The sequence below is a fragment of the Prevotella corporis DSM 18810 = JCM 8529 genome, assembly GCF_000430525.1.
Lineage (GTDB): Bacteria > Bacteroidota > Bacteroidia > Bacteroidales > Bacteroidaceae > Prevotella > Prevotella corporis.
The window spans coordinates 1-57,381 of sequence record NZ_AUME01000013.1 but is presented as its reverse complement, the minus strand read 5'-3'; the positions used below and the strand labels follow the sequence as shown (position 1 = coordinate 57,381).

Annotated in this window: 61 protein-coding genes and 5 tRNA genes (1 of these 66 only partly in view); 64 read left to right on the top strand and 2 right to left on the bottom strand. The window is 44.6% G+C overall.

The genetic code is table 11. The features are described 5' to 3' along the window. From porK to priA, 6 genes are all read left to right on the top strand, one after another. Positions 1–1,452, top strand: partial view of a T9SS ring complex lipoprotein PorK/GldK gene (gene porK / locus H515_RS0104425; RefSeq protein ID WP_028901634.1) — the 3' portion only. 39 nt of this gene lie to the left of the window's left edge; the window shows 1,452 of its 1,491 coding nt (coding positions 40–1,491); its start codon lies off the left edge, out of view; its stop codon occupies positions 1,450–1,452. After that, the gene (gene porL / locus H515_RS0104420; protein ID WP_025875796.1) at positions 1,452–2,234 is read left to right on the top strand and encodes a type IX secretion system motor protein PorL/GldL; all 783 of its coding nucleotides are present in this window, start codon (positions 1,452–1,454) and stop codon (positions 2,232–2,234) included. The genes porK and porL overlap by 1 nt, the downstream gene beginning before the upstream one ends. Positions 2,235–2,304: 70 nt before the next feature. Further along, positions 2,305–3,894 carry a type IX secretion system motor protein PorM/GldM gene (gene porM, locus H515_RS0104415; RefSeq protein ID WP_025875798.1) on the top strand — a complete coding sequence of 530 codons (1,590 nt, stop codon included), beginning with the start codon at positions 2,305–2,307 and terminating at the stop codon, positions 3,892–3,894. 129 nt (positions 3,895–4,023) lie between these two features. After that, positions 4,024–5,067 carry a type IX secretion system ring subunit PorN/GldN gene (porN, locus tag H515_RS0104410; protein WP_025875800.1) on the top strand — a complete coding sequence of 348 codons (1,044 nt, stop codon included), beginning with the start codon at positions 4,024–4,026 and terminating at the stop codon, positions 5,065–5,067. Between the two features lie 92 nt (positions 5,068–5,159). After that, positions 5,160–5,792: a porin family protein gene (locus H515_RS0104405; protein ID WP_025875802.1), complete on the top strand. Its 633-nt coding sequence runs from the start codon at positions 5,160–5,162 to the stop codon at positions 5,790–5,792. Between the two features lie 262 nt (positions 5,793–6,054). After that, the gene (gene priA / locus H515_RS0104400) at positions 6,055–8,382 is read left to right on the top strand and encodes a replication restart helicase PriA (protein ID WP_025875805.1); all 2,328 of its coding nucleotides are present in this window, start codon (positions 6,055–6,057) and stop codon (positions 8,380–8,382) included. Between the two features lie 135 nt (positions 8,383–8,517). Here the strand turns inward: priA and H515_RS0104395 are convergent, their stop codons facing one another. Together H515_RS0104395 and H515_RS0104390 are read right to left on the bottom strand one after the other, a co-directional pair. Then, a complete protein-coding gene (locus H515_RS0104395) occupies positions 8,518–10,053 on the bottom strand; it encodes an OmpP1/FadL family transporter (RefSeq protein WP_025875807.1) in 1,536 nt (511 codons plus the stop codon). Between the two features lie 341 nt (positions 10,054–10,394). Beyond that, positions 10,395–11,387, bottom strand: a complete 993-nt coding sequence (locus H515_RS0104390) for a malate dehydrogenase (RefSeq protein WP_028901633.1) — start codon at positions 11,385–11,387, stop codon at positions 10,395–10,397. Positions 11,388–11,725: 338 nt separating this feature from the next. On the opposite strand from H515_RS0104390, the gene H515_RS0104385 reads away from it, so the two are divergent. The 58 genes from H515_RS0104385 to rplQ all read left to right on the top strand — a co-directional run bounded on the left by H515_RS0104385 (position 11,726) and on the right by rplQ (position 57,226). Further along, complete coding sequence (locus H515_RS0104385; RefSeq protein WP_028901632.1) at positions 11,726–13,528, top strand: aminopeptidase P family protein; 1,803 nt, start codon at positions 11,726–11,728, stop codon at positions 13,526–13,528. A 142-nt stretch (positions 13,529–13,670) separates the two neighbouring features. Next, positions 13,671–16,898, top strand: coding sequence for a S41 family peptidase (locus tag H515_RS0104380; protein ID WP_028901631.1), 3,228 nt, complete (start codon positions 13,671–13,673; stop codon positions 16,896–16,898). Positions 16,899–17,024: 126 nt separating this feature from the next. Continuing rightward, the gene (locus H515_RS0104375; protein ID WP_025875809.1) at positions 17,025–17,342 is read left to right on the top strand and encodes a CD225/dispanin family protein; all 318 of its coding nucleotides are present in this window, start codon (positions 17,025–17,027) and stop codon (positions 17,340–17,342) included. A 3-nt stretch (positions 17,343–17,345) separates the two neighbouring features. Next, entirely contained in the window at positions 17,346–17,717 is a 372-nt protein-coding gene (locus H515_RS15020; protein ID WP_081410117.1) for a DUF2752 domain-containing protein, read from the top strand. A gap of 21 nt (positions 17,718–17,738) precedes the next feature. After that, the gene (locus tag H515_RS0104370) at positions 17,739–18,077 is read left to right on the top strand and encodes a TM2 domain-containing protein (protein WP_025875811.1); all 339 of its coding nucleotides are present in this window, start codon (positions 17,739–17,741) and stop codon (positions 18,075–18,077) included. Positions 18,078–18,287: 210 nt separating this feature from the next. Continuing rightward, entirely contained in the window at positions 18,288–18,479 is a 192-nt protein-coding gene (rpsU, locus tag H515_RS0104365) for a 30S ribosomal protein S21 (RefSeq protein WP_025875813.1), read from the top strand. Between the two features lie 73 nt (positions 18,480–18,552). Then, on the top strand, positions 18,553–19,437 hold the full coding sequence (xerC, locus tag H515_RS0104360; RefSeq protein WP_154653640.1) for a tyrosine recombinase XerC: 885 nt from the start codon (positions 18,553–18,555) through the stop codon (positions 19,435–19,437). Positions 19,438–19,458: 21 nt separating this feature from the next. Next, positions 19,459–19,758: a ribosome hibernation-promoting factor, HPF/YfiA family gene (gene hpf / locus H515_RS0104355; protein ID WP_025875817.1), complete on the top strand. Its 300-nt coding sequence runs from the start codon at positions 19,459–19,461 to the stop codon at positions 19,756–19,758. Positions 19,759–19,854: 96 nt separating this feature from the next. After that, positions 19,855–19,928: transfer RNA gene (locus tag H515_RS0104350), tRNA-Thr, on the top strand. A 28-nt stretch (positions 19,929–19,956) separates the two neighbouring features. Next, positions 19,957–20,038, top strand: a tRNA-Tyr gene (locus H515_RS0104345). Positions 20,039–20,112: 74 nt separating this feature from the next. After that, positions 20,113–20,185 (top strand) — tRNA-Gly (locus H515_RS0104340). Positions 20,186–20,193: 8 nt separating this feature from the next. Further along, positions 20,194–20,265, top strand: a tRNA-Thr gene (locus H515_RS0104335). A gap of 78 nt (positions 20,266–20,343) precedes the next feature. Then, positions 20,344–21,534: an elongation factor Tu gene (gene tuf, locus H515_RS0104330; RefSeq protein ID WP_025875819.1), complete on the top strand. Its 1,191-nt coding sequence runs from the start codon at positions 20,344–20,346 to the stop codon at positions 21,532–21,534. Between the two features lie 45 nt (positions 21,535–21,579). Then, positions 21,580–21,652, top strand: a tRNA-Trp gene (locus H515_RS0104325). 15 nt (positions 21,653–21,667) lie between these two features. After that, entirely contained in the window at positions 21,668–21,859 is a 192-nt protein-coding gene (gene secE, locus H515_RS13925) for a preprotein translocase subunit SecE (RefSeq protein ID WP_025875821.1), read from the top strand. A gap of 17 nt (positions 21,860–21,876) precedes the next feature. Continuing rightward, positions 21,877–22,422 (top strand): transcription termination/antitermination protein NusG, encoded by a 546-nt coding sequence (gene nusG / locus H515_RS0104320; RefSeq protein ID WP_025875823.1) that lies wholly within the window; start codon positions 21,877–21,879, stop codon positions 22,420–22,422. Between the two features lie 59 nt (positions 22,423–22,481). Continuing rightward, positions 22,482–22,922, top strand: coding sequence for a 50S ribosomal protein L11 (gene rplK / locus H515_RS0104315; protein ID WP_028901629.1), 441 nt, complete (start codon positions 22,482–22,484; stop codon positions 22,920–22,922). Between the two features lie 21 nt (positions 22,923–22,943). Next, positions 22,944–23,636 (top strand): 50S ribosomal protein L1, encoded by a 693-nt coding sequence (rplA, locus tag H515_RS0104310; RefSeq protein ID WP_025875826.1) that lies wholly within the window; start codon positions 22,944–22,946, stop codon positions 23,634–23,636. A gap of 18 nt (positions 23,637–23,654) precedes the next feature. Beyond that, positions 23,655–24,173, top strand: a complete 519-nt coding sequence (gene rplJ / locus H515_RS0104305; protein WP_028901628.1) for a 50S ribosomal protein L10 — start codon at positions 23,655–23,657, stop codon at positions 24,171–24,173. A gap of 60 nt (positions 24,174–24,233) precedes the next feature. Continuing rightward, positions 24,234–24,617 (top strand): 50S ribosomal protein L7/L12, encoded by a 384-nt coding sequence (rplL, locus tag H515_RS0104300; RefSeq protein WP_028901627.1) that lies wholly within the window; start codon positions 24,234–24,236, stop codon positions 24,615–24,617. Between the two features lie 178 nt (positions 24,618–24,795). Beyond that, a complete protein-coding gene (rpoB, locus tag H515_RS0104295; RefSeq protein WP_028901626.1) occupies positions 24,796–28,605 on the top strand; it encodes a DNA-directed RNA polymerase subunit beta in 3,810 nt (1,269 codons plus the stop codon). A gap of 23 nt (positions 28,606–28,628) precedes the next feature. After that, positions 28,629–32,990 (top strand): DNA-directed RNA polymerase subunit beta', encoded by a 4,362-nt coding sequence (gene rpoC / locus H515_RS0104290; RefSeq protein ID WP_025875830.1) that lies wholly within the window; start codon positions 28,629–28,631, stop codon positions 32,988–32,990. Positions 32,991–33,465: 475 nt separating this feature from the next. Further along, on the top strand, positions 33,466–33,789 hold the full coding sequence (locus H515_RS0104285) for a DUF3467 domain-containing protein (protein WP_028901625.1): 324 nt from the start codon (positions 33,466–33,468) through the stop codon (positions 33,787–33,789). A gap of 392 nt (positions 33,790–34,181) precedes the next feature. After that, positions 34,182–36,128, top strand: a complete 1,947-nt coding sequence (locus tag H515_RS0104280; RefSeq protein WP_154653639.1) for a DNA methyltransferase — start codon at positions 34,182–34,184, stop codon at positions 36,126–36,128. Positions 36,129–36,134: 6 nt separating this feature from the next. Then, positions 36,135–38,498: a DEAD/DEAH box helicase gene (locus H515_RS0104275; RefSeq protein WP_161625397.1), complete on the top strand. Its 2,364-nt coding sequence runs from the start codon at positions 36,135–36,137 to the stop codon at positions 38,496–38,498. Positions 38,499–38,706: 208 nt separating this feature from the next. After that, the gene (rpsL, locus tag H515_RS0104270) at positions 38,707–39,090 is read left to right on the top strand and encodes a 30S ribosomal protein S12 (protein WP_025875841.1); all 384 of its coding nucleotides are present in this window, start codon (positions 38,707–38,709) and stop codon (positions 39,088–39,090) included. 226 nt (positions 39,091–39,316) lie between these two features. Beyond that, positions 39,317–39,793, top strand: coding sequence for a 30S ribosomal protein S7 (gene rpsG, locus H515_RS0104265; RefSeq protein WP_025875843.1), 477 nt, complete (start codon positions 39,317–39,319; stop codon positions 39,791–39,793). 30 nt (positions 39,794–39,823) lie between these two features. After that, positions 39,824–41,941 carry an elongation factor G gene (gene fusA / locus H515_RS0104260; RefSeq protein ID WP_025875845.1) on the top strand — a complete coding sequence of 706 codons (2,118 nt, stop codon included), beginning with the start codon at positions 39,824–39,826 and terminating at the stop codon, positions 41,939–41,941. A 90-nt stretch (positions 41,942–42,031) separates the two neighbouring features. Then, positions 42,032–42,337 (top strand): 30S ribosomal protein S10, encoded by a 306-nt coding sequence (gene rpsJ / locus H515_RS0104255; RefSeq protein WP_025875846.1) that lies wholly within the window; start codon positions 42,032–42,034, stop codon positions 42,335–42,337. Positions 42,338–42,387: 50 nt separating this feature from the next. After that, positions 42,388–43,002 carry a 50S ribosomal protein L3 gene (rplC, locus tag H515_RS0104250; protein ID WP_025875848.1) on the top strand — a complete coding sequence of 205 codons (615 nt, stop codon included), beginning with the start codon at positions 42,388–42,390 and terminating at the stop codon, positions 43,000–43,002. Then, positions 43,002–43,631 (top strand): 50S ribosomal protein L4, encoded by a 630-nt coding sequence (gene rplD, locus H515_RS0104245; protein WP_025875850.1) that lies wholly within the window; start codon positions 43,002–43,004, stop codon positions 43,629–43,631. Before rplC ends, rplD begins: the two co-directional genes overlap by 1 nt. 22 nt (positions 43,632–43,653) lie before the next feature. Then, on the top strand, positions 43,654–44,097 hold the full coding sequence (gene rplW / locus H515_RS0104240; RefSeq protein WP_025875852.1) for a 50S ribosomal protein L23: 444 nt from the start codon (positions 43,654–43,656) through the stop codon (positions 44,095–44,097). A 7-nt stretch (positions 44,098–44,104) separates the two neighbouring features. Beyond that, positions 44,105–44,932, top strand: a complete 828-nt coding sequence (gene rplB / locus H515_RS0104235; RefSeq protein WP_025875854.1) for a 50S ribosomal protein L2 — start codon at positions 44,105–44,107, stop codon at positions 44,930–44,932. Positions 44,933–44,953: 21 nt separating this feature from the next. Then, positions 44,954–45,223, top strand: coding sequence for a 30S ribosomal protein S19 (gene rpsS / locus H515_RS0104230; protein ID WP_025875856.1), 270 nt, complete (start codon positions 44,954–44,956; stop codon positions 45,221–45,223). A 38-nt stretch (positions 45,224–45,261) separates the two neighbouring features. After that, the gene (gene rplV / locus H515_RS0104225; RefSeq protein ID WP_025875858.1) at positions 45,262–45,672 is read left to right on the top strand and encodes a 50S ribosomal protein L22; all 411 of its coding nucleotides are present in this window, start codon (positions 45,262–45,264) and stop codon (positions 45,670–45,672) included. An 8-nt stretch (positions 45,673–45,680) separates the two neighbouring features. Beyond that, complete coding sequence (rpsC, locus tag H515_RS0104220; RefSeq protein ID WP_025875860.1) at positions 45,681–46,415, top strand: 30S ribosomal protein S3; 735 nt, start codon at positions 45,681–45,683, stop codon at positions 46,413–46,415. A gap of 14 nt (positions 46,416–46,429) precedes the next feature. Next, positions 46,430–46,858 (top strand): 50S ribosomal protein L16, encoded by a 429-nt coding sequence (rplP, locus tag H515_RS0104215; protein WP_025875862.1) that lies wholly within the window; start codon positions 46,430–46,432, stop codon positions 46,856–46,858. A 5-nt stretch (positions 46,859–46,863) separates the two neighbouring features. Continuing rightward, on the top strand, positions 46,864–47,058 hold the full coding sequence (gene rpmC, locus H515_RS0104210; protein ID WP_025875864.1) for a 50S ribosomal protein L29: 195 nt from the start codon (positions 46,864–46,866) through the stop codon (positions 47,056–47,058). Between the two features lie 2 nt (positions 47,059–47,060). Next, on the top strand, positions 47,061–47,327 hold the full coding sequence (gene rpsQ / locus H515_RS0104205; protein WP_036890673.1) for a 30S ribosomal protein S17: 267 nt from the start codon (positions 47,061–47,063) through the stop codon (positions 47,325–47,327). Positions 47,328–47,329: 2 nt separating this feature from the next. After that, positions 47,330–47,695: a 50S ribosomal protein L14 gene (gene rplN, locus H515_RS0104200; RefSeq protein WP_025875868.1), complete on the top strand. Its 366-nt coding sequence runs from the start codon at positions 47,330–47,332 to the stop codon at positions 47,693–47,695. A 20-nt stretch (positions 47,696–47,715) separates the two neighbouring features. Further along, positions 47,716–48,033 (top strand): 50S ribosomal protein L24, encoded by a 318-nt coding sequence (rplX, locus tag H515_RS0104195; protein ID WP_025875870.1) that lies wholly within the window; start codon positions 47,716–47,718, stop codon positions 48,031–48,033. Then, complete coding sequence (rplE, locus tag H515_RS0104190) at positions 48,033–48,587, top strand: 50S ribosomal protein L5 (RefSeq protein WP_025875872.1); 555 nt, start codon at positions 48,033–48,035, stop codon at positions 48,585–48,587. The genes rplX and rplE overlap by 1 nt, the downstream gene beginning before the upstream one ends. Positions 48,588–48,592: 5 nt before the next feature. Further along, on the top strand, positions 48,593–48,895 hold the full coding sequence (gene rpsN, locus H515_RS0104185; RefSeq protein ID WP_025875874.1) for a 30S ribosomal protein S14: 303 nt from the start codon (positions 48,593–48,595) through the stop codon (positions 48,893–48,895). A gap of 113 nt (positions 48,896–49,008) precedes the next feature. After that, positions 49,009–49,404 (top strand): 30S ribosomal protein S8, encoded by a 396-nt coding sequence (gene rpsH, locus H515_RS0104180; RefSeq protein ID WP_025875876.1) that lies wholly within the window; start codon positions 49,009–49,011, stop codon positions 49,402–49,404. A gap of 14 nt (positions 49,405–49,418) precedes the next feature. Further along, complete coding sequence (gene rplF / locus H515_RS0104175; protein ID WP_025875878.1) at positions 49,419–49,985, top strand: 50S ribosomal protein L6; 567 nt, start codon at positions 49,419–49,421, stop codon at positions 49,983–49,985. Positions 49,986–50,006: 21 nt separating this feature from the next. Then, positions 50,007–50,351, top strand: coding sequence for a 50S ribosomal protein L18 (gene rplR / locus H515_RS0104170; protein ID WP_025875880.1), 345 nt, complete (start codon positions 50,007–50,009; stop codon positions 50,349–50,351). A 6-nt stretch (positions 50,352–50,357) separates the two neighbouring features. Then, the gene (gene rpsE, locus H515_RS0104165) at positions 50,358–50,870 is read left to right on the top strand and encodes a 30S ribosomal protein S5 (protein WP_025875882.1); all 513 of its coding nucleotides are present in this window, start codon (positions 50,358–50,360) and stop codon (positions 50,868–50,870) included. 17 nt (positions 50,871–50,887) lie between these two features. After that, the gene (rpmD, locus tag H515_RS0104160; protein WP_028901622.1) at positions 50,888–51,064 is read left to right on the top strand and encodes a 50S ribosomal protein L30; all 177 of its coding nucleotides are present in this window, start codon (positions 50,888–50,890) and stop codon (positions 51,062–51,064) included. Between the two features lie 26 nt (positions 51,065–51,090). Then, positions 51,091–51,537, top strand: a complete 447-nt coding sequence (rplO, locus tag H515_RS0104155; RefSeq protein ID WP_025875883.1) for a 50S ribosomal protein L15 — start codon at positions 51,091–51,093, stop codon at positions 51,535–51,537. A 4-nt stretch (positions 51,538–51,541) separates the two neighbouring features. Next, positions 51,542–52,882, top strand: coding sequence for a preprotein translocase subunit SecY (gene secY, locus H515_RS0104150; protein ID WP_028901621.1), 1,341 nt, complete (start codon positions 51,542–51,544; stop codon positions 52,880–52,882). Positions 52,883–52,898: 16 nt separating this feature from the next. Further along, the gene (gene map / locus H515_RS0104145; RefSeq protein ID WP_025875885.1) at positions 52,899–53,699 is read left to right on the top strand and encodes a type I methionyl aminopeptidase; all 801 of its coding nucleotides are present in this window, start codon (positions 52,899–52,901) and stop codon (positions 53,697–53,699) included. Between the two features lie 3 nt (positions 53,700–53,702). Beyond that, a complete protein-coding gene (infA, locus tag H515_RS0104140) occupies positions 53,703–53,921 on the top strand; it encodes a translation initiation factor IF-1 (RefSeq protein ID WP_004352768.1) in 219 nt (72 codons plus the stop codon). An 11-nt stretch (positions 53,922–53,932) separates the two neighbouring features. After that, the gene (rpmJ, locus tag H515_RS13920) at positions 53,933–54,049 is read left to right on the top strand and encodes a 50S ribosomal protein L36 (protein ID WP_004335771.1); all 117 of its coding nucleotides are present in this window, start codon (positions 53,933–53,935) and stop codon (positions 54,047–54,049) included. 91 nt (positions 54,050–54,140) lie between these two features. Next, positions 54,141–54,521 (top strand): 30S ribosomal protein S13, encoded by a 381-nt coding sequence (gene rpsM / locus H515_RS0104135; protein WP_025875887.1) that lies wholly within the window; start codon positions 54,141–54,143, stop codon positions 54,519–54,521. Between the two features lie 83 nt (positions 54,522–54,604). After that, the gene (gene rpsK / locus H515_RS0104130; RefSeq protein ID WP_008821997.1) at positions 54,605–54,994 is read left to right on the top strand and encodes a 30S ribosomal protein S11; all 390 of its coding nucleotides are present in this window, start codon (positions 54,605–54,607) and stop codon (positions 54,992–54,994) included. 36 nt (positions 54,995–55,030) lie between these two features. Next, positions 55,031–55,639, top strand: a complete 609-nt coding sequence (rpsD, locus tag H515_RS0104125) for a 30S ribosomal protein S4 (protein ID WP_025875889.1) — start codon at positions 55,031–55,033, stop codon at positions 55,637–55,639. Positions 55,640–55,653: 14 nt separating this feature from the next. Further along, the gene (locus tag H515_RS0104120) at positions 55,654–56,652 is read left to right on the top strand and encodes a DNA-directed RNA polymerase subunit alpha (RefSeq protein WP_025875891.1); all 999 of its coding nucleotides are present in this window, start codon (positions 55,654–55,656) and stop codon (positions 56,650–56,652) included. Positions 56,653–56,725: 73 nt separating this feature from the next. Next, entirely contained in the window at positions 56,726–57,226 is a 501-nt protein-coding gene (gene rplQ / locus H515_RS0104115; RefSeq protein WP_025875893.1) for a 50S ribosomal protein L17, read from the top strand. Positions 57,227–57,381: the final 155 nt, after the last annotated feature.

The following is a 57,381-nucleotide window of genomic DNA, read 5'->3' as shown; positions in this document are numbered from 1 at the left end:
ACCATCATTTTGGGATTATTTACCAGCTGTTTCAGCAGTAGGTCTTCATCGTCGTCCAGCCGAGGCGGAGAAGTAACGGGCGTTGGTGGTGGAAGATCTTTCAAAGAACCGACCCCTTACGGTATGACCATGGTGAAGCGCGGATGGCTGAAGATGGGAATTGAAAAACAAGATAGTCTGTGGGGCAAGGAGACTCCGGTGAAAGACATTTCCGTGGATGGCTTTTGGATGGACGAGACGGAAGTTACCAATTCCGAGTATAAGCAGTTTGTCGAATGGGTTCGCGATTCCATTCTCCGCACCCGCTTGGCCGATCCAGCCTATAGTGGCGATGAAACCTACATGATTACCGAAGATAAGAATGGTGATCCCGTAACTCCACACCTTAATTGGAGCAAGCGTTTGCCACGGAAACCCAATGAAGACGAGCAACGGGCTTTCCAAAGTCTGTATGTTACGAACCCTGTTACGGGCGAAAAACTTCTTGACGGGCGGCAGTTGAATTATCGTTATGAGATTTACGATTACACTACCGCGGCACTTCGCCGAAACCGACTGAACCCCGAAGAGCGAAATCTGAATACAGATATCGCAGTCGATCCCAATGAGGTTGTCATGATTTCGAAGGATACGGCATATGTTGACGACGAGGGTGTTATTCATTCTGAGACTATCAACCGACCTCTTTCTGGTCCTTGGGACTTCCTCAACACTTATATCGTGAACGTCTATCCCGATACGACTTGTTGGGTGAACGACTTCCGTAATTCTGAGAATGAGACCTATCTCCGCAACTATTTCAGCAATGCGACCTATAATGATTACCCCGTTGTGGGAGTAACATGGGAACAGGCCAATGCTTTCTGCGCTTGGCGCACCGATTACCTGCTGAAAGGTCTGGGCAAGGAAGCGCGTTTCGTACAGCGTTATCGCCTTCCGACCGAGGCCGAGTGGGAATACGCTGCTCGCGGTAAGAATCAAGATGAGTTCCCTTGGGAGAATTCCGACGTGAAGAGTGGAAATGGCTGTTTCTATGCCAACTTCAAGCCAGACAGGGGCAACTATACGAAGGACGGAAATCTCATAACGAGCAAGGTCGGTATCTATAGTTCCAACTCTAACGGATTATATGATATGGCAGGCAATGTGGCAGAGTGGACCAGTACGATTTATACTGAAGCAGGAGTGAATGCCATGAACGACCTCAATCCGCAGCTGGAGTACAAAGCTGCCGTCGAAGACCCTTATCGACTGAAGAAGAAAAGCGTACGTGGCGGTAGCTGGAAGGACCCTGAGAGCTATATTCGCAGTGCTTGGCGCACATGGGAATATCAGAATCAGCCACGCAGTTATATTGGTTTCCGTTGCGTGCGCAGCCTTGCCAGTTCAACAAGCGAGGCCGCCAAGCAGGCAAGAAAGAGTTTAAAGAAAAGCAAAAAGAGAAGAAGATAATGTCAAACTATAGTAATTTTAATATTGTGTATCGTCTGCAGAAGTGGATTGATACAGTCCCTGGTCAAACTTTCCTGAACTATGGATATAGTTGGGGTGCAGCTGTCGTAATTTTAGGTGCGTTGTTTAAACTGACTCACTTGCCGGGCGCTAACATTATGTTGTTCGTCGGAATGGGAACAGAGGTCGTCGTGTTCTTCCTTTCGGCTTTCGACCGCCCCTTCGATAAGACAGATGACGGCAAGGAAATACCGACTCATTATAGTATTGATGGCGAGGAAGACGAAAACGACAGATCTCTCAATTTTAATGCTCGTAAAGCAGCGTCTCCCATACAAGCTGTCGATGCGGTACGTCAAGATATGCCTTCAGCAGATCAGATTGCTGCCGCTGTTGTTAACCAGCAAAGCCAGATGATTGCCAATGCCGAACAGCAGACACCTGAGATGGTTGAGGCGCAGACCAACTATGTTGATGCCCTGAAACACTTGACAGAGATGTTGGGAAAGGTCAACGATCAGAGCCAGCGGCTCACTCGCGACAGCGAGGAGATGGAGAATCTCAATCGAACGCTAACCGGAATTACGAAGGTTTACGAGATGCAGCTTAAGGGAGCGAGCCAGCAGATTGGTACTATTGACCAAATCAATGAGCAAACTCGCAAGATGGCTCAACAGATAGAGCAGCTCAACAAGGTTTATGCTCGCATGATTGAGGCAATGACTGTCAATATGCGAGTTGCATCCCCTGCGAGTGCTCCTCAACAACCTGATGTTGAATAACCTAATCCTTGGTCTGACCCCATCCATGCCTTGACGTATGGACTCTTGGATAATTTTAGCTTATTAAGTAATGGCAATTATAAAAAGAAAAGTTTCCCCACGCCAGAAGATGATAAACCTTATGTATGTCGTCCTCATGGCAATGCTTGCGCTGAACATCTCGACCGAGGTGCTTAACGGATTCTCAATCGTGGAGGAAAGTTTGAACAGGACTACAGGAAACTCATCTAAGGAAAACGAGGCTATTTTCGGTGAGCTGGAGATGATGATGCAGAAGAATCCTCAGAAAGTGAAGGAGTGGTTTGCAATGGCATCTCATGTCAAGAATATGAGCGACTCTTTGTTTAACTATGCGCAGGCGCTGAAAGTTCAAATCGTCAGTGAGGCAGATGGTAAGGATGGAGATCCTTTGAATATCAAAAATAAGGAAGATCTTGAGGCATCAAGTTATGTTATGCTGGCTCCCGGTTCAGGACAGGGACACAAATTGTTTGAGGCTATCAACAGATACCGCACCCAAATTCTGAAGTTTGTCACAGACCCTGTTCAAAAGCAGATTATCGCCAGTAACCTTTCAACTGATGTCCCCAACCGTAGCCTGAACAAAAATTGGGAGGAATATATGTTTGAGGATATGCCAACTGCCGCCGCCGTAACCCTCTTGTCCAAGTTACAGAGTGACATTCGCTATGCAGAAGGCGAGGTTTTGCATACTTTGGTTGCAAATGTAGGCTTGAAAGATCTCCGCGTCAACAAGCTACAGGCTTTCGTTGTGCCCAGTCAGACACGCCTTTATCCAGGCGAAACACTCACTGCGCAGATGTTTATGGCTGCCGTTGATTCAACTCAGCAGCCTCAAGTCTATGTCAACGGACAGCTCATTAAGGGTAATAAGGTGACTGTCAAGGCTGGTGGCCCTGGTAAACATACTTTGTCTGGCTACATTTTAGTCAAAGATCTTGCTGGAAATGTTATCCGAAGAAACTTCAAACAAGATTATTGGGTCACTGGTGGTCCACAACCTGAACGCTATATCAGTCCGGACGGTATGCAAAGGACCCCTCCATTTGAGGGAATGGCCACCATTGCCGCCGACTTGATGAATGTTCTTTATGCAGGTTTTGACAACCCGATAACTATCAGCATCCCTAACACCAGTCAGAAAGAAGTTCAAGCTTCCATGACAGGTGGTTCGTTGGTGGCCCGTGGAGGTGGTAGGTTCATTGCCCGCCCATCGGCAGTCGGCCGTCCGGTGACAATCTCTGTCTCGTCAAAAGGCAGAAAGATAGGCGAATATGTGTTCAAAGTGCGAAGATTGCCAGATCCTTCTCCTTATATCGCCATGAGTGGCAACCGGTTCAAGAGTGGTGGCCTGTCAAAGGGTGCATTGATGTCAGTGTCTGGTATCCATGCGGCAATCGATGACGGACTGATTGATATTCCATTCACCGTTACCAGTTTCCGCACTGTATTCTTCGATGCGATGGGAAATGCCGTTCCGTTGGCAAGTAATGGAGCTTCTTTCTCGGCTCAGCAAAAGGAACAGTTCCGCCACTTGAGCCGCAACAAGCGTTTCTACATAACCAATGTCGTCGTGCATGGTCCAGACGGTACTACCCGTACGCTGAACGGTCGCAATATGGAAGTGATAGTACAGTAAGTTGAAGAGACGAGATATTAATGGGCCAGCAAAATTCGGCTCATAGGACGAAAGTCGATCAGCCATCGTCCTCCTCTGATGGAAATTCTCATCAACACTTTAAATAGAAAAGTAAACAATCCTGAAATAATGAAACGAATATTCTTGATAGTATGTGTTGCTCTTGTAGGCATGAGTGTCTGTGCTCAACCGGCACGCCGCAGAGCCGAACAGCAGGCAAGGAACAGGTCGAATGCCAATACGATAACAACCCGTGCGCAGATATCCTTCCCGACAGCAGCTCCGATGAACGAAGATGTTGTTTGGCGTCGTGATATTTACCGCGAATTGAAACTGGTGGAGGATGCCAATGCAGGCCTTTATTATCCAACTGAGCCAGTTGGGTCTCAGATGAATCTCTTCAGCTACATCTTCAAACTGATGATGTCGGGGCCACGTCATGGTGGCATCAAAGCCTATGAGTATCGCATGGACGGCAACGAAGTGTTCAACGATTCGTCGCGGGTGAAGCCTTTGCAATTCCTCGACAACTACCACATTTACTATGAGCGTACAGACCGTGGAATCCGCTTAGACAACAGCGATATTCCGTCAGCAGAAGTGAAGGGCTACTATCTCAAAGAGAGTGCCTATTACGACCAAGGTACTTCTACTTTCCATCGCAAGGTCATCGCACTCTGTCCCATTATGTATCGCAGAGATGATTTCGGCGACGGAGAGGTCAAGTATCCCTTGTTTTGGGTAAAATATGACGATCTTGCTCCTTACCTTTCCAAGCAGACCATCATGACAAGCAATCTTAACAACGCTGCCACCATGAGTGTGGAGGACTACTTCACAATGAATCGCTATAAGGGAAAGATTTACAAAACGACTAATATGCTGGGCATGACTCTCTCGCAATATTGCCCCACTGACTCGGCAATGTCGGCGGAACAGAATAAAATAGAGAACGAACTGCTTGAGTTTGAAAAGAATATCTTTGGTGATCAGGCCAAGAAAGACAGTCTGGACAGTTTAGCCAATGCACAGGAAGATGTCAAGGCAGTAAAGAAGCACCGTCGCTCTCGACGTGGTTCAACCACCAGCGCACGTTCATCTCGTCGCACACGCCAAAACAATGGGAACAGCAACAATGCCGCACGCGTGACCGTTCGTCGTCAACGTCATTAGTCAGTGTTTATGAAATTGATATCAATTAAGAATGTTAACAAGGCGCTTGCCAAACTTTTATGAGTATTCAGGCGTCTTTAATCTTTTAAAGAATGAAGAAATTATTTACATTGGCATTGGTCTCATTCGGACTTGCATTTTCTACAGTAGCGAATGCACAGGGAGTGAAGTTTGGTTTGAAGGCTGGTTTGAATGTGACCGACATGCATTTGAGTAGTAAGATGTTGGAAAAGTCAAATCAGGCAGGTGGTTTTGTTGGTCCTACCGTCCAGTTCAGTCTTCCTTTGACTGGCCTTGGCATCGATGCTTCAGCCCTTTACGACTATCGTTCGGCCAAAGTTTCCGATATCGGAGGTGAGGAACAGACCGTAAAGCAGCAGCAAATTGCCATTCCTGTCAACCTCAGTTACGCTGTAGGCTTGGGCAGTACGGCCAACGTATTCTTCTTCGCTGGGCCACAGTGGGGAATCAATGTCGGTGACAAGGACTTCAAGTGGACACATGGCAGCAGCTATTCCCTGAAGAGTAGCAACCTGAGTGTCAATGCTGGCCTTGGCTTCACGGTACTGAATCATCTGCAGATTAGCGCCAATTACAACATCGCCTTGGGCAAAACAGCCGACGTAAAGTTGCTCGATGCTATTTCAAATGCTACGGGAGAGATTATCGGCAAGGAGAAGAGCCGCAACAGCTCATGGCAGATCGGGGTGGCTTACTTCTTCTAAAAAGTAAGAAAATCTATTTACACCAAGACGAGGATGCAACGCAAGCAGTTGCATCCTCGTCTTGTTTCCTTTACTTCTGATGAGAAGGGTAATAATCATCTTTCACCGCATAGCTTGCATGGTGTTTGGAGAACCTTCCTAATCAGCATGGACAAATAGTACAAAGTGGAAGCCGTCTGCTGAAAAATTATCTTGCCGAATCTTCAATAAGCCGTAATAAGGTTTTGCTATTCCTTCGGATTGCGTTATCTTTGCAGTACAGATGAAATACGTCGAAGTCATATTGCCCTTACCTTTGGAAGGAACGTTCACCTATGGCGTGCCCGACTCAGTCGAACCTATGGTGCGCCCTGGTGTGCGGGTGCTTGTGCCATTGGGCAAAAGCAAGAAGTATGTCGGTGTGTGCGACACACTCCCAACCGCCCATCTCCCTGAGGCGGACACGACTTCCGGAGGAAGAAAAATTGAATACAAGTCCATTGTTTCCGTATTGGATGAGCAACCAGTGCTGATTGACTGTCAGTTGAGGCTTTGGCACTGGATAGCCGATTACTATATGTCGCCTTTGGGTGATGTCTATAAAGCCGCCCTTCCCTCAGGACTGAAAGCCGAAGAGGGCTATCGCCCGAAGACCGAGCTTTATGTTTGTCTCGGCTGCAGATACCGAACGGAGCAGGCTTTACACATAGCCCTTGATTGTTTGGCACGTGCGACCAAGCAGCAGAAGGCGTTAATGACTTATTTGCAGTTGTCGGGCATTGCTGACGACCCGTCATTGCTGGCTCATGACGCCGCCAATAGCGACGACGAGGCCGTAAACTTGAAGCCTGTCACTCACGAGGAACTGATGAATGTTTCCCGTTGCACGATGACGGTTGTCCGCAGCCTGATCGACAAGCAGATACTGACAACCTACCGAAAGGAAGTCGGTCGTCTGAACAATGGTGGAAGTGTCCATCCAGAGCACATAAAACCGCTCAATGACGCACAAACTGATGCCTATAATCAGATTCTTCTTCAAATGATGAACCACAAGGTGACGCTGCTTCACGGTGTCACGTCGTCGGGAAAGACAGAAATCTACATCCATCTCATACAGAAGGCTTTGGAAGAGCACAAACAAGTGCTTTACTTGCTGCCCGAAATTGCGCTGACGGTTCAGATTATGGAACGCCTCAAGCACGTTTTTGGCGACCGACTGGGTATTTACCACAGCCGTTACAGCGATGCAGAACGGGTGGAGATATGGCGCAAACAACTGTCGGGACACCCCTACGACGTGATACTTGGAGCGAGAAGCGCCGTTTTTCTGCCTTTCCAGCAACTCGGACTTGTGATAATCGACGAAGAACACGAGACAAGTTTCAAGCAACAGGACCCAGCCCCCCGTTACCACGCCCGTTCGGCGGCCATCATGCTCGCCCAAATGTACGGCGCTCCTACGCTGCTCGGTACGGCTACACCATCAATGGAAAGTTACTACAATGCGCAGCAGGGTAAATATGGACTGGTCACGCTCGACCGACGCTACAAAGATATCCAGTTGCCTGAGATTGAAGTGGTTGATGTGAAGGACCTCCGTAGGCGAAAAATGATGTCGGGGCCTTTCTCGCCACGCTTGTTAGCTGCCGTCAGAGAAGCTCTACGACGTGACGAACAAGTGATATTATTTCAGAATCGTCGTGGATTTGCCCCAATGGTGGAGTGTCGCACGTGCGGATGGGTGCCCAAATGCCCGAATTGCGATGTGTCCTTGACCTACCATAAGAACATGAGTATGCTCACGTGCCATTATTGCGGTTATACCTATCGTGTACCGGAGACCTGTCCGAATTGCGAAAGCAGGGATATTCGCAACCGTGGTTATGGAACGGAGAAGATAGAGGACGAAATCATGTCAGTCTTTCCAGAGGCCCGTGTGGCCCGAATGGATTTGGATACCACACGGACGAAAAATGCCTACGAGCGGTTGATAGCCGATTTCTCAAGCGGAAAGACCAATCTGCTCATTGGTACGCAGATGATTTCCAAGGGTTTGGATTTCGACAAAGTGTCGGTGGTGGGAATACTTGATGCCGACAGTATGCTCAATTACCCTGATTTCAGGTCATACGAGCATGCCTTCATGATGATGAGTCAGGTGAGTGGTCGTGCGGGGCGCAAAGGTAGGCGGGGTAGGGTGATTCTTCAGACGAGGAATCACGACCTGCCACTCATCGGACAGGTGGTGCACAACGATTACCAAGGCTTCTATTCGTCGCTTCTTGCCGAACGTAAGGAATTCCATTATCCGCCATTCCATCGGCTTATCTATGTATATTTGAAGCACAAGAGCGACGACACGGTCAACACGGCAGCATTAGAGATGGGATCACGGCTGCGCGAAATATTTTCAAACCGTGTGCTGGGACCTGACAAACCAGCCGTGGCCAGGGTAAAAACACTTAACATCCGAAAGATCGTGCTGAAACTCGAATATGGATTGGATTATGAATTGGCAAAGTCGTATCTGCGTCAGGTACAGCATAGCATGACCGCTGAAAAGCGTTATGGCGCACTTCTGGTCTATTATGACGTCGATCCGCTGTAGCGGTTGGTAGTATAGTGATTTCGACAGATTTCGATTCGATATGCAAAAGCTCACCCTTCACATTGCGAAAGGTGAGCTTTTGCTGTGTGAGAGGTGACCTTTTACACGGTGATAGGTCACCTTTGCTCATTCTGTTTAAAAGTCGATGTCGAGTCCTACGCCAAACACCTTGCTGGTACGGGTGAAGTCATCGGTGTTCTTCACGGTGATGGCTTGCCCATCTGCCGTAGGCATCTGTGCTTCGTACTCCTTCTTGAAATGCTCGTAGTTGGTGAAGAAGTAAGCCACGTTCAGCCTCATGTTCTTCGCCACTTTAACCTTTGCTCCGAATCCAAGGCTGTAGCTGCTGGTGACAAAGCTCAGGTCGGACAGATATTTCCCGTCGCCCAGTCCGTATTTCGTGCGTTGTCCGCCTGCGCTGACTGTTATTGCCGGAGTGATGTCCCATTCAACACCTGCAAGGTATTCCCTTGTGTTGCCACTGAGGTAACGCTGCTTGTTTCGGTCCATGCGAGCATCCTTGTCGAAGAAATAGTGCATACTCGCCATGACGCGGAGATTCTTCAGTATCTCGTACTGTGCGCCAACGGCAAGAATGCCCGGAATGTCGTTAGGAGTGTTTACGCCATTTTCAAACTGATGAGTGTCGTCGCGCTTGGTATGATTCTCAATGTTGAATTTCGTAGTGAACTCGTAGCGTGCACCAAAGTTCCATCTACCTGTCTTGTAGTCGATGCCAAGCACTGGCGTGATGCCCCATCCGCGTTGTGTGCAGTCGAGTTCCTTGTCCTTGAACTGCTCTTTCGCCTTATTCATCTTCTCGGCTCCAATCTCGCACTTTTTGGCTGTTTCCAGATAGGTGGCCTTCTCTTCGGGTGTCGTCGCCTCATCGGCTTTTGTGGTGTAGAGGGTTGCCAGTTGTTGATATCCTTTTGCCTTGGTCTCGAAGAAACTGAATAGGTTTTGGTCAGTTCCGTTGATGTTGGCTGAGATGTCGAGAATGTTTCCTTGATATTTATTGTAGATGTAGTTGAAGCGCGCACCAGCATAGGCTGATAGGTGCTCGTTGAACTTGTAGGTAGCACCTAACTGTAGTCCGAAAGCAAACTGCTGTCCGTCCATGTAGCTGCTGAAGCTGTAAGCTGCCTTGTCGGCAGTGGTCAGCCCCTGTGCCGTCAGCATGGCGGGAACCATGGCAATGGTACGCTCAAAGCTGGGCAGGCCGTCGTTGAAGGTGGCTTTACCGCCCCCACCATAGATGGCAAATCCTGCCTGAAATCCCCATTTATCGAAATTGTAGGCAGCTTGGAACGATGGTAGGATAGGCACTGATGTCTTGCCTTTGTAGAATTTCATGCCGTTTTCGTCGCCTCCGTTCAGTTTGAAAGGCTGGTAGAATGGTGTTCCCTGAAATGACGGAACATTTATTCCCGACAGTATTTCCCTTGTTTGGAAGACATTCTGCACGTTGAGCGACAGGTGGAATCCGTTGCTCAGAAAAGCCACTCCAGCTGGATTAGAATACACTCCGTCAATACCAATGGTACCGACGCGGGCGAAGTTACGATTGAAAGCAATGTTGTGGTTTGTGTTAGTAAGAAACCCACCGGCTTTTCCAATGGTCGCCATGCTCAAACAAAGAGCTAAAATGGCGCAATTTTTTTTCTTCATCAGATAGATATAAAATGTAAATACTTGTAAAATTGGGCGCAAAGGTAAATAAATTGTCTGATTTTTCAAATTTTTTGCACAAAAAATAGATGTTTTGTGCAAAAAAATAATTTCATCACCGATGATGTTCTATGTATGAAAAGGAAAAAATACACAGTTTTGTTCCTATTTGTTTTGCATAATTCTCGTGAATGTTTTTCGGTCGGTAAGCTTAGTTCAGATTGATGTCGGATAGGAGGCACAAAAAAGGAAATGCCAATCCGATGACATTTCCTTTTGATATGATTTCTCGTCTGACCAAGAGCGAAAGTGCTGATGGTGTGGAACGGGATATTCTAAGATTAGAGGTTTGCGTTGTCTTTCTTCCAATCTGCAACGGCTGGGACAATGCCAAGCTCAATGATTTCGTCGCGCATCTTGCAGAGATGCTCGTAGGACGCTTTGAGCGATGCCATTTCCTCGGCAGTGCCTGTTGGAGCCTCATAGTGAACACCTGTAGCATCGATGGTTGTTGGCATGGCCATCATGACGTTTTTGAATCCGAGTTTATCGTCGTTGACATAGCAACCAGCTGGCAAAGTGAACTTCTCGCCACCCATAGCAGCCTCGATCATCTTCACTGCGTTGTGTGCAGGGCTCTGGAAGGAGCTGCGTCCACGGAGTTTGATGATTGCCGAGCCACCCTGTATGGTGCTATGCTTGATTTCTTCCCAACGATCTGCTGCCAGATTCATTTCCGAAAGCGGTTTGCCATCTATCTTTACCTTTGATGCAAATACAGCCATCTGCTCTCCGTGACCACCGTAAGTGTGAGCACCTGTTACCTTGTCTTGCTGTACGCCGAACTCTAATGCCAATGCCTGCTGGAGACGGGTAGAGTCGAGTGCTGCCAACGATGTGAGTTGGTTAGGTTTCAAACCAGAGTGGATAAGCGCAGTCAACGCTGTCACATCTGCAGGGTTGAAGATTACGACAACGAACTTAACCTCTGGGCAATACTTCTTGATGTTCTCACCGAACTCAGCGGCAATCTTGCAGTTGCCTTTCAAAAGGTCCTCGCGGGTCATACCCTCTTTGCGTGGTGCACCACCGGAAGAGATGATATATTTAGCACCTGTGAATGCTTCTTCAGGGTTAGTTGTCCAAGTAATGTTCGCACCTGGGAAACCGCACTGTGCGATTTCGTTGGCTACACCGTGGAGACCTGGCTCGAAGATATCGTAAAGGCATACGTTAGGAGTAAGACCGAGTGTGAGTACGCTCTGTGCCATGTTGGAACCAATCATACCGCCAGCACCGACGATAACGAGTTTCTCGTTTGTTAAAAATGACATAATTGTTTACTTATATTAAAATGAAATATTAAAATTATCCTTATCTTTTTTTCTAACCGCAAAATTACGGAAATTTAAGCGAACATTAGCATTTATTTTGGTTGTTATTTGTTATTTTATGCAAAAAGATCATTTTTTTTGTCTGAAATGGGCAAATACTTGGAAATTAATGAACTAACGAGAGTTGAAGTGAGGTTGAACGATAATTATTCCAGCTTGATGAACTGGTGCTTATCCTCATGGTCTAATTCTATCGCTTTGTTCATGAAACTTTACCTTCGATAATTGGAAATGAATATTTTTTTTTATCTTTGCTACATCAAAGAAACACGAAAGGAATGAAAAATAACATCAACGAGAGATTATTGGCATTGCGTCAAATAATGAGAAGAGAAGGCTTGGCGGCCTTTGTTTTTCCAAGTACTGATCCACATCTGGGAGAATATGTACCCGACCACTGGAAAGGGCGCGAATGGATTTCAGGATTCGATGGCTCTGCAGGTACGGCCGTTGTCACGCTGGACAGTGCTGCCTTGTGGACCGACTCACGTTATTTCATCGCTGCTGCGAAACAGGTGGCTGAAACGGAATTTGTGCTGATGAAAGAGCGCGTGGCAGGAACACCCTCTGTCAGCGAATGGCTTTCCGAAGAGTTGAAAGCGGTGGGAGGGGAGATCGTCGGCGTTGATGGATGGGTCTGCTCCCACTCGTTTGTTACGGACTTGAAACTGTCTTTAGAGAAGATGGGCGATTATTCGCTGCGAACAGATTTTGACCCATTGGAAGAAATTTGGACCGACCGCCCTTCATTGCCAATGGATAAAGTCGTGATACAGCCTTTGAAATATGCTGGTGAGACGGCTGCCTCAAAGTTACAAAGGATTCGCAAGGCCTTGCAGGGGCAGGGCGCTGAAGGAATGGTGGTTACGGCGCTCGATGATATTGCTTGGACGCTGAATCTCAGAGGATCAGACGTGCATTGCAATCCCGTCTTTGTCTCTTACCTTGTCATCACTCAGCACAAAGCAACCCTTTACATAAATTTGGAAAAAATCACACCTGAAATTACGGATTACCTGCGTGCTGAAGGGGTGGGAGTTGCCCCCTATCATGAGGTTTTGCAAGGTATGGCTGCCTATGACGAGCGCAATATTCTGCTGGATGCTGACCAACTGAATGAGAATATCTTCCACGCTGATCGCATAGAGGAACATATCATTGGGAAATCGCCCATCCCCGCAATGAAAGCGGTGAAGAATGCACAGGAAATCGCAGGCTTTCATAATGCGATGGTGCGTGACGGGGTAGCGATGGTGAAGTTCCTGAAGTGGTTAAGGCCAGCGGTTGAGCTCGGAGGACAGACTGAAATGTCGCTCGATAAGAAACTTACCTCTCTTCGGGCTGAACAGCCGCTCTTCAAGGGCATATCGTTCGACACGATAGTTGGCTACGAGGCACATGGCGCTATTGTGCATTACGAGGCCACTCCCGAAACGGACGTAGTGGTAGAACCACATGGTCTGGTGCTCATAGATAGTGGTGCGCAATATATGGATGGAACAACGGATATCACTCGCACCATTGCGCTTGGGCCGGTTACCGATGAACAACGTAAGATTTATACACTTGTGCTGAAAGGGCACATACAGTTGGATATGTGTAAGTTCCCCTCTGGCGCTTGCGGATCACAGATTGACGCCTTCGCACGTCAGACAATGTGGCGCGAAGGATTCAACTTTATGCATGGTACTGGACATGGGGTAGGGAGCTACCTCAATGTTCATGAGGGACCTCATCAGATTCGGATGGAATGGCGAGCTGCTCCGTTGCTTGCCGGCATGACTGTCACCAATGAACCGGGCATCTATCTGGAAGGAAAATTTGGTGTGCGGATAGAAAATACCATGCTCATCAAGTCTTACATGAGCACCGCCTTTGGCGATTTCCTTCAGTTTGAGCCACTGACCCTTGCACCAATTGACACTGTCCCCATAGATTTCACCTTGCTCACCGAAGAGGAAATTCAGTGGTTGGATAGCTATCATCAACGCGTCTATAGCGAACTTTCGCCATATCTTGACGATGAGGAGAAAGAATGGCTCCGCCTGCAAACCGCTTCAATATACAATTCCAAGGTATAAGTCAGTTTCCCATCTGTGATTCGTACCTGAATGGAGAAATGCCCCTGACTCATTTACGGCCAGCGTGCTGTGATTTTTTTTCGAATAAAATATAAGTTGTCGATATTTTTATTTATTTTTGCACAAGAAAAAATCTATCACGATGAAAAAGATATTAGCTACCGTCCTATTAGGACTCTCTCTTTCTGCATCAGCAGACAATAATCCCCTGTGGATGAGGTTTAGTGCCATCTCGCCTGATGGACAAACGATTGCGTTTTCGTATAAGGGTGATATCTTCACCGTTCCCGTAAATGGTGGCAGTGCGCGACAACTGACCACCAATCCGGCCTACGATGCTTATCCAGTGTGGAGTCCTGACGGACAGAAAATAGCCTTTGCCTCCTCACGTGAGGGAAGTTTGGACATCTATCTGATGGGCAAAGATGGAGGCGCTCCCAAGCGTTTGACAACTAATAGTGGCGACGAGCTGCCGATGGCATTCACCGATGACACGCATGTGTTGTTCTCTTCGGCTGTCATGCCTACGGCAAAATCAATCTTCTTTGCGTCCAACTCATTCCCACAGACTTACGAAGTGAGCACGGAAGGAACAAGACCGCGCCTGTTCACACCAATGCCTATGCTTGATGCCAGTATCAATGGAAACGGCGATATTCTGTATCACGACCAAAAAGGCTATGAGGATAAATTCCGCAAACACCACCGTTCACCGATTACACGTGATATATGGCTCTATAGCAAAGGAAATTACAGGAAACTAACCGATTTCAACGGAGAGGATCGTACTCCAGTTTGGGCCAACGGTTCAGACTCTTATTACTATCTGAGTGAGGAGGACGGCACGTTCAACGTCTATAAACGGAACATAGACGGCTCAGGAAAAGTGCAGTTGACCCACCACAAGAACAATCCCGTTCGGTTCCTCACCGCAGCCAGCAATGGAACACTCTGCTATAGCTACGATGGAGAAATCTATACAATCAAAGACGGATCAGAGCCGAAGAAGGTAAACATCACCATCACGACCGACCAGATTGCCCCAACGCTCGAACGTCAGATACGATCTTCTGGCGCAACAGAGATAAAGGTGTCGCCTAACGGAAAGGAAATCGCCTTTGTTCTTCATGGTGACGTGTATGTGACCTCAATAGACTACAAGACCACCAAACAGATTACCGATACACCAGAACAGGAACGCGACATCGACATATCGCCCGATGGCAAGAGTATTGTCTATGGGGCAGAGCGGAACGGACTGTGGCAAATCTACCAGACTAAGATAAAGAATAGCTCAGAGAAGAATTTCACTTATGCTACGGATTTGGTTGAGGAACGACTGACAAACACCAATCAGACTTCACAGATGCCGAAATATAGTCCCGACGGAAAGAAGATCGCCTATTATGAGAATCGTTCAGCCTTGTGTGTAATGGACATCAAGAACAAGAGTGTCATCAAGGCAACCGATGGCAACGACCTTTACTCTTATCAGGATGGGGATATCTGGTTCTCATGGAGTCCCGACAGTCGGTGGCTACTTGTGCCTTATATGGGCAATGCCGGTTGGAATAATCCTGATGTTTCGTTGGTGGATGCCACAGGAAAGGTGAAGCCTTACAACCTTACTCAAAGTGGATACAATGACGGATATGCCAAGTGGGCTTTAGGTGGCAAGGCGATGCTCTTCTTCAGCGATCGCGCTGGTTATCGCAGTCATGGAAGCTGGGGCGCAGAGGCCGACGTTTACCTCATGTTCTTCGACATCGATGCCTACGACCGTTTCCGCATGAGCAAGGAGGAAAAGCAGTTGGCCGACGAAGCTGAGAAGGAGGCAAAGAAAGCCGAATCTGAAGCCAAGGAGAAAGCAGGCAAGAAGAAAAAGGACAATGCAAAGGACAAAAACAAGAAGAAAGAGGTTGAACCCCTGAAATTCGACTTGGAGAACTGTCGCGACCGTATAGTCAGAATCACAGCCAATTCCTCTCATCTTGGTGATGCCATGTTGAGTCCTATGGGCGACACACTCTATTACCAGGCCGCTTTTGAAGGCGATTACGACCTTTGGAAACACGATTTAAAGGAAGGCAAGACAGAAATCGTGCTCAAGGATGTGGGCAGCGGCTCTTTCGATGCCGATAAGAAATTCAAGAACATCTACCTGTGTTCGAAAAGACGTATCAAGAAAATAGACCTTGCCAAGAATGCGGCAAGCAATGTCGATTTCGAGGCACGCTTCAATTACAAGCCTTATGAGGAACGGGCCTACATTTTCAACCATATCTGGCAACAGGTGGCAGACAAGTTCTATGTTGAAGATCTTCATGGAGTTGATTGGGCTGGTTATCGTAAGACTTATGAGCGATTCCTTCCTTATATAAACAACAACTACGACTTCCGCGACATGCTCGGCGAGTTACTCGGCGAGTTGAATGCGTCGCACACTGGGGCACGGTACAACCCCGAAGGTCCGAGCCTTAACACGGCCGTTCTCGGCTTGTTCTACGACAACGGCTACGATGGCGATGGACTGAAGATAGAGGAAATTATCAAGCGTGGTCCGTTTGCAGTGAAGAAAACTGGAGTTGAGGCAGGTTGTATCATCGAGAAAATCGATGGCGAGCCTATATTGAAAGGCAAGGATTATAATTATGTGTTGGACGGAAAGTCGGGCAAACATGTGCGGGTGTCTGTCTATAATCCTAACACCAAGAAACGTTTCGACGTGACAGTGAAAGCCATCAGCAAAAGGCAGCAGCAGGAATTGCTCTACAAACGATGGGTTGATCGCAACAGAGCCTTTGTTGACAGTATATCAGGCGGGCGCATCGCCTATGTCCACGTACAGGGTATGAACAGTCCAAGTTTCCGCACGGTCTATAGTGAACTGCTCAGCGCCGAGAATCGTGTCAAGGATGCGGTGATCGTTGACGAGCGTCACAATGGTGGCGGATGGCTGCACGATGACCTTTGCACGTTGCTGAGTGGAAAGGAGTATCAAAAATTTATCCCACATGGTAAGCTGATAGGAACAGACCCGTTCAATAAATGGAACAAGCCCTCGTGCGTCATGATTTGTGAGGACGACTACAGCAACGGACAGGGATTCCCACAGATTTACAAGGCATTGAACATTGGAAAGCTCATCGGGGCACCCGTTGCCGGAACCATGACCGCCGTTTGGTGGGAGACCCTCATCAATGGAATGGTATTCGGCATTCCACAAGTCGGCTGCCAGGATATGAATGGCGAATTTGCCGAGAACAAGCAGCTCAATCCCGATGTCGAGGTCTATAACACGCCAGAAGATTATCTCAATGGTTACGACCGACAGTTGGAAAGAGCCGTAAGGGAAATGATGAAGAAGTAGGGGGAAAGTATAATACAACGGAAATTCATATATTAATCATGATAGCAATAATAATGAATTTGTTTTTCCGCCTTGAATCAACAGTGTGAATCAACTTTTAAAACAATTGATTAATAAATTAAGATTATGAATGAGAATTTTACCAATGATGGCATGGGGCAGAGTAGGAACTCTGGCAATGTAATGCCTCCGAAACCCAACAATAACCTGATATTTGCCATTTTTACAACTATTTGTTGTTGCTTGCCTTTGGGCATTTATGCGATTATCTTGGCAAATAAGGTGAATACCTATTATATGACCAATCAGTACGAGTTGGCTGTGGCAACAGCCAACGACGTGAAGAAATGGTGCTGGATAGGAGTTATCATTTCTGTGGTATGCAATTTAGCCTATTTCGGCATTTTTGGTTTTGGCTCTCTTGCGTCTATCCTTAATCAGTAAGGGTTGAGAAAGATTGCCTTTTCGCTGTTGGGGGCAATTGCAATTGGCAGCTTTTACTTTCTGTTAAATCCTGCTCAGTATCGGTTGTCCCCAAAGTGTCCCGTTAAGTTGTTAACGGGTTACAGCTGTCCGGGTTGCGGAGCGCAGCGGTTTTTGCATGCTGCACTTCACGGCAATTTCGGAGAGGCTATCTCTTACAATTATTTCTTGTTGCTTGCACTGCCCTATTTGCTGGTTTTGTGTTTGCTTTGGGTGCTACCCACAGGAAAATGGAAGTCAAAATGGGGCAGAATAGCGGAACACCGGTATGTTGTTTGGACCTATATCGTGATTTTTTTTGTTTGGTTGGTTGTACGTAACGTATTGCATATATAAAATTTCAAAAGCCTTACAACTATGAATACAATTCAAGTGGAACAATTGCTGGCAGTGAATGGCGGAAAAATCCCATTTGAGGCATGGGAACTTGTGAAACGCAGCCTGATGGAAATGGACCTCCGCACGGCAAATCTACGATTTTCGATGATGAAAGATCCTACGATTTCCATCATCTTGTCGATTCTTTTGGGGCAATTGGGAATTGACAGATTCTACATCGGCGATATCGGATTGGGAGTTCTGAAACTGATTACTTGTGGTGGTGCCGGTATATGGTGGATTGTTGACTTGTTCCTGATCATGAATGAGACCCGAGCGAAAAACCTCCGACTGTTGCAAACCGGATATTCATATTAAAAATAGGAGCTCACACTGGTTTGCGAGGATTCTCGTGAAAGTGACGTGCATCGATGGAATCTTTCCACTACAACCTTTAAAACGTCGCAAAATTTGCATTTATCCGATAAATATTTGGTAGTTAGGAAAATAAACTGTAATTTTGCACCGCTAAAGTTGGCACATGCCACTTTGTAAATGTTTAACAATTAAATAATTAAAACAAAAAGCATGATTATTGTACCAGTAAAGGATGGTGAGAACATCGAAAGAGCTCTCAAGAAGTTTAAGAGAAAGTTTGAAAAAACAGGTGTCTTAAAAGAACTTCGTTCTCGTCAGCAGTTTGACAAACCTTCTGTTAAGAGGCGCTTGAAGATGGAACGTGCCATTTATGTACAGCAACTTCGTGACGCAGAGGAGTAAAATAATTTGCGTAAAATTTGGTAGTTCAGATAATTTTCTGTAAATTCGTTGCCAAGAACCAAGGTTTAGTGATGTGTTGAAAGTTGAAGATTTCTTGAATTATCTACGGTTGGAGCGAAACTATTCGAAACTGACTGTGAAAAGCTACGGGGAGGACTTGAGAGAGTTTGAACTGTTTTTCAAGAATATCGAAGACGCAATGTCTTGGGAGTCCGTTGATTCGGATGTTATCCGTGATTGGATGGAACTTTTGATGGATAAAGGAAACAGCGCTGCTTCTGTGAACAGAAAACTAAGCGCACTGCGTTCATTTTATCGCTATGCGCTACGGAGAGAACTTGTTGAGAGTGATCCAGCACATGAGATTCAGGGGCCAAAAAGAAAGAAACCGCTGCCTCAATTTCTGAAAGAGAAAGAAGTGGATCAGCTTTTGGACTCGGTCATGTGGGACGACAACTACAAGAGCATCCTCGCGCGTACATTAATAATAACGTTCTATTCTACGGGCATTAGAGTGTCAGAGTTGATAGGGTTAGAAGACAAGGATGTCAATTTTATCACCCGTGAACTGAAGGTTACGGGAAAAAGAGACAAACAACGCATTATTCCATTCGGTGACGAGCTTTCTTTGGCGCTACAATCTTATATAGATAGGCGTGACAAGGAGATAGGCAAGAGGGCTGCTGCTCTTTTCCTTACTGCGAAAGGGCTGTGCATGACAAGTGCTCAAGTAAGATACATTGTAAGGCAAAACCTTGCTAAAGTATCGACGTTGAAGAAGAAAAGTCCACATGTGCTTCGCCACACCTTCGCCACCGCAATGCTGAATCACGAAGCAGGATTGGAGAGTGTGAAGAAACTACTTGGACACGAGAGTCTCTCTACTACGGAGATCTACACTCATACAACGTTCGAGCAGTTGAAGAAAGTCTATAAAAATGCCCATCCCAGGGCTTAAACTAAAAACAAGGAGGCAATTATGGAAATTATGATTCAGGCGATTCGTTTTGACGCTACCGAAAAGTTAGAGACTTTTATCAACAAAAAAGTTGAGAAGTTAGAAAGATCTTACGAGGACATTCAGAAAGTAGAGGTGCAATTAAAGGTAGAAAAGCCAGCAACAGCATTAAATAAAACAACGAGTTTGACGGTGACAGCTCCAGGGATTCAACTGTATGTTGAGAAAACCTGTGACACCTTTGAGGAGAGCGTCGATCAGTGTTTGGATGCAATGAAAGTGAAGCTTACCAAAGCGAAAGAAAAACAAAGAAAGTATTAAAAAACTTCCATTTTTTTTGGAGGATAAAAAATAAAGCATTACCTTTGCAGCCGTTTTACGACAAGTGTAAAAGCGGGTAGCTAAACGGCTGCATTCGCCTCTTTAGCTCAGTTGGCCAGAGCACGTGATTTGTAATCTCGGGGTCGTTGGTTCGAATCCGACAAGAGGCTCTCTAAAAGAGACGGCTTTAGTACTTAGGGGTAGTTTCCAGAGTGGCCAAATGGGGCAGACTGTAAATCTGCTGCTTCTAGCTTCGGTGGTTCGAATCCATCACTACCCACTCAGTAAAATATTAACATTTCTGTTGAATCGGCTCCTTGATTATTGAAAAGGCAGAGATTTCAGAAATTACTTGCGGAAATAGCTCAGTTGATAGAGCACTAGCCTTCCAAGCTGGGGGTCGCGGGTTTGAGCCCCGTTTTCCGCTCACGTTTTGCTGTAATAGCTCAGTGGTAGAGCACTTCCTTGGTAAGGAAGAGGTCCTGAGTTCAACTCTCAGTTACAGCTCTACTTTCTGTTCTAAATTCTAGTTCGGGAGAAAAACAAAACAAAGATTATTCATTTATATAAATAAAATAAAAAGCTATGGCTAAAGAGACATTTCAGCGTACCAAACCGCATGTAAACATTGGTACAATCGGTCACGTTGACCACGGTAAGACTACTTTGACAGCTGCCATTTCTAAGACTCTTCATGATAAGGGTTTCGGCGGTGAAGATGCTAAGTCTTTTGATCAGATTGATAACGCTCCTGAGGAGAAAGAGCGTGGTATTACTATCAACTCTTCTCACATTGAGTATGAAACAGCAAAGCGTCACTACGCACACGTTGACTGTCCGGGTCACGCCGACTATGTGAAGAACATGGTTACTGGTGCTGCACAGATGGATGGTGCCATTCTTGTAGTAGCTGCTACTGACGGTCCTATGCCTCAGACACGTGAGCACGTACTGCTCGCACGTCAGGTGAACGTACCTCGCTTGGTAGTCTTCTTGAACAAGTGCGATATGGTAGAAGATGAGGAAATGCTCGAACTCGTTGAAATGGAAGTTCGTGAAATCCTCGAGCAGTACGAGTTTGAGGAAGATACTCCTATCATTCGTGGTTCAGCTCTCGGCGCTTTGAACGGTGTTGAAAAATGGACTGACAAAATCATGGAGCTCATGGATACAGTTGATGAGTGGATTCAGGAGCCTCCAAGAGCTACAGATAAACCATTCTTGATGCCTATCGAGGACGTATTCTCAATCACTGGTCGTGGTACTGTTGCTACTGGTCGTATAGAGACTGGTGTTATCCACGTAGGTGATGAAGTTGAATTGCTCGGTCTTGGTGAAGATAAGAAGTCAACTGTAACTGGTGTTGAAATGTTCCGTAAGATTTTGGACGAAGGTCAGGCTGGTGATAACGTTGGTTTGCTTCTCCGTGGTATCGACAAGGAAGAAATCAAGCGTGGTATGGTACTTTGCCACCCAGGTCAGATCAAACCATTCAAGAAGTTTAAGGCTTCTGTTTATATCCTGAAGAAGGAAGAAGGTGGTCGTCATACTCCATTCGGAAACAAGTATCGTCCACAGTTCTACCTCCGTACAATGGACTGCACGGGTGAAATCACATTGCCAGAAGGCGTAGAAATGGTTATGCCTGGTGACAACGTTGAGATTCAGGTAGAGCTCATCTATGCTGTTGCTTTGAACCAGGGACTCCGTTTCGCTATCCGTGAGGGTGGTCGTACAGTAGGTTCTGGTCAGATTACAGAAGTGTACGAAGATTAATTCGATACATATAATATAGTTCCCGCTTCGGTGGGAACTATATCTACGGGTTTAGCTCAGTTGGTAGAGCACTGGTCTCCAAAACCAGGTGTCGAGGGTTCGAGTCCTTCAACCCGTGCTCAAGAAAGATAATATGTATAAGAAAATAGTAAATTATTGCAAGGCTTGCTACGAAGAACTTGCGCATAAGACTACATGGCCTACGCCTGCTGAACTTACACATAGTGCAATGGTTGTATTATCTGCTTCCCTTGTCATTGCATTGATAGTGTTTGTTTTTGATTTCATATCACAGCACGTAATGGACTTCGTTTATCCAGGTTAAATTGTTAGGAGTACAAAATGGCAGATACAGAAAAGAAATGGTATGTTCTTCGTGCCATCAGTGGTAAGGAGGCAAAGGTGAAAGAATACATCGATGCCGAGCTACGACAAAACACGAAGCTTGCGGAGCGTGTCTTTGAGGTTTTACTACCAACAGAGAGTCACGCATCTTTGCGTAACGGCAAACGCATAGTTACTGAGAAGCTTAGTCTTCCTGGCTATGTGCTTGTTCAAGCCATCATGAATTCGGAAGTTGCATCGCAGCTCCGATATATGCCTAATGTGCTTGGATTCCTTGGAGGAATGGCAGAGCCTTCGCCTGTTCGTCAGGCCGAGGTGAATCGTCTGCTCGGCAATGTGGAAGAGTCTGAATTGGAAGATATTCACGACATTCCATTTGAAGTGGGAGAGTCTGTCAAAGTTACCGATGGACCGTTCAGTGGTTTTCATGGTATCATCGAAGAGGTGAATACCGAGAAGCATAAGCTGAAGGTTATGGTAATGATCTTTGGACGTCAGAATCCTTTGGAACTTAGTTTTATGCAAGTCGCAAAAGAAGATTAAAGTATTGTTACGGATACATCTTCTTTTATAATTTAAATTTTAAATATTAACAAAAAGAAATGGCTAAAGAAGTTGCTGGATTAATCAAATTACAGATTAGAGGTGGCGCTGCAAATCCTTCACCCCCCGTAGGCCCGGCTTTGGGTTCTAAGGGTATTAACATCATGGGTTTTTGCAAGGAATTCAACGCCCGTACCCAGGATAAAGCTGGAAAAGTTCTTCCAGTTGTCATCACTTACTACAACGATAAGTCTTTTAGCTTTGTAATCAAGACTCCTCCTGCAGCTGTTCAGTTGCTTGAGGCTGCCAAGATTAAGAGCGGATCTGGCGAGCCTAACCGTAAGAAAGTCGCCTCTGTGACTTGGGACCAGGTTAAAGCTATTGCAGAAGATAAGATGTCTGACCTCAACTGCTTCACAGTAGAGAGTGCAATGAAGCTTGTCGCTGGTACTGCACGTAGTATGGGTATCACTGTAAAAGGTGACTTCCCTGGTAAATAATTTTAAACTTCAAAAGTAAAAATGAGAAAACTGACAAAAAATCAGAAATCAGTAGCTGAGAAGGTTGAACTAGGGAAGGCATACACTTTAGATGAGGCTTCAAAATTAGTTAAGGAAATTACCACAACTAAGTTTGATGCGTCAATCGATATCGATGTCCGTCTGGGAGTTGACCCACGTAAGGCTAACCAAATGGTTCGTGGTGTGGTTACATTGCCAAACGGTACAGGAAAGGTAACACGTGTGCTCTGCCTCTGTACACCTGATCAGGAAGCTGCCGCTAAGGAAGCTGGAGCTGATTATGTTGGTCTTGACGAATATATCGACAAGATCAAAGGGGGATGGACAGAAGTTGATGTCATCATTACCATGCCATCTTGTATGGGTAAAGTTGGTCCTTTAGGCCGTGTACTCGGTCCACGCGGATTGATGCCAAACCCAAAGAGTGGTACTGTGACAATGGATGTTGCTAAAGCAGTAAAGGATGTTAAGTCAGGTAAGATTGACTTTAAGGTTGATAAGGCTGGTATTATCCACACGTCAATTGGTAAGACCAGTATGACACCTGAGCAGATTTTTGGAAATGCCAAGGAGTTCATCTCTACGGTCGTCAAATTGAAGCCTGCTGCTGCTAAAGGTACATATATTAAGAGTATCTTTATTTCTAGCACGATGAGTAAGGGTATCAAGATTGATCCTAAATCAGCTGAGTAACTCTAAAAGTTTTGTAAAATGAAGAAAGAAGTAAAAGATACAATTATCACTGAACTCGGTGAGAAGCTTAAGGAATATCCTCATTTTTACCTTGTAGATGTTACAGGTTTGAATGCTGAGGCTACAAGCGCTCTCCGTCGTAAGTGCTTCAAGAGCGAAATCAAGATGGTTGTTGTGAAGAATAAGCTTCTCCACAAGGCTTTTGAGGCTTCAGATGTAGATTACGAACCTATGTATGGTTCTTTGATAGGCAATACAGCTGTAATGTTTGCACATACAGCTAATATTCCTGCAAAGCTCCTCAAGGATTATAAAAAAGAAGGTATACCAGCTCTCAAGGCTGCCTATGCTGAGGAAACAATCTTTGTAGGTGCTGACAAACTCGAAGAACTTGCAGCTCTCAAGAGCAAGAACGAACTTATTGCTGATGTTATGGCATTGCTGCAGTCACCGGCAAAGAACGTAGTTTCTGCTCTCCAATCTGGCGCAAGCACCATCCACGGTGTGCTTAAGACTTTAGGCGAGCGTCCTGAATAAACTTAAATAAAGTCACTAGTTACAGTTTTTTAAAGAATAAATTAAATATTTAGAATAAAAATGGCAGACGTAAAAGCTATTGCAGAAGAGTTAGTAAATCTTACTGTTAAGGAAGTAAATGAGTTGGCAACAGTCCTCAAGGACGAGTATGGTATTGAGCCTGCTGCTGCAGCTGTTGCTGTTGCAGGTCCTGCAGCTGGTGCAGCTGGTGCAGCTGATGGCGGCGCAGAGAAGACAGAATTCGATGTTGTCCTGACTGATGCAGGTGCAAGCAAGTTGAAGGTCGTTAAGGCAGTTAAAGAAGCTTGTGGCCTCGGTTTGAAGGAAGCTAAGGATCTTGTTGACGGTGCTCCTTCTACATTGAAGGAAGGCATGTCTAAGGACGAAGCTGAAAACTTGAAGAAGACTATCGAGGCTGAAGGCGCCAAGGTAGAATTGAAGTAATATCTTCAGATTGGCAATATTATTCACAGTTTCAGGACTGCGAGTATATTGTGATTTTAAAAATACGGTTAGGATTTACCAAGTAGGTGAGTCCTAACCTTTTTGTGTCTTTCGACACTTTATTTTTCAATTGTAGGTTTTTTGAGCCTCAATCATTACCGTTTTTCAATAATTATATATGGCAACAGAGAATAAACCCAGAGTAAACTTCGCCAGTGTGCAGAATCCGTATCCCTATCCGGATTTCCTCGACTTGCAGTTGAAGTCATTCCGTGATTTCCTGCAACTGGACACTCCGCCTGAGGAACGCAAGAATGACGGTCTGTATAAGGTATTCGTTGAGAATTTCCCTATCACCGACACACGTAATAATTTCGTTCTTGAGTTCTTGGATTACTATATCGACCCGCCTCGTTACACGATTGATGAGTGCCTTGAGCGTGGTCTTACATATAGCGTACCTTTGAAGGCTAAGATGAAACTGTATTGTACAGACCCAGACCATGAGGATTTCGGAACTTTTATTCAAGATGTTTTCCTGGGTACAATTCCCTACATGACCAGCAATGGTACATTTGTCATCAATGGAGCAGAGCGTGTTGTTGTTTCACAACTCCATCGCTCTCCGGGAGTTTTCTTTGGCCAGGGCGTACACGCAAACGGTACATTGCTTTACAGTGCCCGCATCATTCCGTTTAAGGGATCTTGGATTGAGTTCGCAACTGACATCAACAATGTCATGTATGCATACATCGACCGTAAAAAGAAATTGCCAGTGACCACCATGCTTCGCGCCATAGGCTTCGAGAGCGATAAGGACATTCTTCAGATTTTCGATCTCTGCGAAGAGATGAAAGTTAACAAGAAGAATATGAAAGCAGCCATTGGCCGTAAACTTGCCGGCAATGTGATGAAGAGCTGGAACGAAGATTTCGTAGATGAAGATACGGGTGAAGTTGTATCAATCGAGCGAAACGAAGTAGTTGTAGAACGCGAAACTGAAATTACCGAAGATAATGTTGGAGAAATTCTTGAGAGTGGCGTGTCTTCTATTCTCCTTCATAAGGATGAGGATGCGGCAAATAAGTATTCCATCATTTTCAACACCCTTGCTAAAGACCCAAGCCACTCGGAAATTGAGGCTGTCAACTATATATATCGTCAGTTGAGAAATGCTGATGCTGCCGATGACGCAAGTGCACGAGAAGTGTTCCAAAATCTTTTCTTCTCTGACAAGCGTTATGATTTGGGTGAAGTTGGTCGTTACAGGATCAATAGGAAGTTAGGACTCGACACAGATATGGAAGTTCGTGTTCTTACGAAAGACGATATTATCGAAATTATCAAATATCTCATCAACCTTGTTAACTCAAACGCTACGGTTGATGATATTGACCACTTATCAAACCGTCGTGTTCGTACGGTTGGGGAGCAGCTGGCCAACCAGTTCTCAATTGGCTTGGCTCGAATGAGCCGCACTATACGTGAGCGTATGAATGTCCGCGACAATGAGGTATTCCAACCAACGGATTTGATTAACGCTAAGACAATTTCAAGTGTTATCAACTCATTCTTTGGCACGAATCCATTGAGCCAATTCATGGATCAAACCAACCCGTTGGCCGAAGTGACTCACAAGCGTCGTCTGTCAGCCCTTGGCCCTGGTGGTCTCTCGCGTGAGCGAGCAGGATTCGAGGTCCGTGATGTCCACTATACCCATTACGGTCGTCTCTGTCCGATTGAATCACCTGAAGGACCTAACATTGGTTTGATTTCTTCCCTTTGTCTCTATGCGAAGATCAATGACCTCGGTTTCATCGTAACACCGTATAGGAAAGTAACTGATGCCAAGGTTGACTTGGATAATAATCACGTGGTATATATGACAGCTGAGGAGGAGGAGGACCTTCCTGTAGGACAGGGTAATGCTCCGCTGAATCCGGATGGTACATTTATCCGTGATTATGTTAAGTGTCGCCAGGATGCTGATTACCCAGTTGTCGATCCTCAGGACGTGTCTTTAATGGACGTCGCTCCGCAGCAGATTGCCTCTGTGTCGGCTGGCTTGATTCCATTCCTCGAACACGATGATGGTCACCGTGCATTGATGGGATGTAACATGATGCGTCAGGCAGTGCCATTGCTTCATAACGACGCACCTATTGTTGGTACGGGCTTGGAGAAGCAGGTATGTGAGGATTCACGTACTATGATTACCGCAGAAGGTGATGGCGTCATCGAATATGTTGATGCAACGACTATTCGTATTCTCTATGACCGCACAGAGGAAGAGGAGTTCGTAAGCTTCGAGCCTGCCTTGAAAGAATACCGTATTCCTAAGTTCCGTCGCACCAACCAGAATATGGTTGTTGACCTTCGCCCAATCTGTGACAAGGGTCAGCGTGTGAAGAAGGGCGATATCCTGACCGAAGGTTATGCAACAGAAAATGGAGAGTTGGCCTTGGGTCGAAATCTGCTTGTTGCTTATATGCCTTGGAAGGGTTACAACTATGAGGATGCTGTTGTAATCTCAGAGCGAATGGTTCGTGAGGATGTTTTGACATCTGTTCATGTTGACGAATATTCACTTGAGGTTCGCGAGACCAAGCGTGGCGTTGAGGAGTTCACTTCTGATATTCCCAATGTTAGTGAGGAAGCAACAAAGGATCTTGATGAGAATGGTGTCATCCGTATCGGTGCTCGCGTCGAGCCTGGCGACATCATGATTGGTAAGATTTCACCAAAGGGTGAGAGCGATCCTTCACCAGAGGAAAAATTGTTGAGAGCTATCTTTGGCGACAAGGCTGGCGACGTAAAGGATTCCTCATTGAAAGCTAATCCATCATTGAGTGGTGTTGTTATCGATAAGAAACTTTTTGCACGTGCCATCAAGACCCGTGAGAGCAAAAGACACGATAAGGTGACGCTTCTGAAACTCGATGAGGAGCAGGAGGCAAAGAACAAAGACTTAAAAGACCTTTTGGTTGACAAACTTCTCTCTCTCACAGAGGATAAGCTCTCTGAAGGCATTAAGGATTATTCAAATGCAGAGATTATCACGAAGGGCAGCAAGTTTACTGTGGCTGCGTTGATGAATCTCGACTATGAGGGAATCCAGTCAAACGGATGGACTGACGACGAGCACACAAACTCGTTGATTCAGCAACTCATTATGAATTACATCCGCAAGTTCAAGCAGATGGATGCGGAGTTGAAACGAAAGAAATTTGCAATTACCATCGGTGATGAGCTCCCATCAGGCGTTCTTCAGATGGCAAAAGTATATATCGCCAAGAAACGAAAGATTCAGGTGGGTGATAAACTCGCTGGTCGTCACGGTAACAAGGGTATTGTATCTAAGGTCGTACGTGCTGAGGATATGCCATTCTTGGAAGACGGACGTCCTGTGGATTTGGTATTGAATCCTATGGGTGTGCCTTCTCGTATGAACCTTGGTCAGATATTTGAAGCTATTCTCGGAGCAGCTGGCCGTAACCTTGGAGTCAAGTTCGCTACACCTATTTTCGACGGTGCAAAACTTGATGATCTGAAAGAATGGACTGACAAGGCTGGCTTGCCCAATATGTGTTCTACTTATATCTACGATGGAGAAACAGGTGAGCGCTTCGACCAGCCCGCTACGGTAGGTGTTACATATTTCTTGAAACTCGGCCACATGGTTGAGGACAAGATGCACGCTCGCAGCATCGGCCCTTACTCTCTCATCACGCAGCAGCCACTCGGTGGTAAGGCACAGTTTGGTGGTCAGCGTTTCGGAGAAATGGAAGTCTGGGCCATCGAGGCCTTTGGAGCATCTCATGTTCTCCAAGAGATTCTTACAATCAAGTCAGACGACGTTGTCGGACGTTCTAAGGCTTATGAAGCAATTGTCAAGGGCGAACCAATGCCTACTCCAGGTATTCCAGAATCATTGAACGTGCTGTTGCACGAACTCCGTGGTCTTGGTCTGAGTGTCAAACTTGATTAATAACATCCCAAAATAGAAGAACAATGGCTTTTAAGAAAGATAATAGAGTTAAGAGCAATTTTAACAAACTCACAATTGGACTCGCTTCTCCAGAGGAAATTCTTGAGAATTCTTATGGCGAGGTGACCAAGCCCGAAACAATCAATTATCGCACCTATAAACCAGAGCGTGATGGCTTGTTCTGCGAGCGAATCTTTGGTCCTACAAAGGATTATGAGTGCGCTTGCGGTAAGTATAAGCGCATCCGTTATAAGGGAATCGTCTGCGATCGTTGTGGTGTAGAAGTTACCGAGAAAAAAGTCCGTCGCGAACGTGCTGGTCATATTGAGTTGGTCGTACCTGTAGCCCATATATGGTACTTCAGAAGTCTACCTAACAAGATTGGTTATCTGTTGGGACTTCCAACAAAGAAGTTGGATTCAGTTGTTTATTACGAGAAATATATTGTAATTCAGCCAGGTGTCGTTGAAGGGATGAAAAACTCTGAGACAGACGAAGAATTGAATGGCTCACATAAGTTCGACCTCTTGTCTGAAGATGAGTATTTGGATATTCTCGACAACAGGCTTCCCGAAGGAAACGAGAGATTGGAAAACAACGATCCTAAGAAGTTTATCGCCAAGATGGGAGCTGAGGCTATTTATGATCTCTTGGTAGGCATCGACCTTGATCGCTTGGCCGGTGAGCTGCGTGACCGCGCAACAACAGACTCAAGCCAGCAGCGTAAGACAGAGGCCTTGAAGCGCCTCCAAGTGGTCGAATCATTCCGTCAGTCTGAAGGCATCAATCGTCCTGAATGGATGATTATGAAGATTGTACCTGTCACTCCTCCTGAGTTACGTCCTTTGGTTCCATTGGACGGTGGACGCTTTGCGACGTCCGACTTGAACGACCTCTATCGTCGGGTTATAATCCGCAACAACCGTCTGAAGCGACTGATGGAAATCAAGGCTCCAGAGGTTATTCTCCGAAATGAGAAGCGTATGCTTCAGGAGGCGGTTGACTCGCTCTTCGATAACAGTCGCAAGTCATCGGCAGTAAAGAGTGAGAGTAACCGTCCTTTGAAGTCGCTTTCTGATTCTCTGAAAGGCAAGCAAGGTCGCTTCCGTCAGAACCTTCTTGGAAAGCGTGTCGATTATTCGGCTCGTTCGGTAATCGTCGTTGGCCCTGAACTGAAGATGGGTGAATGCGGACTTCCAAAGCTCATGGCAGCTGAACTTTACAAGCCGTTTATCATCCGCAAGCTCATTGAGCGCGGTATCGTAAAAACTGTAAAGAGCGCCAAGAAGATTGTTGACCGCCGTGAACCCGTTATCTGGGATATTCTTGAGAATGTAATGAAAGGACACCCTGTTCTCTTGAACCGTGCCCCAACACTTCACCGTCTTGGTATTCAGGCATTCCAGCCAAAACTTATCGAGGGCAAGGCTATTCAGCTCCACCCGTTGGCTTGTACTGCCTTTAATGCCGATTTTGACGGTGATCAGATGGCTGTTCACCTCCCATTGAGCAATGAGGCCGTTCTCGAAGCACAGATTCTGATGCTCCAAAGCCATAATATATTGAATCCGGCGAATGGCGCACCTATTACTGTTCCTTCACAGGACATGGTGCTCGGCCTTTACTATATCACGAAAATTCGCCCAGGAGCGAAGGGGGAAGGCCTTTCGTTCTATGGCTCTGAAGAAGCCATCATCGCTCATAATGAAGGTCGTTGCGACCTGCATGCCCAAGTGAAGGTGATTGTCGATGATCTTGTTGAGGGTAAACTTCAGAAGCGTATGGTTGAGACGTCAGTCGGCCGTGTAATTGTCAACCAAATTATCCCTACCGAAGTGGGATTCTTCAATGGAATTATATCCAAAAAGTCACTTCGTGGGTTAATTGCCGATGTTATCAAGTCGGTGGGAATGGCACGTGCATGCGCTTTCCTTGATGGAATTAAGAACTTAGGTTATCGTATGGCTTATACTGCCGGTCTTTCGTTTAACCTCGGCGATATCATTGTTCCAGAGGAAAAAGTTGATATCGTAGGTAAGGGTCAGGCGGAAGTTGACCAGGTGAAGGCCAACTACGAAATGGGTTTCATTACTGATAAAGAACGTTACAATCAGGTGATTGATGCGTGGACACACGTTAACAACAATCTGAAGCAGAGCGTAATGAAGCACATGGTTGAAGACGACCAAGGTTTCAATGCCGTTTATATGATGCTCGATTCCGGTGCTCGTGGTTCTGCCGATCAGATTGCACAGCTGGCTGGTATGCGTGGTTTGATGGCCAAGCCACAGAAGGCTGGTGCTGAAGGTGCTCAGATTATTGAGAACCCAATCCTTTCCAACTTTAAGGAAGGAATGTCAGTGCTTGAGTACTTCATCTCTTCTCACGGTGCCCGTAAGGGTCTTGCTGATACTGCTATGAAGACTGCCGATGCCGGTTATCTGACACGTCGTTTGGTCGATGTTTCTCACGATGTTATTATCACTGAGGAGGATTGTGGATCACTCCGCGGTTTGGAGTGCCGTGCCTTGAAGAATGGTGATGAAATCATAGCTTCGCTCTACGAGCGTATTCTGGGTCGTGTTTCGGTTCATGACGTAATACATCCGACCACAGGCGAGCTCATCGTGGAGTCAGGTGAGGAAATTACAGAGGAAAAAGCGAGAATCATCGATGAGTCACCACTTGAAATGGTGGAAATCCGTTCGGTATTGACTTGTGAGAGCAAGCGAGGTGTTTGTCAGAAGTGTTACGGTCGCAACCTTGCATCTGCACGTATGGTGCATTTGGGAGAGGCCGTTGGTGTCATTGCTGCACAGGCCATTGGTGAGCCTGGTACTCAGTTGACGCTTCGTACATTCCACGCTGGTGGTGTGGCTGGTAATGCTGCTGCAAATGCTACCATTACTGCCAAGAACGATGCTCGCATAGAATTTGATGAGCTTCGCACAGTTCCATTTACCGATGAGGATGACAGGAAATGCGAAAAGGTTGTGAGCCGTCTTGCTGAAATTCGTTTCATAGACCAAAATACAGGTATTGTTCTCTTGAATGAGGGTGTTCCTTATGGTAGCATTCTCTATTTCAAGGGCGGCGATAAGGTGAAGAAGGGTGATCTTATCTGTAAGTGGGATCCGTTCAATGCCGTTATTGTCAGTGAATATGCTGGTGTGCTGCGTCTCCACGACGTTGCGGAAGGCGTGACCTATAAGGCAGAGACCGATGATGCAACAGGTTTGACCGAACGTATTATCACCGAATCTCGCGACAAGGGCAAGGTGCCAACACTCGATGTGGTAAAGGTTGGTGCCAAGAAAGGCGCTGATGGACTATATGCCGCCAGTGACATTCTCGGAACATACAACTTGCCGGTTGGTGGACACCTTGAGCAGATTGTTCAGGATGGAGCGGAAATCAAGACGGGTACAACCCTTATCAAAATTCCTCGTTCTGTTGGTGGTGCAGGCGATATCACCGGTGGTCTTCCACGCGTCACCGAGCTCTTTGAGGCTCGCAATCCGTCAAACCCAGCTGTCGTATCTGAAATCGACGGTGAGGTGGCCATGGGCAAGGTGAAGAGAGGTAACCGTGAAATCATCATCACCTCTAAGACAGGTGAGCAGCGTAAGTATCTTGTAAGCCTTTCCAAGCAGATTCTTGTACAGGAACATGATGCTGTACGTGCAGGTACCCCACTTTCCGATGGTGTTATCACCCCAGCCGACATCCTGTCAATCAAAGGTCCTACGGCCGTTCAGGAATACATTGTCAATGAAGTTCAGGACGTGTATCGATTGCAAGGTGTGAAAATCAACGACAAACACTTTGAAATCATCGTACGTCAGATGATGCGCAAGGTTTGTATTGATGATCAGGGTGATACAACATTCTTGGAGCAGGAACTGGTTGATAAATTGGATTTTGCGGAGGAGAATGATCGCATTTGGGGCAAGAAAGTCGTCACCGATCCAGGTGATTCAGAGAATTGTTACAAAGGACAAATTCTTTCAGTGCGTAAACTCCGCGACGAGAACTCAAGTCTCAAGCGTCGTGACCTCAAGCTTGTTCAGGTACGTGATGCTGTTCAGGCTACCGCTACTCAGATGTTGCAGGGTATCACCCGTGCAGCCCTCGGTACAAAGAGTTTCATGAGTGCTGCTTCCTTCCAGGAAACAACCAAGGTGCTCAACGAGGCCGCAATCCGTGGAAAGAGTGATACACTTGAGGGAATGAAAGAAAATGTTATTTGTGGACACCTTGTTCCAGCAGGTACTGGCCTTCGTCAGTGGCAGAAACTCATCGTAGGTTCCAAAGAGGAACATGTGAGAATGGAAGCCAACAAGAAGAATGTCCTTGACTTCGCAGATCAGGAAGTAACAGAATAGCTAAATTCTAACAGTGATATAAAAGGTGTCTGTCAGGTTTTTTGGCAGACACTTTTTTTTGTATCATAAAACCGAGAAAGGTAGGCACACTGGACATTTGGTAGGCTGAAAAACCATTTTTGGGAGCCTATGAATACAATTTGTTATGAATTTTAATTGCTTGAATATCAGTGTTGTAATAATGGAGTTTCAAAAGGTCACCTTTCTTTGTGCGAACGGTGAGTTCTTATTGTGCAAAATCTCATCTTTTGCAATATGGAAGCTGATGTAATGAAGAACAATGGTAGAATTTCCATGGTCGAAGTCTTGATATAGAGAATATGAAGAGTTTTATAAGAAAATCGGTTTTCTCTGAACATCAGGTCTTGTTGCAGATAGTCGAATCATCGTCTATCTTTTACTTCCGATATTTGTATATCTGCCAATAAAGTATTATTTTTGCATAATAAAAGTATAAAATAAACATTATAAATCAATGGACAACAACAATCAGAATCAGCAGGGACCACAAATTCAAATCGACCTCACACCAGAAGTAGCAAAAGGAATATACACGAACTTCCAGATAATTTCTCATTCCAGTTCGGAGTTCGTATTGGATTTTGTCAGCATGTTGCCGGGAATTCCTAAAGCATCTGTAGCAAGCAGAGTAATCCTTGCACCGGAGCATGCTAAGCGCCTTTTAGGTGCATTGCAAGACAATGTGGTACGTTATGAGGCAGAGTTCGGGAAAATCGAAATACCCAATAAGCAGCCACGCACCATTGCACCTTTCGGTACAAACAAAGGCGAGGCCTGATAAGATATTTGTGCTTCGACTATCAATATTTAGAACAGATTGTCCCCACTTTGTTTGTAAGTTTATTACTTGGTCTTATTGTTAACAAGTATAGGTCAGGAATACAATAAACGGTGGATTATTAAGTGGCAAAATGTTTGGCAAGAACAAGCCTCGGCATCGCTTACAGCTTTTTTTAGGGTTTTATTGCGAAAATGAATAAAAAGCAGTAAATTTGCCATCATAACATCATACAAAACAAACTAAAATAGTTTGCCTATGTCGTAAAAACAAATTACAAAATACATATATAAATAATAGCGGCAGCTTTTATTCTCACAGTAGGAAATCGCCAACGTATTTTATAGAGAATTGCAAAAACCAGCTATAAAGGTAGCATCGCGCCCAAAGGCGTGGGGTTACTTGTTGGTTTTTGCAGGTGTTTGGCGATACCTCTACTGTGGACAAGATGGCTTCACGCCGCTTTTGTGTCCTATATTTTTAATACAGTAGATAATCGCCAAATGCCTACACAAGAAGAATTACTCAACCGAATACGTGATTTGGAGCGAGAGGTAAAGCAACTCAACAGCCAAATCAAGCGTCAGAAATATGGACTGACGTGGCTCGACGTGCCAGAAGCATTCGATACAGAGAGCGAAAATAAAATACCTATCCTTGAAGAAGTGCCCGAACTGGCTATTCATCACGACGACGGAAAGCCCACACATATTCTTATTGAAGGAGATAATTACCATGCACTGACCTGTCTAAACTATACCCATAAAGGCAAAATTGATGTCATTTATATCGATCCACCGTATAACACGGGCAGTGATGGATTTACATATATGGATAAGCGATTCCTTGAAGCGTATCCAGATGGAAAGATTATTCCAAAGAATGATCCAGCACGACATAGTACTTGGATTTCATTTATAGAGAAAAGATTACGAATTTCTTTACCTTTATTGAAGGATGATGGGGTTATCTTCATCAGTATAAATGAAGATGAATTATCAAATCTGAGACTTCTGTGTGACGAATTGTTTGGTGCGGATAATTATATTACAACTTTTACTATCAAGGTCAGACACCCTGAAAGGATTTTAAAAGGGGATAAGCCTATTCACGAAGTTACAGAGTTTTTGCTTATGTACCAAAGGAGTTCTGCATTCCATATTAATAAGCGTGTTGTGGATAATTCAGACCCTAAGGAATATAAATATGAGATTAGGGAGCTTATTGATAATCCCCAAGAGATAGAGATGGGTGGGAAGTTAGTTCAAGTGTTTCCTCCTACCACATATGTGATAGATAAATATGAGCCATCCTTTGACCATCTTAAGAAAATTAATATTCGAGGAACGATTAAAACTGGGAATAGTTCAGGTAGATTTCATATGAATTACCTTGAGCAAAGAAACACACTTTATGGCACATTATATAAAGTACCCAATATTGGTGAAGATGGTAGAGGATATAGATACTTTCTGACAAGGGCTAATGATAAAGGAGCAAATGGCTTTTATTTTCAGGGAGCACCGCTTGACAGAGAAGATGTTAAGGAAATTCCTTTTCCTAACTTCTTGGATTTTGAACAGGAGTTTAACGAAGTAGGAACAGAGGGTGGTGTGCCTTTTGATGGTGGTAAGAAGCCTATTGATTTTATTACATATTTGTTGAATGTAGCTAAAGGAAATAAGAAGTTAATTGTTTTGGATTTTTTTGCAGGCAGTGGTTCAACTGGGCATGCTGTAATAAAGAATGGTTTTGAGAATAGTCATTGTGTATTGGTTCAATATCCAGAACTGACTTATGAAACAAAGAAAGACGAAAAGGTTGCAAAGCCAAATTGCAAAAATGCTTTTAATAGTGGCTTGGAAAATATATGCCAAATTACATATAAGCGGATGCAGAATGTCATGAATGGCTACACTGATTCTAAGGGTAACGATATAGCTGGTTTAGGCCATTCGTTGAAATATTATCGTACAGCTTTCGTTGGCAAGCATCAACCGCAAGACGCTATGGACGAGGACAGAATTGCGCTTTCTCAAAAGGCGGGTTGTTTGTTGGCATTGGCTGAAAATACGCTCGATGAAACCGAGTGCAACGACTTCTATCAGTTCTATTCCGACAGACGAGGTAGGCATACGGCAATTTACTTTCAGGAAGACTTATCGCACTATGGTGGTTTTTTGAAGAAAGTCGAAAAGCTTAAAGGTCATGTGGTAGTTTATGTTTTCAGTTTCGGCACGGCGGAAGAGTTTCGGGCCGATTATGTCATGATGGGAAATGTGGAGTTGAAAGCCATTCCTCAACCTATCCTTGACATTTATAAATCGCTCAAACAATAAATGAATATGGAAAAGATATTGTTTCAAGAAAAAGCCATCGACAGTCTTCTTTGGTGGGTTAAAAGGCTTTGGCGCAACGAGGGGCAGCAGCAAAACCTTACTTTTAAAGCACCAACGGGTAGCGGTAAGACTTATATGACCGGACGATTGATTTGCGAACTGGCCCATCAACCTGACTGGCAACAAGATGTGGCTTTCGTTTGGATAACCTTCTCTGACGACCTTGCCATGCAGAGTCGCGACAAATTCAGAGACTATTTTGCTCCTAACATACCAGGGCGACTGCTCACCATCAGCGATTTCGATTTAGGGCGATTGGAGAAAAACGATGTGATGTTTCTCAATTGGCAGAAACTTGTAAGCCGTAAGGCAGAAAACCGTGTCAACCGTCGGCCCGACGATGAACGCATGTTGAAAGAGCAAGGCTACTACTATGAAGATGTTGTTGAACAGACACATGCCGATGGGCGGGAAATAATACTGGTTATCGATGAGAGTCACAAAAATGTGACAACGGCTTCTATGCGTGATGTCATTCAGCCGATGGATCCAAAATTGATTATTCGAGTTTCTGCGACCCCTGAGCGGGAGCCATCAGCCACCGATGTGAATCATTTTAGAGAAGGATATGTGGAAATCAATCGACAAGAGGTTGTTGATGCCGGTATGATAAAAGCTGAAGTTGTATGCCAGACGGAGGAAGATTTGCGGAAACAGAGTGGGCAAGACCTGGACGAGAGTTTGGTGAAGATGGCGATGGAAAAGCGTGCGGAACTGAAATTGCAGATAGACCACTTTGGTTTAGCTGTCAATCCACTCGTACTGATACAGCTCCCCAATGACGATGCTGTCTATGGCGATAATATTGTACAGACCAAGGAGGAGATAGTTACGGGTTTACTACTCCGCAATGGTGTAGCACAAGAGAACATCGCCTGTTGGTTTGACCAAAAGAAGAAACCTGAAGGGATCGAAGACAATAATTCCAACTATGAATACTTGTTGTTTAAAGTGGCGGCAGGAACTGGATGGGATTGTCCGAGAGCACAGATATTGGTGATGTTTCGCGAAGTAAAGTCGGCAACATTCCATACTCAAACCGTTGGGCGCATTCTGCGTGTTCCCGTTCGTGGTGTGTCTGGCTGCGATATTTTTCGAACAGGCTACCTCTATACCAACTACCAGCGCAACGAAGTGAACGTGCCCGAACAGTCGAATACGAACAAACCTAAGCTTTATCTTGCAGAAAACCGTAAGGGAGAGGATTTTGAAATTGACGTAAAGCTCAATACTGAGTATATCCCCCGTATAGATTATGGCGACTTGGGGCGTGCAGATAAGTTTCAGGCTTGCTTAGTAAGCGAGTTTAACAATTTTTTTTGTATAACAGATAACGACATTTTCAGTCAGCGTAGGAAACGTTTGGAGCAGAAAGGCATGTTGCTCAATCCCCGAATTACACGTGATATAATTGTGAACGCAAAGTTTGAGGATATCGACCAGATATCGACCGATATATTAAAATTGGGCGATGATGCCAATGTGGAACTGAGTCGCAATGATGCGGAAAAGACTTTCGGTCTAATATGTGTCCAGTTGCTTCGCGAACAGGAAGATGATAACACTAAAATCAAAAACGTTTCACGATCGTGGTCTATATTGAAATCAGCTTTACGTATATGGCTGAAACAAGTAGTGCCTAACCTTTCTGACGATCAATGTTACCGAATCTTTATCAAAGATTTTGAATGTGCTGATGGTGGTCTTATTCGCCGTGCTTTCTTTGAAATGTTGAAGGCCTATAAACCCAATCTCGCAAAACAGAAGAACAGTAGAAAAGAACAGGCAGAAAAGCAAGAAGTTGAAACTTTTGTAGTTAAAAAAAGATATGCCTATACCGACGATTATGAGGCATTGGAAATGAAAAGGTGTCTCTTTCGCCCTTTTTATATCAGGAAAAACTACAAAGGGAGAAAGACTGAACAGGAGTTTGCAGAATTTCTCGACGCGCAAGAAACTGTGGACTGGTGGATGAAAAACGGCGATAGTGGAAAAGATTTTCTATCTATCCGCTATGAGAGTTCTGAGGATGGTGAAACTCATTTATTTTATCCCGACTGGATTGTACACTATTATGATGGTACTATAGGAATTTACGATACGAAAGGCGGTATTACAGCCTCTTCTCAAGATACGCACGATAAGGCGAATGAGTTGCAAAGACGCATTAAAATCCTTAATGGGTGGAATAGGGAAAACATTCGTTATATAGGAGGAATTGTATGCAAGCGGAATGGAATGTGGATGCTGAATAAAGAGCCACAATACAGCTATCAGTCACGGTCCATGGATGAATGGGAACAAATGTGAATGTTAAAAAAAGAAGTAATAGTTATTTATTGTTAATTAAGCAAGCGGGCTAAGTTATTCTTTTTCTTATTGTTAGGTCGTTTAATAGAAAGTTTGTACCTTTGCACCCCGAAACACCTCTATGTGCGTCTTCTTATATATTAAGGTGTGTATTGGTGTTTTAACAGGTTGATATTAAATAAGATAATAATATATAATAAATTCAATTATGCCTACTATTTCACAATTGGTAAAAAATGGCAGAAAAGTGATTGTAGAAAAGAGCAAGTCTCCGGCTTTGGATAATTGTCCTCAACGTCGTGGAGTCTGTGTTCGTGTTTATACTACAACACCTAAAAAGCCTAATTCGGCAATGCGTAAGGTTGCCCGTGTTCGTTTGACAAACCAGAAGGAAGTCAACTCCTACATACCAGGAGAAGGCCACAACTTGCAGGAGCACAGTATCGTGTTGGTTCGTGGTGGTCGTGTTAAGGACCTCCCTGGTGTACGCTATCACATCGTTCGTGGTACGCTTGATACCGCAGGTGTAGCAAACCGCACACAGCGCCGTTCAAAGTACGGTGCAAAGCGCCCAAAGGCAGCTAAGAAATAATAATCGTTTGAGTTTCTTTCCCTCTATTGGGAAGGGAACTTGAATGGTTGTAAAGCCTTTCAATTAACAGTCGGAGAGGGTTGGTAAATGAGAGGTAAACAATAGAGAATCAAAATAAGTTTTGCTGGAGAATTGTTAATCACAAGGTTGAGTAAAAGTCCAAGAGTGGATTTTGAAGAACGGATAAGACGACAGCCTCCGCAGACTGATAAAGTTTTTATATAAAATGAGAAAAGCAAAACCAAAGAAACGTGTGATCTTACCAGATCCCAAGTTTAATGATCAGAAGGTCTCAAAGTTCGTGAATCACCTTATGTATGATGGTAAGAAGAATACCTCATACGAAATATTCTATGCAGCGCTTGATATTGTAGCTGAAAAGTCAAAGGACCAGGAGAAGTCTCCACTTGAAATCTGGAAACAGGCACTCGACAATATTACACCACAGGTAGAGGTGAAAAGTCGCCGTGTCGGTGGCGCTACTTTCCAAGTCCCGACAGAAATCCGTCCAGACCGCAAGGAAAGTGTGTCTATGAAGAATATGATTGCCTTTGCCCGCAAGCGTGGAGGTAAGAGCATGGCTGAAAAGTTGGCGGCAGAAATTATGGATGCTGTAAACAGTCAGGGTGGTGCTTATAAGCGTAAAGAAGATATGCATCGTATGGCTGAGGCTAACCGTGCATTTGCTCACTTCAGATTCTAACTGACATAACTAAACATTAAAGGAAACAAAATGGCAAATCACGATTTACATTTGACGCGTAACATCGGTATCATGGCTCACATCGATGCCGGTAAGACAACAACTTCTGAGCGTATCCTGTTCTATACGGGAAAAACTCACAAGATTGGTGAAGTGCATGATGGTGCTGCTACCATGGACTGGATGGCTCAGGAGCAGGAGCGCGGTATTACCATTACCTCTGCTGCCACCACTTGTAACTGGAACTACCAAGGTAAGTCTTACAAGATTAATCTGATTGATACTCCGGGACACGTTGACTTTACCGCCGAGGTGGAGCGCTCACTCCGCGTATTGGACGGAGCTGTTGCAACATATTCTGCTGCTGACGGTGTTCAGCCACAGTCTGAAACCGTATGGCGTCAGGCTGACAAGTATAACGTTCCACGCGTTGGTTATGTTAATAAGATGGACCGTTCTGGTGCCGACTTCTATGAGACGGTTCGCCAGATGAAAGATATTTTGGGAGCTAATCCTATTGCAATTCAGATCCCTATCGGGGCAGAGGAGAATTTCAAAGGTGTTATCGACCTGATCAAGATGAAGGCTATTATTTGGCATGATGAGACAATGGGAGCCAAGTACGACATCGAGGATGTTCCTGCAGAATTGGCCGATGAGGCTGCTGAATGGCGCGACAAGTTGCTTGAGGGTGCTGCTAATTATGACGATGATGTAATGGAGCTTTATCTTGAGGGTAAGGATGTTCCAGAGGAGAAAATCATTGCGGCTATCCGCAAGGGATGTATTGAAATGGAATGTTGCCCAATGTTGCTCGGTTCTTCATATAAGAATAAAGGTGTGCAGACATTGCTCGACTATGTATGCGCATTCTTGCCATCACCACTCGATACTGTGGTTACAAAGGGCATAAACCCTGACACAGAGGAAGAGGAAGAGCGTAAGGCAAGCGAAACAGAGCCAACGGCAGCTTTGGCATTTAAGATTGCCACAGATCCATTCATGGGCCGTTTGGTGTTCTTCCGTGTTTACTCAGGAAAGGTTGTTGCTGGTTCTTACGTTTACAACCCACGTTCTGGCAAGAAGGAGCGCATCAGTCGTCTCTTCCAGATGAACTCAAACAAGGAAATCGCTATGGAGTCAATCGATGCTGGTGATATCGGCGCAGGTGTAGGCTTCAAAGATATCCGCACAGGTGATACATTGTGCGACGAGGCTCATCCTATTGTACTTGAGTCGATGACCTTCCCTGATACAGTGATTTCAATCGCCGTTGAACCAAAGAGCCAGGCTGATATTGCAAAACTCGACAACGGACTCGCCAAGTTGGCTGAGGAAGATCCAACCTTCACTGTTCGTACCGACGAGCAGAGTGGGCAGACCATAATCTCTGGTATGGGTGAGCTTCACTTGGATATCATTATCGACCGTTTGAAGCGTGAATTCAAGGTAGAATGTAACCAAGGTAAGCCGCAGGTTAACTATAAGGAAGCCATCACTAAGGCTGCTCAGAGCCGTGAGACTTACAAGAAACAGTCGGGTGGTCGCGGTAAGTTCGCTTGTATCGATGTGACAATTGAGCCAAAGGACGAGGACTACACAGAAGGCGACTTGCAGTTTATCAACGTTGTCAAGGGTGGTAACGTGCCTAAGGAATTTATTCCATCTGTAGAGAAGGGTTTTAAAGACTGCCTGAGCAATGGTGTTCTCGGCGGCTTCCCAATCACTGGTTTGAAGGTTACACTGACCGATGGTTCTTTCCACCCGGTTGACTCAGACCAGTTATCTTTCGAGTTGGTAGCTCACCAAGCTTTCAAGAAACTTTGTCCACAGGCAGGTCCTGTGTTGATGGAGCCTATTATGAAGGTTGAAGTTGTCACTCCGGAAGAAAACATGGGTGATGTCATAGGCGACTTAAACAAGCGTCGTGGTCTCGTTCAGGGCATGGAGGAGGCTCGCAGCGGCGCTCGTGTTGTCAAGGCAATGGTGCCACTGTCTGAAATGTTCGGTTACGTGACAGCTTTGCGTACCATCACGTCAGGTCGTGCAACCTCTTCAATGGAATATGACCATCATGCAGCTGTTTCCAATAACCTCGCAAAAGAGATTTTGGACGAGTTGAATGGCAATTCAGACTTGATAAAGTAAAAATAAACAGTTGGGTAGCATCTTCATAGCTTATGACTCTTATGGAGATGTATGCCTTGCTCTCTATCAAAAAATTAAAATTATAAAACCATGAGTCAGAAGATTCGTATCAAGCTTAAGTCTTACGACCATCAGTTGGTTGATAAGTCAGCAGAAAAAATCGTTAAGGCAGTAAAGGCTACTGGCGCTATCGTCAGCGGACCAATTCCATTGCCAACACACAAGCGTATTTACACTGTAAACCGCTCAACATTCGTAAACAAGAAGTCACGCGAGCAATTCCAGTTGTCGGAATTCAAACGTCTCATCGACATCTACAGCTCAACACCAAAGACTGTTGACGCATTGATGAAATTGGAGCTTCCGTCAGGTGTTGAGGTTGAAATCAAGGTGTAATACCCTCTTACGAAGAAATTAATTAGTTTATTATTTAAAATTTAATTGAAATGCCAGGATTATTAGGAAAGAAAATCGGAATGACATCCGTTTTCAGTGCCGACGGTAAGAACGTACCGTGCACTGTTATCGAAGCTGGTCCTTGTGTTGTAACCCAGATCAAAACAGAAGAAAAAGACGGTTACAAGGCTGTTCAGTTAGGTTTCGGCGAGGCTAAGGAAAAGAGAACTTCAAAGCCACAGCAGGGACATTTCAAGAAGGCCGGCACAACACCAAAGAAGCACTTGGCCGAGTTCAGATTTGATGAGGAGTACAACCTCGGTGACACGATTACCGTAGAACTGTTCAACGATGTGAAATACGTTGATGTTGTAGGTACGTCTAAGGGTAAAGGCTTCCAGGGCGTCGTAAAACGCCACGGATTCGGTGGTGTAGGTCAATCTACTCACGGTCAGGACGACCGCGCACGCAAGCCGGGAGCCATCGGTGCTTGTTCATACCCAGCAAAGGTCTTCAAGGGCATGCGCATGGGTGGCCAGATGGGAGGTGACAGAGTTACTACTCAGAACCTTCAAGTGTTAAAGGTAATTCCAGAGCACAATCTCCTTCTTCTTAAGGGAAGTGTTGCTGGATGTAATGGTTCAACCCTTATAATTAATAAGTAATGGATATTAACGTATTAGATATCAAAGGTCAGGAGACCGGCCGTAAGGTGACTCTTAACGAGAATATCTTCGGAATTGAGCCAAACGATCATGTACTCTATCTTGACGTAAAACGCTATCTCGCAGCTCAGCGTCAGGGAACAGCGAAAACAAAAGAAAGAAGCGAGCATGCTGGTTCAACACGCAAACTTGGCCGTCAGAAAGGTGGCGGTGGAGCACGTCGTGGTGATATCAACTCACCAGTACTCGTAGGTGGTGGTCGTGTATTCGGTCCTACTCCTCGCGATTACAGCTTCAAACTCAACAAGAAAGTTAAGGCTCTTGCTCGTAAATCAGCGTTGGCTTATAAGGCACAGGAAGAGGCTATCGTTGTTGTCGAAGACTTCAATTTTGATGCGCCGAAAACTAAAGATTTCATAAATTTTGCTAAAAATCTTAAGGTTAACGGCAAGAAAGTGCTTCTCGTTTTGCCAGAAGTAGAGAAAAATGTATATTTGTCGGCTCGTAATTTAGAGAAAGCACAAGTTACAACAGCTGCACAGGTGAATTCATACAACGTATTGAATGCAGACGTGCTCGTTGTGACTGAAAATTCTTTGAAGACAATCGACGAAATCTTAACCAAGTAAAAAGTAGGAGACAGTAAGAATTATGGGATTTATTATTAAACCATTGGTCACTGAGAAGATGACCAAAATTACAGACAGGTCTTCCGAAGCCAAAACTATCGTAGCTCCTAACGAAAAAGCAGGTAAGGCACACAACGCCACTGCTGAGGTACGTAAATATGTTGTTAAGAACAAGCGTCATCCAGAGGGTGTGAACAAGGAAAAGACTGTTTACACTTATACCAAGGATGCTCAGCCAAAGTTCGGTTTCATCGTAAAGCCAGAAGCTAACAAGCTTGAGATTAAGAAGGAAATTGAAAGTCTGTATAATGTTACAGTAATTGATGTGAATACTGCTCGTTATGCCGGCAAGCGTCAGGCACGCTACACAAAGGCAGGTCTTGTGAAAGGCCAGAAGAGCGCATTCAAGAAAGCAATCGTCACTTTGAAAGCTGGCGATACAATTGATTTTTACAGCAATATTTAAATAAAAAATGGCAGTACGTAAATTAAAACCGGTAACTCCGGGACAAAGACACAAGGTTATTGGCACGTTCGAGGATATTACTGCATCCGTGCCAGAGAAGTCTCTCGTTTACGGTAAGCGTTCTACTGGTGGTCGAAACAACACCGGTAAGATGACTGTCCGCTATATTGGTGGAGGTCACAAGCAGAAGTATCGTTTTATCGACTTCAAGCGAGAGAAAGATGGTGTTCCAGCTGTAGTAAAGACAATCGAGTATGATCCTAACAGATCTGCTCGAATTGCCCTGTTGTACTATGCTGATGGTGAAAAACGTTACATTATTGCTCCTAACGGACTGCAGGTTGGTGCTCAACTGATGTCTGGCGCTACAGCAGCTCCAGAGGTTGGTAATACACTTCCTTTGGCAAACATTCCTATTGGTACAGTGATTCATAACATAGAATTACGTCCAGGTCAGGGTGCACTGCTCGTTCGTTCGGCTGGTAACTTTGCTCAGCTTACTTCTCGTGAAGGCAGTTATTGTGTTATTAAACTCCCTTCTGGCGAAACTCGCCAGATTCTTTCAGCTTGTAAAGCTACTATCGGTAGTGTAGGTAACTCTGATCACGCTCTTGAACAGTCTGGTAAGGCTGGTCGCTCACGCTGGTTGGGTCGTCGTCCTCACAACCGTGGTGTTGTTATGAACCCAGTTGATCACCCAATGGGTGGTGGTGAAGGACGTCAGTCTGGAGGACACCCACGCTCTCGCAAGGGCTTGTATGCTAAGGGTCTCAAGACTCGTGCACCTAAGAAGCTTTCAAACAAGTATATAATTGAAAGAGCTAACAAGAAGTAATTAAGTAATTAAGAGTAAATTATGAGTCGTTCATTAAAAAAAGGTCCATACATCAACGTATCACTCGAGAAAAAAATTCTCGCTATGAATGAGAGTGGTAAGAAGACTGTCGTAAAGACATGGGCCAGAGCATCAATGATTTCCCCTGATTTTGTGGGTCACACTGTTGCAGTTCATAACGGAAACAAATTTATCCCTGTTTACATTACTGAGAATATGGTAGGTCACAAGCTCGGAGAGTTCAGTCCTACACGCCGTTTCGGTGGACATTCTGGTAACAATAAGAAGTAAGCAGGTCATAACCATTTAGAAAATAGATAAATATAATAATGGGAGCAAGAAAACATATAAAGGCTGAGGCTCGTAAAGAGGCCTTGAAAAGCCAGTATTTTGCAAAGCTCAAGGACTGCCCTTCTTCTCCACGTAAAATGCGCTATGTTGTTGACATGGTTCGTGGAATGGAAGTTAATCGTGCCCTTGGCGTGCTAAGGTTCTCAAAGAAGGCAGCTGCTCAGAATGTTGAGAAACTTCTGCGTTCAGCTATCGCTAACTGGGAGAACAAGAATGACCGCAAAGCTGAAGACGGTGAACTTTATATCTCTAAGATCTTCGTTGACGAAGGTGTTACAATGAAGCGCATGCGTCCTGCACCACAGGGCCGTGGCTACAGAATCCGCAAACGTTCTAACCACGTCACACTTTTCGTAGATGCAAAGTCTGACGCAAACAATGAAAAATAAATAGTAGAATGGGACAGAAAGTTAATCCAATAAGCAACCGCTTGGGTATTATCCGCGGTTGGGAATCAAATTGGTTCGGTGGCAAGGATTTCGGTGATAACCTCTTGGAAGACAAGAAAATCCGTACATACTTGAACAAGCGTTTGGAGAAAGCAAGCGTTTCTCGTATTGTCATCGAGCGTACATTGAAGCTCGTCACCATCACTATTTGCACAGCTCGCCCAGGTATCGTTATTGGTAAGGGCGGACAGGACGTTGACAAGCTTAAAGAAGAATTGAAGAACCTGTTTAAGAAAGAGGTTCAGATTAATATCTTTGAAATTAAGAAACCAGAACTCGACGCAAATATCGTAGGTAACAACATCGCTCGCCAGGTTGAGGGTAAGATTGCTTATCGTCGTGCCATCAAGATGGCTGTAGCCAACACAATGCGTGCAGGAGCAGAAGGTATCAAAGTTCAAATTACTGGTCGTCTGAACGGTGCCGAAATGGCACGTAAGGAAATGTTCAAGGAAGGTCGTACACCTCTCCACACATTCCGTGCAGACATTGATTATTGTCAGACAGAGGCTCTTACGAAGGTTGGCCTCCTGGGTATCAAGGTTTGGATTTGCCGCGGCGAAGTTTACGACAAGGTGGATCTAACTCCTAACTTCGCTCAGGAAAAGAGCAATTCACGTTCCAACAATGGTGGAAACGGTCGCTCTGGACGCGGTAATCGCAGAAGAAACAATAACCGTTAAAAGTAGAAGCTATCATGTTACAGCCAAAAAGAGTAAAATATAGAAGACCTCAAGATGGACGTGGCAATAAAGGCAACGCTCATAGAGGTACACAGTTGGCTTTTGGTTCATTTGGCATCAAGACTCTTGAGCCAAAGTGGATTGACAGCCGACAGATTGAGGCTGCTCGTGTAGCAGTGAACCGCTACATGAACCGCCAAGGCCAGGTCTGGATTCGCATTTTCCCTGATAAACCAATCACGCGCAAACCTGCTGATGTCCGTATGGGTAAAGGTAAGGGTGATCCCGCTGGATGGGTTGCACCGGTTACACCAGGCCGTATCCTCTTTGAAGTAGAAGGTGTAAGTTTTGACATCGCAAAAGAGGCACTCCGCCTTGCAGCTCAGAAATTACCTGTTAAGACAAAGTTCGTCGTAAGACGTGATTACGATAAAAACGCTTAAGAAAGATGAAGATTACAGAAGTTAAATCACTCGAGACAAAAGAATTGATCGAGAAAATCGAGAATGCTGAGACAGCTCTTGCTAAAATGAAGCTGAATCATCAGATTACTCCACTTGAGAATCCATCACTGATTAAGGCTGCCCGTCGTGATATTGCACGTATGAAGACTGAGCTTCATCAGAGAGAACTTAATAAATAACAATGGTCCAGATGGAAACAAGAAATTTAAGAAAAGTAAGACAGGGTGTCGTTATCAGCAACAAAATGGATAAAACCATCGTTATTGCCGCTAAGTTCAAGGAGAAGCACCCTATATATGGTAAGTTCGTTCAGAAGACGAAAAAGTACCATGTTCACGATGAGAAGAACGAAGCTAACCTTGGCGATACTGTTCTTATCATGGAAACTCGTCCTTTGAGTCGTACAAAGAGATGGAGATTAGTTCAAATAGTAGAAAAAGCTAAGTAATTATGATACAATCAGAATCAAAACTTACAGTATGTGATAACAGCGGAGCTCGCGAAGCAAAGTGTATCCGCGTACTCGGTGGAACACGCCGTCGTTATGCAAGTGTTGGTGACGTTATCGTAGTTGCTGTACAGAGCGTCATCCCATCAAGTGAAATCAAGAAGGGTGCAGTATCAAAAGCTTTGATAGTTCGCACAAAGAAAGAAATTCGTCGTGCTGATGGTTCGTACATCCGCTTCGACGACAATGCTTGTGTATTGCTGAACAATGCAGGCGAGATTCGCGGTAGCCGTATCTTCGGTCCCGTTGCTCGTGAACTTCGTGCAGTGAATATGAAAGTGGTATCCTTGGCACCTGAGGTTCTTTAATTATTAAACAGAATAATAAAATGGCAAAATTCCATATAAAGAAAGGCGATCAAGTTATCGTCCTTGCTGGCTCTGACAAGGGCAGAAGTGGTAAGGTGCTCAAGGTTATCGTTGATAAAGAACGTGTACTTGTAGAGGGAATCAATATGGTTTCTAAGAGCACAAAGCCCTCTGCAGCAAGTCCTCAGGGAGGTATTGTTAAGCAGGAGGCACCTATTCATATCTCTAATTTAAGTTTGATAGATCCTAAGAGCGGAAAGCCCACACGTATCAAGATAGAACGTGACGGTAAGACCGTTAAGCGCATCGCTAAAAAGTCAGGGGAGGAAATTAAATAATGGATACAGCACAGTTAAAGAAAGAGTACAAGGAGCAGATCGCTCCCGCATTGCAGAAGCAGTTTAACTACACTTCAGCCATGCAGATTCCTGTCCTGAAGAAGATCGTAATTAACCAAGGGTTGGGTGATGCAACACAAGATAAGAAGATTATCGAAGTTGCTATCAACGAAATTTCTGAAATTACTGGTCAGAAAGCTGTAGCCACCTACTCAAAAAAGGATATCGCTAACTTCAAGCTTCGTAAGAAAATGCCTATTGGCGTCATGGTAACACTTCGCCGTGAGCGTATGTATGAGTTCCTTGAGAAACTCGTACGTGTTTCATTGCCACGTATCCGTGACTTCAAAGGTATTGAAAGTAAGTTTGATGGTCGTGGTAACTATACTTTGGGTATCAGTGAGCAGATCATCTTCCCAGAAATCAATATCGATCAAGTTGACCGCATTCAAGGTATGAATATAACCTTCGTTACAACAGCTAAGACTGATGAGGAAGGCTATGCACTTTTGAAGGGCTTCGGTCTTCCATTCAAGAACGCTAAAAACGATTAAGAGATATGGCAAAAGAATCAATGAAAGCTCGTGAGATTAAGCGTGCAAAGCTTGTTGCTCGTTACGCTGAAAAACGCGCAGCTCTGAAAAAGATTATCGCTACTTCAAATGACCCAGCAGAAGCTTATGAGGCAGCTCGCAAACTTCAGGCCATTCCCAAGAATGCGAATCCTATCCGTCTTCACAACCGTTGCAAGATCACCGGACGTCCAAAAGGCTATATCCGCCAGTTCGGTCTCTCTCGTATCCAGTTCCGTGAGATGGCGTCACAGGGGCTCATTCCTGGCGTAAAGAAGGCAAGCTGGTAAACTTACTGCGTTGTGTGTTTTGTGCTAATGTGCTAAGACGCACAGCGCATTGATGCTACAGGCATTTTTTAATATTGTCGGGGTAGTCCCGATTAATTAAACATTTATAATTTATGACAGATCCAATAGCAGATTATCTGACAAGACTAAGAAACGCAATCATGGCTCATCACCGTGTTGTTGAAGTTCCTGCGTCTAACTTGAAGAAGTCTATTACCAAGATTCTCTTCGAGAAGGGGTACATCTTGAACTACAAGTTCATCGAGGATGGCCCTCAGGGTACAATCAAGGTCGCATTGAAGTACGACCCAGTAACAAAGCAGAACGCTATCAAGAGTTTGAAGCGCGTTTCTACACCAGGTCTTCGCCAGTACACTGGCTACAAAGACATGCCGAGAGTAATTAACGGACTTGGAATTGCAATTATTTCTACGTCTAAAGGTGTAATGACTAACAAAGAGGCTGCTGCTGAGAAAATCGGCGGAGAAGTTCTTTGCTATATTTATTAATTGGAGGATTTACTATGTCAAGAATTGGAAAATTGCCAATTAGTGTTCCTGCCGGAGTTACATTGACTCTCAAGGACAATGTCGTTACAGTGAAAGGCCCTAAGGGCGAGTTGTCTCAGTATGTTCATCCATCCATCAGGACTATTATTGCTGATGGTCAGGTGACTTTTGAGATAGATGAGAAGAATCCAGAGGATGTCAAGCAGAAGCAGGCCTACCATGGCTTATACCGCTCACTTGTCAACAATATGGTTGTAGGTGTAAGCGAGGGCTACTCAAAGACTTTGGAACTTATTGGTGTCGGTTATCGTGTTTCTAACCAAGGAAACTTAGTTGAGTTCTCACTCGGTTACACTCATCCCATTTTCCTCCAGCTTCCTAAGGAAGTGAAGGTTGAAACTAAGAGTGAACGCAACCAGAATCCAATTATCACTCTCGAATCAGCTGACAAGCAGTTGTTAGGTCTCATTTGTGCTAAAATCCGTTCTTTCCGTAAGCCTGAACCTTACAAGGGTAAGGGTATCCTGTTTAAGGGTGAGGTTATTCGCAGAAAGTCTGGTAAGACGGCTGCAGCTAAGTAACTTTAATAATTCATAACGATTATGACAACAAAGAAAGAACAAAGAAGACTTAAGATAAAGTTCCGCATTCGTAAGAGTGTGAATGGTACTGCTGAGCGTCCACGTTTGAGCGTTTTCCGCAGTAATAAGCAGATATATGCCCAGGTAATTAACGATCTGACTGGAACTACTCTCACTTCAGCTTCATCAGTTGGTCTTGAGAAGATGACTAAAATCGATCAGGCAAAGAAAGTCGGTGCGCTCGTAGCTGAGAAGGCAACAGCTGCTGGTGTAGAACAGGTTGTTTTCGACCGTAACGGTTACCTTTATCATGGACGTGTACAAGCTTTGGCTGATGCAGCCCGTGAAGGAGGTCTTAAATTCTAAACGATTATGGCAATGAATAAAGTAAAAGTAAATAGTGACGTTGAACTGAAGGACCGCTTGGTTGCTATTAACCGTGTGACTAAGGTTACAAAAGGTGGTCGTACTTTCACATTCGCTGCTATCGTCGTTGTAGGTGACGGTAAAGGCGTTATTGGTTGGGGACTTGGAAAGGCAGGTGAAGTTACAGCTGCTATTCAGAAAGGTACCGATTCTGCAAGGAAGAATTTGGTGAAAGTTCCTGTTTTGAAGGGTACTATTCCTCACGAGGTTGAGACTCGTTTCGGAGGTGCTCATGTTCTTCTCAAACCAGCCGCAGCAGGTACTGGTCTAAAGGCTGGAGGTGCTATGCGTGCTGTGTTGGAGAGTGCTGGTATTTCTGACGTGATTGCAAAGTCAAAGGGCTCATCGAACCCTCACAACCTTGTAAAGGCTACTATCGCAGCTCTCGCAATGATGCGTGATGCTTATACTGTGGCCGGCGAGCGTGGTATCGGAATGGAAAAAGTTTTTAACGGTTAATTATAGGAGAAATAACTATGGCAACAATTAAAGTAAAGCAAATTAAGAGCCGTATCAACGCTCCTAAGGACCAGAAGAGCACTTTGTTGGCTCTTGGCCTTCGTAAGATTTCTCAGGTTGTTGAAGTAGAAGATACTCCAAGTATCCGCGGAATGATTCGCAAGGTTCATCACCTGGTATCAGTAATTGATTAATTAATCTTATAAAGGAAACAATAATTATGAAATTAAATAATTTGAAACCAGCATTAGGCTCCACACATTCACGTCGTCGTATTGGCCGTGGTACAGGTTCTGGCCTCGGTGGTACTTCTACCCGTGGTCACAAGGGTGCCAAGTCACGTTCTGGTTATAAGAGAAAGATCGGCTTTGAAGGTGGTCAGATGCCTCTCCAGCGCCGTGTTCCTAAAGGTGGATTCAAAAATATCAACCACAAGGAATATTTCGCAGTTAACTTATCTACCCTTCAGGCACTTGTTGAGAAGAAGAACCTTACTAAAATTGGCATAGCTGAACTCAAAGAGGCAGGCTTGACAAATGGTAAGGAACTTGTTAAAATTCTAGGCAATGGTAAATTGAAGGCAAAGGTAGATGTAGAGGCAAATGCCTTCTCAAAGACTGCTGAAGAAGCTATCAAGGCAGTAGGTGGTAACACAACTATAATCTAAGTTAATGAAAAAGTTTATTGAGACACTGAAGAACTGTTGGAAGGTTGAAGATTTGCGTCAGCGTCTTCTCATCACTATTCTGTTTACAGCTATTTACCGTTTTGGGTCGTTCATAGTACTCCCAGGTATAAATCCAACTTTGTTGGAAAAGTTGCAGTCGCAGACCGCAGGCGGCCTTATGTCACTGTTGGACATGTTCTCAGGTGGTGCATTCTCCCATGCTTCAATCTTCGCATTGGGAATTATGCCCTACATCTCAGCTTCAATTGTTATGCAACTCCTCGCCGTCGCTGTGCCTTATTTCCAAAAGATGCAGCGTGAAGGTGAAAGTGGACATAAGAAAATCAATTGGTACACCCGTATTCTGACAGTGATTATTCTACTGTTCCAGGCACCGGCGTATCTGATAAACTTGAAGACGCAGGCAGCTGGCGCCCTTGCTACGGGCGTGGGCTGGACTGCCTTCATGTTTCCTGCTTCCATCATACTGGCCGCAGGCTCTATGTTCATCCTTTGGTTGGGAGAGCGCATTACAGACAAGGGAGTAGGGAATGGAATCTCTATTATCATTATGGTGGGTATTATCGCCCGTCTGCCACAAGCTTTCTTCCAGGAAGTTAGTAGCCGATTCACCGCTATCACCAGTGGTGGACTTGTAATGTTCATAGTTGAGCTTGTCATACTCTATGCCGTCGTATGTGCAGCAATTCTTCTTACACAAGCAACTCGTAGGGTTCCTGTACAGTATGCTAAGCGTGTTGTCGGCAACAAGCAATACGGTGGGGCAAGACAGTATATCCCTTTGAAACTGTTTGCTGCCAATGTTATGCCAATCATCTTTGCTCAGGCATTGATGTTTATACCATTGGCAATTGTTCAGTATTCTACTGATAACGCAAGCCCCGTACTTCAGTCACTGATGAACACCAAGAGTCTTCTGTATAATGTGGTTTATGTGATTTTGGTTATTGCATTCACCTATTTCTATACAGCTATCACTCTTAATCCTACTCAGATGGCAGAAGATATGAAACGCAACAATGGTTTTATCCCCGGAGTTAAGCCTGGTAAGGATACAGCAGACTACATCGATACGGTGATGTCACGTATCACTTTCCCTGGTTCACTCTTCATTGCGTTCATTGCAATTATGCCAGCACTTGTTGGGTGGCTCAACGTTCAGGACGCTTTCGGACAGTTCTTCGGAGGTACATCATTACTGATTCTTGTAGGCGTCGTCATTGATACGCTACAGCAGATAGAATCACATTTGATGATGCGTCACTATGACGGACTCTTGAATGCAGGACATACCCGTGGTAATGGTGGTGGAGCTGCCTACTAAATCTTTTTCTTGAAGTGTGAAAATATTTCTCAAGACTGAAGATGAAATTGAATTAATGCGGAGGGCCAATCGTCTTGTGGGTAAAACGCTTGCAGAGGTTGGCCGCCACATAAAGTCAGGTGTCACAACTTTAGAGTTAGACAGAATAGCTGAAGAGTTCATAAGAGATCATGGGGCACACCCAACTTTTAAAGGTTTTCCCAACCATCTCGGTGAACCATTTCCTGCGAGTATCTGTACCTCTGTTAATGAGGTTGTTGTTCATGGAATACCCAGTGATAAAGTCGTTCTAAAAGACGGAGACGTCATTTCGATAGATTGCGGGACTCTTTTAGATGGCTTCAATGGCGACAGTTGCTATACATTCATTGTTGGTGAGGTGAAGCCAGAAGTTATGGAGTTGCTCAAGATAACCAAGGAATCCCTTTATAAGGGAATTGAAATGGCGCAGGCTGGAAATCATGTTGGGGATATTGGCTCGGTTATTCAAGATTTCTGTGAATCCAAAGGTTATGGTATCGTAAGAGAATTGACCGGTCATGGAATTGGACGGGAAATGCATGAAGACCCATGTATTCCCAATTACGGTCGAAGAGGAAATGGTATAATGCTGAAAGACGGCATGTGTATAGCCATAGAACCGATGGTGACATTGGGCGACAGGCGAATAGGCATCATGCCCGACAATTGGACTATCATAACACAAGACCGTAAGGTTGCAGCCCATTTTGAGCATACCATAGCTATTCGGAAAGGCAAGGCTGAGATTTTATCTTCATTTGAAGAAGTAGAACATTTAGAAAGACAAAATTTTTAAAATATGGCAAAACAAACTGCAATTGAGCAGGACGGAACAATCTTGGAGGCTTTATCTAATGCAATGTTTCGTGTTGAGTTGGAAAATGGTGTGGATATAACCGCACACATTTCGGGAAAAATGAGAATGCATTATATCAAGATACTTCCAGGAGACAAGGTTAAAGTTGAGATGAGTCCCTATGACTTAACAAAAGGCAGAATAGTTTTCAGATACAAATAACTATAAATAAAATGAAGACAAGAGCATCATTAAAGAAGCGTACAGCGGATTGTAAAATCGTACGTCGTAAAGGCCGTCTGTTCGTTATCAACAAGAAAAACCCTAAGTTTAAATTGCGTCAGGGTTAAGTTAAAAAACTGTAAAAGGTTAATTATGAGATAAATTATGGTTACCTTTGCATGCTTTTTAGAGAAAAAACATTTTAATTAATTACATTCAATGGCAATAAGAATTGTTGGAGTAGATTTGCCCCAGAACAAGCGTGGCGAAATCGCATTGACCTATATCTATGGTATAGGTCGAAGTAGTTCAGCAAAGATATTGGATAAAGCTGGTATCAACCGCGACCTGAAGGTTAGCGAGTGGTCTGATGACCAAGCAGCTAAGATCCGTGAAATTATCGGTGCTGAATTCAAGGTTGAAGGTGACCTCCGTTCAGAGGTCCAAATGAACATCAAGCGCCTCATGGATATAGGTTGCTATCGTGGAGTTAGACATCGTAATGGTCTTCCAGTTCGTGGTCAGAGTACTAAGAATAATGCTCGAACCCGTAAGGGAAAGAAGAAGACTGTTGCTAATAAGAAGAAAGCTACTAAGTAAAATTTAGTTGAGAGTTGAAGATGGCAATAAACCAATTACTTGTCCATCGCTTAAAGACTTAAAGCTTAAAACTAAAAGAAATTATGGCAAAAAAATCAGCAACATCTAAGAAAAGAAACGTTAGAGTTGACGCATTGGGTCAGCTTCACGTTCATAGTTCATTTAATAATATTATTGTATCTTTAGCAAATAATGAAGGTCAAGTAATCTCTTGGTCTTCTGCTGGTAAGATGGGTTTCCGTGGATCAAAAAAGAACACTCCTTACGCTGCACAGATGGCAGCAGAGGATTGTGCAAAGGTAGCTTTCGACCTTGGTCTGCGTAAAGTCAAGGCATACGTTAAGGGTCCAGGTAACGGTCGAGAAAGCGCAATCCGCGCTGTCAACGCAGCTGGTATCCAGGTTACAGAGATTGTCGATGTAACTCCTTTACCACACAATGGTTGCCGTCCTCCTAAGCGTCGTCGTGTATAATCACATCTTATAACAATTTAAAGAAATTATTTAATTATGGCAAGATACATAGGTCCAAAATCTAGAATCGCACGCCGCTTTGGTGAGCCAATCTTCGGCGCAGATAAAGTGTTAGCTAAGAGAAATTTCCCTCCAGGGCAACACGGAAACAATCGTCGTCGTAAGGTTTCTGAGTATGGTGCTCAGTTGGCCGAGAAGCAGAAGGCAAAATATACTTACGGAGTGCTTGAACGTCAGTTCCGCAACATGTTTGAGCGTGCTGCAAAGGCTAGTGGTATCACTGGTGAGGTTCTCCTTCAGAATCTCGAATGCCGTCTTGACAATGTTGTATATCGTCTTGGCCTTGCTCCAACACGTGCTGCTGCTCGTCAGTTGGTAGGTCACAAGCACATAGTAGTGAATGGTAATGTTGTCAACATTCCATCTTTCTCTGTGAAACCAGGTGATATCGTAGGTGTACGTGAAAAGGCAAAGTCTCTTGAGGTTATTGAAGCTGCTTTGGCAGGTTTCAATCACACAAAGTATCCTTGGATTGAGTGGGACGAGAACTCTAAGAGTGGAAAGTTCCTCCATAAGCCAGATCGTGCAGACATTCCTGAGAATATTAAGGAGCAGTTAATCGTTGAGTTGTACTCTAAACAATAAAAATCATTAAATTAATGGCGATATTAGCATTTCAAAAACCTGAAAAAGTCGTGATGCTGGAGGCCAATGACCAGTTCGGCAAGTTCGAATTTCGTCCTCTTGAGCCTGGCTTCGGTGTTACCATTGGTAACTCTCTCCGCCGCATCCTCCTTTCATCTCTTGAAGGTTATGCTATCAATACCATCCGTATAGCTGGTGTTGAGCATGAATTTTCTTCAATACCTGGTGTAAAGGAAGATGTTACCAACATCATCTTGAACCTGAAGCAAGTTCGGTTCAAGCAAGTAGTAGAAGAATTCGAGAATGAGAAAGTTAGTATCACCGTTGAGAATTCCAATGAATTCAAAGCTGGTGATATTGGTAAGTATCTGACTGGATTTGAAGTGTTAAATCCTGAATTAGTGATTTGTCATTTAGATTCCAAGGCATCCATGCAGATAGATTTGACAATCAACAAGGGACGTGGTTACGTTCCTGCTGAGGAAAATCGTGAATTCTGCACCGATGTCAATGTACTTCCAATCGATTCCATTTATACCCCTATTCGCAACGTGAAATATTCAGTTGAACCGTATCGTGTTGAGCAAAAGACCGATTACGATAAGCTGATTATTGAAGTTTCAACAGATGGTTCCATTCATCCTAAAGATGCGCTGAAAGAAGCTGCAAAGATTCTGATTTATCACTTCATGTTGTTCTCTGATGAGAAGATTACTCTAGAAAGTCAGGATCAAGAAGGCAACCAGGAGTTTGATGAAGAAGTCCTGCACATGCGTCAGTTGCTTAAAACGAAACTTACTGATTCAAGTCTAAACCTCAGTGTTCGCGCACTCAACTGCTTGAAGGCAGCCGATGTTGAAACACTTGGCGACTTGGTACAGTATAACAAGACCGACCTCTTAAAGTTCCGCAACTTTGGTAAGAAATCGCTTTCAGAGCTTGATGATTTGCTCGAAAGTCTGAATCTGTCGTTTGGAACCGACATTACAAAGTACAAATTGGATAAGGAGTAAGCCGTTAGACGTTAGATGCATTCACGTTTATTACGGAGTATAATCCTTACCGCAACAAAATTAAAAAGAGAAAATGAGACACAATAAAAAATTCAACCATTTAGGTCGTACTGCTGACCATCGTGCAGCTATGTTAGCTAACATGGCTAAATCTTTGATCAAGCACAAAAGAATCACTACGACCTTGGCAAAGGCAAAGGCCTTGAAAAAGTATGTAGAGCCACTTATCACTCGTTCAAAGAACGATACAACCAACTCACGTCGTGTTGTATTCCGCTACTTGCAAGACAAGGAAACTGTGACTGAACTTTTCAAGGAAATCTCAGTAAAGGTAGGCGACCGTCCCGGTGGTTACACCCGTGTAATCAAGTTGGGAACACGTCAGGGAGATGCTGCAGAAATGGCTTTCATTGAATTAGTTGACTATGATGAAAACATGGCTAAGACGCCGAAGGCTGAGCCCAAGAAAACTCGTCGTAGTCGTCGTTCTACAAAGAAGGTTGAAACTCCAGCTAATACAGAAGCTGCTGAGAAGGCAGAAGAGACAAATGCTGAAGAAACAAAGGCAGAATAAGTTTTCATTTATTTAATACCCAATGAAGTCCCCGATACGGATGTATCGGGGGCTTTTTTACAGTCTGATAATTCTTTTAGGCGTAATGGACAAATGGTAGGCTGGCAATTTCCAGGTACTGTCCTATAAAAGTGTGTAAGCTTCTTTTTTCTTAT

Excerpts from the sequence above, each read along its gene's own strand:
- porL (WP_025875796.1), top strand. The coding sequence starts at position 1,452 with ATGTCAAACTATAGTAATTTTAATATTGTGTATCGTCTGCAGAAGTGG.
- porM (WP_025875798.1), top strand. The coding sequence starts at position 2,305 with ATGGCAATTATAAAAAGAAAAGTTTCCCCACGCCAGAAGATGATAAAC.
- porN (WP_025875800.1), top strand. The coding sequence starts at position 4,024 with ATGAAACGAATATTCTTGATAGTATGTGTTGCTCTTGTAGGCATGAGT.
- H515_RS0104405 (WP_025875802.1), top strand. The coding sequence starts at position 5,160 with ATGAAGAAATTATTTACATTGGCATTGGTCTCATTCGGACTTGCATTT.
- priA (WP_025875805.1), top strand. The coding sequence starts at position 6,055 with ATGAAATACGTCGAAGTCATATTGCCCTTACCTTTGGAAGGAACGTTC.
- H515_RS0104395 (WP_025875807.1), bottom strand. The coding sequence starts at position 10,053 with ATGAAGAAAAAAAATTGCGCCATTTTAGCTCTTTGTTTGAGCATGGCG.
- H515_RS0104390 (WP_028901633.1), bottom strand. The coding sequence starts at position 11,387 with ATGTCATTTTTAACAAACGAGAAACTCGTTATCGTCGGTGCTGGCGGT.
- H515_RS0104385 (WP_028901632.1), top strand. The coding sequence starts at position 11,726 with ATGAAAAATAACATCAACGAGAGATTATTGGCATTGCGTCAAATAATG.
- H515_RS0104380 (WP_028901631.1), top strand. The coding sequence starts at position 13,671 with ATGAAAAAGATATTAGCTACCGTCCTATTAGGACTCTCTCTTTCTGCA.
- H515_RS0104375 (WP_025875809.1), top strand. The coding sequence starts at position 17,025 with ATGAATGAGAATTTTACCAATGATGGCATGGGGCAGAGTAGGAACTCT.
- H515_RS0104370 (WP_025875811.1), top strand. The coding sequence starts at position 17,739 with ATGAATACAATTCAAGTGGAACAATTGCTGGCAGTGAATGGCGGAAAA.
- rpsU (WP_025875813.1), top strand. The coding sequence starts at position 18,288 with ATGATTATTGTACCAGTAAAGGATGGTGAGAACATCGAAAGAGCTCTC.
- hpf (WP_025875817.1), top strand. The coding sequence starts at position 19,459 with ATGGAAATTATGATTCAGGCGATTCGTTTTGACGCTACCGAAAAGTTA.
- tuf (WP_025875819.1), top strand. The coding sequence starts at position 20,344 with ATGGCTAAAGAGACATTTCAGCGTACCAAACCGCATGTAAACATTGGT.
- secE (WP_025875821.1), top strand. The coding sequence starts at position 21,668 with ATGTATAAGAAAATAGTAAATTATTGCAAGGCTTGCTACGAAGAACTT.
- nusG (WP_025875823.1), top strand. The coding sequence starts at position 21,877 with ATGGCAGATACAGAAAAGAAATGGTATGTTCTTCGTGCCATCAGTGGT.
- rplK (WP_028901629.1), top strand. The coding sequence starts at position 22,482 with ATGGCTAAAGAAGTTGCTGGATTAATCAAATTACAGATTAGAGGTGGC.
- rplA (WP_025875826.1), top strand. The coding sequence starts at position 22,944 with ATGAGAAAACTGACAAAAAATCAGAAATCAGTAGCTGAGAAGGTTGAA.
- rplJ (WP_028901628.1), top strand. The coding sequence starts at position 23,655 with ATGAAGAAAGAAGTAAAAGATACAATTATCACTGAACTCGGTGAGAAG.
- rplL (WP_028901627.1), top strand. The coding sequence starts at position 24,234 with ATGGCAGACGTAAAAGCTATTGCAGAAGAGTTAGTAAATCTTACTGTT.
- rpoB (WP_028901626.1), top strand. The coding sequence starts at position 24,796 with ATGGCAACAGAGAATAAACCCAGAGTAAACTTCGCCAGTGTGCAGAAT.
- rpoC (WP_025875830.1), top strand. The coding sequence starts at position 28,629 with ATGGCTTTTAAGAAAGATAATAGAGTTAAGAGCAATTTTAACAAACTC.
- H515_RS0104285 (WP_028901625.1), top strand. The coding sequence starts at position 33,466 with ATGGACAACAACAATCAGAATCAGCAGGGACCACAAATTCAAATCGAC.
- H515_RS0104275 (WP_161625397.1), top strand. The coding sequence starts at position 36,135 with ATGGAAAAGATATTGTTTCAAGAAAAAGCCATCGACAGTCTTCTTTGG.
- rpsL (WP_025875841.1), top strand. The coding sequence starts at position 38,707 with ATGCCTACTATTTCACAATTGGTAAAAAATGGCAGAAAAGTGATTGTA.
- rpsG (WP_025875843.1), top strand. The coding sequence starts at position 39,317 with ATGAGAAAAGCAAAACCAAAGAAACGTGTGATCTTACCAGATCCCAAG.
- fusA (WP_025875845.1), top strand. The coding sequence starts at position 39,824 with ATGGCAAATCACGATTTACATTTGACGCGTAACATCGGTATCATGGCT.
- rpsJ (WP_025875846.1), top strand. The coding sequence starts at position 42,032 with ATGAGTCAGAAGATTCGTATCAAGCTTAAGTCTTACGACCATCAGTTG.
- rplC (WP_025875848.1), top strand. The coding sequence starts at position 42,388 with ATGCCAGGATTATTAGGAAAGAAAATCGGAATGACATCCGTTTTCAGT.
- rplD (WP_025875850.1), top strand. The coding sequence starts at position 43,002 with ATGGATATTAACGTATTAGATATCAAAGGTCAGGAGACCGGCCGTAAG.
- rplW (WP_025875852.1), top strand. The coding sequence starts at position 43,654 with ATGGGATTTATTATTAAACCATTGGTCACTGAGAAGATGACCAAAATT.
- rplB (WP_025875854.1), top strand. The coding sequence starts at position 44,105 with ATGGCAGTACGTAAATTAAAACCGGTAACTCCGGGACAAAGACACAAG.
- rpsS (WP_025875856.1), top strand. The coding sequence starts at position 44,954 with ATGAGTCGTTCATTAAAAAAAGGTCCATACATCAACGTATCACTCGAG.
- rplV (WP_025875858.1), top strand. The coding sequence starts at position 45,262 with ATGGGAGCAAGAAAACATATAAAGGCTGAGGCTCGTAAAGAGGCCTTG.
- rpsC (WP_025875860.1), top strand. The coding sequence starts at position 45,681 with ATGGGACAGAAAGTTAATCCAATAAGCAACCGCTTGGGTATTATCCGC.
- rplP (WP_025875862.1), top strand. The coding sequence starts at position 46,430 with ATGTTACAGCCAAAAAGAGTAAAATATAGAAGACCTCAAGATGGACGT.
- rpmC (WP_025875864.1), top strand. The coding sequence starts at position 46,864 with ATGAAGATTACAGAAGTTAAATCACTCGAGACAAAAGAATTGATCGAG.
- rpsQ (WP_036890673.1), top strand. The coding sequence starts at position 47,061 with ATGGTCCAGATGGAAACAAGAAATTTAAGAAAAGTAAGACAGGGTGTC.
- rplN (WP_025875868.1), top strand. The coding sequence starts at position 47,330 with ATGATACAATCAGAATCAAAACTTACAGTATGTGATAACAGCGGAGCT.
- rplX (WP_025875870.1), top strand. The coding sequence starts at position 47,716 with ATGGCAAAATTCCATATAAAGAAAGGCGATCAAGTTATCGTCCTTGCT.
- rplE (WP_025875872.1), top strand. The coding sequence starts at position 48,033 with ATGGATACAGCACAGTTAAAGAAAGAGTACAAGGAGCAGATCGCTCCC.
- rpsN (WP_025875874.1), top strand. The coding sequence starts at position 48,593 with ATGGCAAAAGAATCAATGAAAGCTCGTGAGATTAAGCGTGCAAAGCTT.
- rpsH (WP_025875876.1), top strand. The coding sequence starts at position 49,009 with ATGACAGATCCAATAGCAGATTATCTGACAAGACTAAGAAACGCAATC.
- rplF (WP_025875878.1), top strand. The coding sequence starts at position 49,419 with ATGTCAAGAATTGGAAAATTGCCAATTAGTGTTCCTGCCGGAGTTACA.
- rplR (WP_025875880.1), top strand. The coding sequence starts at position 50,007 with ATGACAACAAAGAAAGAACAAAGAAGACTTAAGATAAAGTTCCGCATT.
- rpsE (WP_025875882.1), top strand. The coding sequence starts at position 50,358 with ATGGCAATGAATAAAGTAAAAGTAAATAGTGACGTTGAACTGAAGGAC.
- rpmD (WP_028901622.1), top strand. The coding sequence starts at position 50,888 with ATGGCAACAATTAAAGTAAAGCAAATTAAGAGCCGTATCAACGCTCCT.
- rplO (WP_025875883.1), top strand. The coding sequence starts at position 51,091 with ATGAAATTAAATAATTTGAAACCAGCATTAGGCTCCACACATTCACGT.
- secY (WP_028901621.1), top strand. The coding sequence starts at position 51,542 with ATGAAAAAGTTTATTGAGACACTGAAGAACTGTTGGAAGGTTGAAGAT.
- infA (WP_004352768.1), top strand. The coding sequence starts at position 53,703 with ATGGCAAAACAAACTGCAATTGAGCAGGACGGAACAATCTTGGAGGCT.
- rpmJ (WP_004335771.1), top strand. The coding sequence starts at position 53,933 with ATGAAGACAAGAGCATCATTAAAGAAGCGTACAGCGGATTGTAAAATC.
- rpsM (WP_025875887.1), top strand. The coding sequence starts at position 54,141 with ATGGCAATAAGAATTGTTGGAGTAGATTTGCCCCAGAACAAGCGTGGC.
- rpsK (WP_008821997.1), top strand. The coding sequence starts at position 54,605 with ATGGCAAAAAAATCAGCAACATCTAAGAAAAGAAACGTTAGAGTTGAC.
- rpsD (WP_025875889.1), top strand. The coding sequence starts at position 55,031 with ATGGCAAGATACATAGGTCCAAAATCTAGAATCGCACGCCGCTTTGGT.
- H515_RS0104120 (WP_025875891.1), top strand. The coding sequence starts at position 55,654 with ATGGCGATATTAGCATTTCAAAAACCTGAAAAAGTCGTGATGCTGGAG.
- rplQ (WP_025875893.1), top strand. The coding sequence starts at position 56,726 with ATGAGACACAATAAAAAATTCAACCATTTAGGTCGTACTGCTGACCAT.